The 57,671-nt window shown below is 29.7% G+C and carries 48 protein-coding genes and 1 other RNA gene (2 of these 49 running past the window's edge); 44 read left to right on the forward strand and 5 right to left on the reverse strand.

Features of this window, described 5'->3' with window-relative positions; translation table 11 throughout:
* From BR69_RS0115245 to holA, 8 genes are all read left to right on the forward strand, one after another.
* Positions 1-124 carry the 3' portion of a hypothetical protein gene (locus tag BR69_RS0115245; RefSeq protein ID WP_027633955.1) on the forward strand. Its footprint begins 62 nt before the window's first position, so 124 of the gene's 186 nt are visible here — the last part of the coding sequence; the start codon falls outside the window, past its left edge; it ends in the stop codon at positions 122-124.
* A gap of 271 nt (positions 125-395) precedes the next feature.
* Positions 396-866 carry a stage V sporulation protein AC gene (gene spoVAC, locus BR69_RS0115250; RefSeq protein ID WP_027633956.1) on the forward strand — a complete coding sequence of 157 codons (471 nt, stop codon included), beginning with the start codon at positions 396-398 and terminating at the stop codon, positions 864-866.
* A gap of 13 nt (positions 867-879) precedes the next feature.
* The gene (spoVAD, locus tag BR69_RS0115255; protein WP_027633957.1) at positions 880-1,899 is read left to right on the forward strand and encodes a stage V sporulation protein AD; all 1,020 of its coding nucleotides are present in this window, start codon (positions 880-882) and stop codon (positions 1,897-1,899) included.
* 4 nt (positions 1,900-1,903) lie between these two features.
* A complete protein-coding gene (gene spoVAE, locus BR69_RS0115260; protein ID WP_084315560.1) occupies positions 1,904-2,260 on the forward strand; it encodes a stage V sporulation protein AE in 357 nt (118 codons plus the stop codon).
* Positions 2,261-2,438: 178 nt separating this feature from the next.
* Entirely contained in the window at positions 2,439-4,766 is a 2,328-nt protein-coding gene (locus BR69_RS0115265) for a P-type ATPase actuator domain-containing protein (protein ID WP_027633959.1), read from the forward strand.
* A gap of 64 nt (positions 4,767-4,830) precedes the next feature.
* On the forward strand, positions 4,831-5,055 hold the full coding sequence (locus tag BR69_RS0115270) for a hypothetical protein (RefSeq protein ID WP_027633960.1): 225 nt from the start codon (positions 4,831-4,833) through the stop codon (positions 5,053-5,055).
* A gap of 2 nt (positions 5,056-5,057) precedes the next feature.
* The gene (locus tag BR69_RS0115275) at positions 5,058-6,707 is read left to right on the forward strand and encodes a ComEC/Rec2 family competence protein (protein ID WP_027633961.1); all 1,650 of its coding nucleotides are present in this window, start codon (positions 5,058-5,060) and stop codon (positions 6,705-6,707) included.
* Between the two features lie 2 nt (positions 6,708-6,709).
* Entirely contained in the window at positions 6,710-7,735 is a 1,026-nt protein-coding gene (gene holA, locus BR69_RS0115280) for a DNA polymerase III subunit delta (RefSeq protein WP_034849997.1), read from the forward strand.
* A gap of 56 nt (positions 7,736-7,791) precedes the next feature.
* Here holA and rpsT read toward each other — a convergent pair whose 3' ends face one another.
* A complete protein-coding gene (rpsT, locus tag BR69_RS0115285; protein WP_027633963.1) occupies positions 7,792-8,058 on the reverse strand; it encodes a 30S ribosomal protein S20 in 267 nt (88 codons plus the stop codon).
* Between the two features lie 207 nt (positions 8,059-8,265).
* On the opposite strand from rpsT, the gene gpr reads away from it, so the two are divergent.
* The 26 genes from gpr (at position 8,266) to ppdK (ending at position 36,767) form a co-directional block, all read left to right on the forward strand.
* Complete coding sequence (gene gpr / locus BR69_RS0115290) at positions 8,266-9,240, forward strand: GPR endopeptidase (RefSeq protein WP_027633964.1); 975 nt, start codon at positions 8,266-8,268, stop codon at positions 9,238-9,240.
* Positions 9,241-9,490: 250 nt separating this feature from the next.
* A complete protein-coding gene (locus BR69_RS20680; protein ID WP_051623641.1) occupies positions 9,491-10,525 on the forward strand; it encodes a stage II sporulation protein P in 1,035 nt (344 codons plus the stop codon).
* 95 nt (positions 10,526-10,620) lie between these two features.
* A complete protein-coding gene (locus tag BR69_RS0115300) occupies positions 10,621-11,667 on the forward strand; it encodes a stage II sporulation protein P (protein WP_027633965.1) in 1,047 nt (348 codons plus the stop codon).
* A 153-nt stretch (positions 11,668-11,820) separates the two neighbouring features.
* On the forward strand, positions 11,821-12,132 hold the full coding sequence (locus BR69_RS0115305) for a hypothetical protein (protein ID WP_027633966.1): 312 nt from the start codon (positions 11,821-11,823) through the stop codon (positions 12,130-12,132).
* A gap of 192 nt (positions 12,133-12,324) precedes the next feature.
* Positions 12,325-14,133 (forward strand): translation elongation factor 4, encoded by a 1,809-nt coding sequence (gene lepA / locus BR69_RS0115310; RefSeq protein WP_027633967.1) that lies wholly within the window; start codon positions 12,325-12,327, stop codon positions 14,131-14,133.
* 23 nt (positions 14,134-14,156) lie between these two features.
* Positions 14,157-15,284, forward strand: a complete 1,128-nt coding sequence (gene hemW / locus BR69_RS0115315) for a radical SAM family heme chaperone HemW (protein WP_027633968.1) — start codon at positions 14,157-14,159, stop codon at positions 15,282-15,284.
* A 652-nt stretch (positions 15,285-15,936) separates the two neighbouring features.
* On the forward strand, positions 15,937-16,968 hold the full coding sequence (gene hrcA / locus BR69_RS0115320; protein ID WP_027633969.1) for a heat-inducible transcriptional repressor HrcA: 1,032 nt from the start codon (positions 15,937-15,939) through the stop codon (positions 16,966-16,968).
* Positions 16,969-16,984: 16 nt separating this feature from the next.
* Complete coding sequence (gene grpE, locus BR69_RS0115325; RefSeq protein ID WP_027633970.1) at positions 16,985-17,566, forward strand: nucleotide exchange factor GrpE; 582 nt, start codon at positions 16,985-16,987, stop codon at positions 17,564-17,566.
* A gap of 26 nt (positions 17,567-17,592) precedes the next feature.
* On the forward strand, positions 17,593-19,449 hold the full coding sequence (dnaK, locus tag BR69_RS0115330) for a molecular chaperone DnaK (RefSeq protein ID WP_027633971.1): 1,857 nt from the start codon (positions 17,593-17,595) through the stop codon (positions 19,447-19,449).
* Positions 19,450-19,519: 70 nt separating this feature from the next.
* A complete protein-coding gene (gene dnaJ, locus BR69_RS0115335) occupies positions 19,520-20,635 on the forward strand; it encodes a molecular chaperone DnaJ (protein WP_027633972.1) in 1,116 nt (371 codons plus the stop codon).
* A 128-nt stretch (positions 20,636-20,763) separates the two neighbouring features.
* Entirely contained in the window at positions 20,764-21,705 is a 942-nt protein-coding gene (prmA, locus tag BR69_RS0115340) for a 50S ribosomal protein L11 methyltransferase (protein WP_027633973.1), read from the forward strand.
* An 18-nt stretch (positions 21,706-21,723) separates the two neighbouring features.
* Positions 21,724-22,473: a 16S rRNA (uracil(1498)-N(3))-methyltransferase gene (locus BR69_RS0115345; protein ID WP_027633974.1), complete on the forward strand. Its 750-nt coding sequence runs from the start codon at positions 21,724-21,726 to the stop codon at positions 22,471-22,473.
* A complete protein-coding gene (gene mtaB / locus BR69_RS0115350; protein ID WP_027633975.1) occupies positions 22,473-23,777 on the forward strand; it encodes a tRNA (N(6)-L-threonylcarbamoyladenosine(37)-C(2))-methylthiotransferase MtaB in 1,305 nt (434 codons plus the stop codon). The genes BR69_RS0115345 and mtaB overlap by 1 nt, the downstream gene beginning before the upstream one ends.
* Before the next feature lie 403 nt (positions 23,778-24,180).
* Positions 24,181-24,525, forward strand: coding sequence for a histidine triad nucleotide-binding protein (locus BR69_RS0115355; protein ID WP_027633976.1), 345 nt, complete (start codon positions 24,181-24,183; stop codon positions 24,523-24,525).
* Positions 24,526-24,654: 129 nt separating this feature from the next.
* A complete protein-coding gene (gene rpsU / locus BR69_RS0115360) occupies positions 24,655-24,831 on the forward strand; it encodes a 30S ribosomal protein S21 (protein WP_021801013.1) in 177 nt (58 codons plus the stop codon).
* Positions 24,832-25,319: 488 nt separating this feature from the next.
* A complete protein-coding gene (gene yqfC, locus BR69_RS0115370; RefSeq protein WP_027633977.1) occupies positions 25,320-25,610 on the forward strand; it encodes a sporulation protein YqfC in 291 nt (96 codons plus the stop codon).
* Positions 25,597-26,739 carry a sporulation protein YqfD gene (gene yqfD / locus BR69_RS0115375; RefSeq protein WP_027633978.1) on the forward strand — a complete coding sequence of 381 codons (1,143 nt, stop codon included), beginning with the start codon at positions 25,597-25,599 and terminating at the stop codon, positions 26,737-26,739. The genes yqfC and yqfD overlap by 14 nt, the downstream gene beginning before the upstream one ends.
* A gap of 89 nt (positions 26,740-26,828) precedes the next feature.
* On the forward strand, positions 26,829-28,820 hold the full coding sequence (locus BR69_RS0115380; protein ID WP_084315561.1) for an HD family phosphohydrolase: 1,992 nt from the start codon (positions 26,829-26,831) through the stop codon (positions 28,818-28,820).
* 2 nt (positions 28,821-28,822) lie between these two features.
* The gene (ybeY, locus tag BR69_RS0115385) at positions 28,823-29,323 is read left to right on the forward strand and encodes an rRNA maturation RNase YbeY (protein WP_027633980.1); all 501 of its coding nucleotides are present in this window, start codon (positions 28,823-28,825) and stop codon (positions 29,321-29,323) included.
* 288 nt (positions 29,324-29,611) lie between these two features.
* On the forward strand, positions 29,612-30,310 hold the full coding sequence (locus BR69_RS0115390; protein ID WP_027633981.1) for a diacylglycerol kinase: 699 nt from the start codon (positions 29,612-29,614) through the stop codon (positions 30,308-30,310).
* Positions 30,311-30,659: 349 nt separating this feature from the next.
* Positions 30,660-31,061, forward strand: a complete 402-nt coding sequence (locus tag BR69_RS0115395) for a cytidine deaminase (RefSeq protein ID WP_027633982.1) — start codon at positions 30,660-30,662, stop codon at positions 31,059-31,061.
* 10 nt (positions 31,062-31,071) lie between these two features.
* Entirely contained in the window at positions 31,072-31,962 is an 891-nt protein-coding gene (era, locus tag BR69_RS0115400) for a GTPase Era (RefSeq protein WP_027633983.1), read from the forward strand.
* Positions 31,963-31,969: 7 nt separating this feature from the next.
* The gene (gene recO, locus BR69_RS0115405) at positions 31,970-32,734 is read left to right on the forward strand and encodes a DNA repair protein RecO (RefSeq protein ID WP_034850005.1); all 765 of its coding nucleotides are present in this window, start codon (positions 31,970-31,972) and stop codon (positions 32,732-32,734) included.
* Positions 32,727-33,314, forward strand: a complete 588-nt coding sequence (locus BR69_RS0115410; RefSeq protein WP_027633985.1) for a DUF4342 domain-containing protein — start codon at positions 32,727-32,729, stop codon at positions 33,312-33,314. The genes recO and BR69_RS0115410 overlap by 8 nt, the downstream gene beginning before the upstream one ends.
* A 115-nt stretch (positions 33,315-33,429) precedes the next feature.
* Complete coding sequence (gene ccpN / locus BR69_RS0115415; protein ID WP_027633986.1) at positions 33,430-34,071, forward strand: transcriptional regulator CcpN; 642 nt, start codon at positions 33,430-33,432, stop codon at positions 34,069-34,071.
* 65 nt (positions 34,072-34,136) lie between these two features.
* Complete coding sequence (gene ppdK, locus BR69_RS0115420; protein ID WP_027633987.1) at positions 34,137-36,767, forward strand: pyruvate, phosphate dikinase; 2,631 nt, start codon at positions 34,137-34,139, stop codon at positions 36,765-36,767.
* A gap of 237 nt (positions 36,768-37,004) precedes the next feature.
* Here the strand turns inward: ppdK and BR69_RS0115425 are convergent, their stop codons facing one another.
* On the reverse strand, positions 37,005-38,078 hold the full coding sequence (locus tag BR69_RS0115425; protein WP_034850007.1) for a CotS family spore coat protein: 1,074 nt from the start codon (positions 38,076-38,078) through the stop codon (positions 37,005-37,007).
* Positions 38,079-38,670: 592 nt separating this feature from the next.
* Between BR69_RS0115425 and dnaG the strand changes: the two genes are divergently transcribed.
* From dnaG to rnpB, 7 genes are all read left to right on the forward strand, one after another.
* On the forward strand, positions 38,671-40,443 hold the full coding sequence (dnaG, locus tag BR69_RS0115430; protein WP_027633989.1) for a DNA primase: 1,773 nt from the start codon (positions 38,671-38,673) through the stop codon (positions 40,441-40,443).
* Positions 40,444-40,473: 30 nt separating this feature from the next.
* Complete coding sequence (rpoD, locus tag BR69_RS0115435; protein WP_027633990.1) at positions 40,474-41,538, forward strand: RNA polymerase sigma factor RpoD; 1,065 nt, start codon at positions 40,474-40,476, stop codon at positions 41,536-41,538.
* Between the two features lie 76 nt (positions 41,539-41,614).
* On the forward strand, positions 41,615-42,502 hold the full coding sequence (locus BR69_RS0115440; RefSeq protein ID WP_027633991.1) for a PH domain-containing protein: 888 nt from the start codon (positions 41,615-41,617) through the stop codon (positions 42,500-42,502).
* A 142-nt stretch (positions 42,503-42,644) separates the two neighbouring features.
* Complete coding sequence (locus tag BR69_RS0115445) at positions 42,645-43,343, forward strand: tRNA (adenine(22)-N(1))-methyltransferase (protein WP_027633992.1); 699 nt, start codon at positions 42,645-42,647, stop codon at positions 43,341-43,343.
* Positions 43,334-44,137 (forward strand): Nif3-like dinuclear metal center hexameric protein, encoded by an 804-nt coding sequence (locus BR69_RS0115450; RefSeq protein WP_027633993.1) that lies wholly within the window; start codon positions 43,334-43,336, stop codon positions 44,135-44,137. The genes BR69_RS0115445 and BR69_RS0115450 overlap by 10 nt, the downstream gene beginning before the upstream one ends.
* Before the next feature lie 223 nt (positions 44,138-44,360).
* A complete protein-coding gene (locus tag BR69_RS20685) occupies positions 44,361-45,446 on the forward strand; it encodes a GIY-YIG nuclease family protein (protein ID WP_051623642.1) in 1,086 nt (361 codons plus the stop codon).
* Positions 45,447-45,490: 44 nt separating this feature from the next.
* Positions 45,491-45,861: RNase P RNA component class A (gene rnpB, locus BR69_RS21265), an RNA gene on the forward strand.
* A gap of 68 nt (positions 45,862-45,929) precedes the next feature.
* Here the strand turns inward: rnpB and BR69_RS0115465 are convergent.
* Positions 45,930-46,460 (reverse strand): hypothetical protein, encoded by a 531-nt coding sequence (locus tag BR69_RS0115465; protein ID WP_027633994.1) that lies wholly within the window; start codon positions 46,458-46,460, stop codon positions 45,930-45,932.
* Positions 46,461-46,768: 308 nt separating this feature from the next.
* Here BR69_RS0115465 and BR69_RS0115470 point away from each other — a divergent pair, with 308 nt between their 5' ends.
* The 3 genes from BR69_RS0115470 (at position 46,769) to BR69_RS0115480 (ending at position 55,904) form a co-directional block, all read left to right on the forward strand.
* The gene (locus BR69_RS0115470; RefSeq protein WP_027633995.1) at positions 46,769-49,834 is read left to right on the forward strand and encodes a hybrid sensor histidine kinase/response regulator; all 3,066 of its coding nucleotides are present in this window, start codon (positions 46,769-46,771) and stop codon (positions 49,832-49,834) included.
* Between the two features lie 177 nt (positions 49,835-50,011).
* The gene (locus BR69_RS0115475; RefSeq protein ID WP_027633996.1) at positions 50,012-51,130 is read left to right on the forward strand and encodes a response regulator; all 1,119 of its coding nucleotides are present in this window, start codon (positions 50,012-50,014) and stop codon (positions 51,128-51,130) included.
* A 331-nt stretch (positions 51,131-51,461) separates the two neighbouring features.
* Positions 51,462-55,904 carry a SpaA isopeptide-forming pilin-related protein gene (locus BR69_RS0115480; RefSeq protein ID WP_027633997.1) on the forward strand — a complete coding sequence of 1,481 codons (4,443 nt, stop codon included), beginning with the start codon at positions 51,462-51,464 and terminating at the stop codon, positions 55,902-55,904.
* 362 nt (positions 55,905-56,266) lie between these two features.
* On the opposite strand, the gene BR69_RS0115485 is transcribed toward BR69_RS0115480, so the two are convergent.
* Positions 56,267-56,827, reverse strand: coding sequence for a GNAT family N-acetyltransferase (locus tag BR69_RS0115485; protein WP_027633998.1), 561 nt, complete (start codon positions 56,825-56,827; stop codon positions 56,267-56,269).
* A gap of 189 nt (positions 56,828-57,016) precedes the next feature.
* Positions 57,017-57,671, reverse strand: partial view of an NUDIX hydrolase gene (locus BR69_RS0115490; protein ID WP_034850010.1) — the 3' portion only. Its footprint extends 50 nt past the window's final position; 655 of the gene's 705 nt are visible here — the last part of the coding sequence; its start codon lies beyond the right edge, outside the window; its stop codon occupies positions 57,017-57,019.

The raw sequence follows: 57,671 nt of genomic DNA on the forward strand, positions 1-57,671 counted from the left end.
TGATGTTTTAGATTTTAAGATGAATGGGGTAGATTATAAGCAGATAAGAACCTTTAAAAAAGGTTTTTCAAAAAGTGAGCTTATAGAAACTAAGGCAATAACTAGAATATATGAAATGGAATAAGTAAAGCTAATTAAGAATTTTAAAATTCTTAATTAGCTTTTTTTTTCTAGAGGTAATCTATAATTTTAATAATTTATTTAAGTTAGGTCTAGAAATAATAATTACAAAATCACAAAAACATGAACTTATAATTTATGTTAAAGAAAATTTCATTTAAATATGAAAAACCTAAAAATACCAACAAACTTATAAGGGAATAATTCATCAGTTTTTGCATATTAAAAAGAAACCTTGGAAAAATAAACTTATAGGTAAGGAGGGTATTAATATTATGAAAAATTCAAAAAGCAAAGAAAATATTATAAAAAAAGAATTCTCAAAGCTTTCAACAGAGATAGAACCTAAAAATAAGCTTATAAAGAATTGTTTTTTTGCATTTATAATAGGCGGACTTTTATGTGTTGTTGGACAATTCTTTAATAATTTATTTACGAATATGGGATTATCAGAAGAAAATGTGGGATCCACAGTTTCTATAATCATGGTTTTCATAGGAGCTAGTCTTACTGGAGTAGGTATTTATGATAAGATAGCCAATTTTGCAGGAGCAGGTACCGTAGTACCTATAACTGGTTTTGCAAACTCTATAGTTGCTCCAGCCATTGAATTTAAAAAAGAAGGTTTTGTTTTCGGGGTAGGAGCTAAGATGTTTACCATAGCAGGACCAGTTCTTGTATATGGAATAAGCACTTCTGTTATAGTTGGAATAATACATTATTGCGCTAATTATCTGTTTAAATAGAAAGGGGATTCTTATGGAGAAGAGAGTAGGACTTCAAACAGTAAAGCTAGAGAAGAAGCCTAAAATTCTTGCAGCTACAAGTATAGTAGGACCTAAGGAGGGAAGAGGGCCGTTAAAAGACTTTTTTGATATAATTTTAAGTGATGATACTAATGGAAAGGACACATATGAAAGAGCAGAAAGTTCTATGATGTATCATGCTATAAAGGAATCAATAAAAAAGGCGAAACTTAAGGAAGAAGATATAAATTATATGTTTGCAGGAGATTTACTTAATCAATTAGCATCATCAAACTTTGTGGCTAGAGATTTGGATATACCATTTGTAGGTCTTTATGGAGCATGTTCAACCATGTCAGAGTCTTTAGGTATTGCCTCCTTAATTATGGATGGAGGATTTGCAGACTATGCTATTGCGTCTACATCCTCTCACTTTAGTTCTGCAGAAAGACAGTTTAGATTTCCATTAGAATTTGGAAGTCAAAGGGCAGAAACCAGTCAATGGACAGTAACAGGTTCAGGTGCCATGGTTTTAGGGCTTAAGGGAGATTTCCCAGAGGTTACTTATGTAACCACAGGGAAGGTAAAGGATTATGGAATAAAGGATGCAAATAATATGGGTGCTGCTATGGTACCAGCAGCAGTTGATACTATTTATAATCATTTTAAGGATACAGGATTTAAGCCTAGCGATTATGACATCATAGCTACAGGGGACTTAGGAAAGGTAGGACGAGAAATAACAGAAAAGCTACTTTTAGAGTATGGATATGATGTTCGTGGAATATATATTGATTGCGGAGAAGAGATTTTTGATTCTAACACTCAAAATACAGCATCAGGAGGTAGTGGTTGTGGATGTTCTGCTGTTGTAACCTGTGGGTATATATATAAAAGTATGCTTCAGGGAAAAATCAAGAGAGCTTTAATTGTATCAACAGGAGCTTTAATGAGTACTACATCCTCCTTCCAAGGTGAAAGTATACCTGGTATTGCCCATGGAGTAACCATCGAATATAAGGGGGGTAAGTAAAATGATGAGTTATGTAAATGCCTTTATAGTAGGTGGAATAATATGTGTAATAGCTCAAATACTCATGGATAGGACTAAACTTACTCCTGCCAGAATACTAGTGGCCTTTGTAACCTTAGGGGTTATATTAGGAGGACTTGGATTATATGAGCCTATAGTTAAAATAGGAAAAGCTGGAGCTACAGTTCCACTACCAGGCTTTGGATATTCTTTAGCTAAGTCTACAATAAAGGAAGTAGATAAAATAGGTATACTTGGAGCTTTTACTGGAGGAATAAAAGGAACTGCTGCAGGTATAACGGCGGCAATATTATTTGGATATATAATGGCATTAATATTTAATCCTAAAACTAAGGAATAAATTTAATATATTTAAAATTTATATTAAAAGACCCCTATAATCTATACAAAATTATTCCATATATGATATGATAAAGTGGATATTATTTAGATGGGGTCTTATTTTCCCTCTAAATTTAGATGAATTTGTCCTAAGTGGTAAAAGAGGATGAATTTATAATATAAGAAGGAGTATATGCATGGAAAAGTGGTATGGAAGAGCATTTGCTTATATATTAGAAGAACTTAAGGTAATGCAAGAGAAAGGTATAGAGGAGAGAGAGCTTTATAAAAGAATTAATGAATTTGGAAATAATTCTATTTCTCTTAAAGAAAAAGAAAGCATTTTTAAAGGTCTATATAGAGAAATCATAAATCCATTTATCCTATATATAATATTATCATTGTTCATAGGATTTTATTTTAAGACTTATATAAATTTATTTATACATGGAATATTTTTAATAGGATATATTTATTATTTTGTTAGAAGCTATAAAAAGAATTATGAATTCATAGAAGAATTTGAGAATCTTAATAATATAGATGTAAAGGTTATGAGAGGATATAGAGCAAAAAACATTAAGTCATCGGATTTAGTTGTAGGTGATTTAATATATTTAAAGGAAGGAGATATAGTTCCTGGGGATATAAGACTTATAGAATGTAATAATTTAAAGATAAATGAATACCTTATAACTGGAGAAAAGGAAGCTGTAGAAAAATATTCAACTAAAATAGAGGAGAAGGATTTACCTGTAAATCTTATAGGCAATATGGCCTTTATGGGAAGTAAGGTTATAAAGGGAGAAGGACTTGGAGTAGTTGTTGAAGTGGGAGATAAAACTCAGATAGGTAAAATAATAAGTTTTACAGATATAACTTCTAAGGAAAGTGCAGACTTTAAAAACAATACTTTTAATTATTTAAACAGGATTATATATTATATATCAGCATTATGCTTAAGCCTTGGAATTGTTTCATTTCTATATTATAAAGATATAAATTTATCCATAAAGTTATTTTTGAAAACTTTTCAGACAAGCTATCCAATATGGTTTTTTATAATCCTTATTATTATTTTTATTAAGGAAATAGCAGGTTTTAAAAAAAGAGGAGTACATATAAATTCTTTTGATACCTTACTTAAAACAACCAATGTTCATAGTATTTTTATGAATAAGGAAGGTGCTTTAAGTGATGAAATTCTTACGTTAAGAAGAGTATACACTGATTCAAAATACATTAAGCTTTATGATATAGATGAGTTTAAAGAAATAAATGGAGATAGAATGCTATCCATTGCATATTTAACCTCCTCAGGAAAAGTTAATAGTAGTGATAGAGCTATAATGGATTTCATTGGATATAATGGATTAAATGAGATTACAGAAGAACTTAGAACTATAAAGATTTTTGAAATTCCTTATGATAGTGGTAGAAGATTAAAGACTGTAGTGAATAGAATAGAAAACTTCTATAGGGCTCATGTAAAGGGTGATGTAGATGTTGTGCTAGATGCATCAACACATATAATGAAGGATGGTGTTGAAATAGAGCTTACTAGGGACCATATAGATGGTATAAAAAATGCTCATATAGAGATGAGTAATAATGGACTTAGAGTTATGGCTCTTTCCTACAGAAACTTTGCCTATGAGCCATCTTCAAAGGAGAATATAGAGAGTCATCTAGTTTTTGTGGGTCTTATTGCTCTTAAGAGCGAATTTAACACTACCTCAGTAGAAGATATAGGGTATTGTATAGATAATGCCATAGTGCCTATTATAGCTACAGATGAAGACAAGCTGTCCTGTATACATACCTTGAAATATTTAAACATAAGTGGGGGACTTCAGAAGATACAAAGTGGTATAGAAATAGATTACACCACTCATGAAGAATTTGAGAGGAATATATATAAGTACAGAATCTTTTCAAGAATTAACTCTTATCATAAATATATAATCTTAAGAGAATTAAGAGAAAGGGGAATGGATATATTATTGTTTTTAGATAATATGACCTATCTTCCTATGATGAATCTATGTAGTTTAGGGGTTGGAGTTGGTAAAAATCTAACTAATATGATAAAAAAACTTTGTCCTATTTATATAGAGGAAAATTATCTTCACAATATGATTTTTGTTATAAAGAGAGGAAAGTCACTAAGCAAAGGAAAAGAATTATTAGAAGAACTTTTAAAATTTATAAGTATTAATGCTACCTGTGCTATTTTTCTATGGTTATTTCTTATTAGTGGAGAAAAAGGTGATAGTATTTATATAGGAGTAAATATAATATCTATACTAATTGCTCTTAAGATATTTTATAATGAAAATAAAATTTTAAATTTATTATTAAACCTGTTATTTTTCCTAGGAATAATATTAAGTATAGTATGTTACTATTTCTTAGGATGGAGTATTATAAAAGTTTTAGCACTAGCAGTATATATTGCTATAAATATATATGGGTATAATAAGATTAGATTAAAAAACTTTAAAAACACAACTTTAGATTTTTAATTTTATAAAAATTAAAGGTTTGAGCTCACCTACTTCTGTCAAAAATAAGAAGGAGGTGAGCTTTATGTTTAATGTGTGTGAAATAACAAATTTAAGTAGTGGAACTATAGAATTACTTTTAGATATCAATGAATACTATGATTACTGTGATGATATAAGTGTAGAAGAAGCTGAAAGCTTAGTGTCAACATACTATAGAGTGAAAAACAAAACCAATTCCCTAAGGGTTAAAAATGTAGCTATGGACTATGGAAGTAATAAAATAAGAATAACTCTTAGTAGCAATTAAACATGAAGAAAGAAATTATTTATTATACTCTGGCACTTTTCTTTGGAAATATACTTTGCTATATATTTTTCAATATAAAAATACTTTCATTAGCAATATTTTTAGTGGTTACTGTTATTATGATTTTAACCTTAAGTAAGAAGCATTTTTTTATATGGGCAGGATTTCTTATTATAGGCTTCCTAGGGTTTCATAATTTTTTTAATATAAATCTTAAGGGAGATAAGTTTTTAATGAGAGTTGTAAATGTAAGTACACCAAGAGTAACACTTTCCTTTAAAGGTAGAGAAGTTTACATTTATGATTTCACAAAGTCTATGAAAGAAGGAGAGAAGCTAGTTCTAACAGGTGATTTTAAAAAGAATATAACCTATGAAAAGGGAGCAATTGGAGCATTAGAAAATCATAAAATAATAAGTAGGGAAGAGGATATATTAACTAAGGTTTATAATTTTAGAAAGGTGATAAAATCTAAATTTCAAGATGCTCTTGGAGAGAGTAGAGGAGCTTTACTTAGTGGAGTAGCCTTTGGGGACTTAAAAGGAATGGATAGCCAGGATATGGAAGACTTTAAAGCTCTAGGAATAATTCATAGCATAAGTATATCAGGCTTTCATTTAAATTTAGTATATTTTACCCTTAAGAGGTTTTTAGGAACAAAACCATCTATTATTATAAGTCTTATATACGTAATATTTACAGGCGCTAAAGTATCTTCTCTAAGAGCTTTTATAATGATATTATTTCTAGTTCTATCAACAAAGGTTTATAAAAAATATAATGGGGTCACTATTTTAGCTTTTTCAGCATTACTTCTTATGTTTTATAGACCACATTACTCCTTAAATATGTCTTTCCATCTTTCGTTTCTTAGTACTTTAGGAATACTTCTTTATATGGATAAGTTAACAAAGATATTATACAAGCTTCCTAAGTGTTTAAATACCCCACTAAGTATAACTCTTAGTGCTCAAATACTTACCTATCCATATGTGGCAATAGCTCTTAACTATTTTACTATTGGATTTATAATGGGAAATCTTTTAATAACCCCTATTATAAGTCTACTTATTATTTTAGGTAATGCCGCCATAATTTTTTACCCTATTCCCATTGTATTTGATTCAATATTATATATGGCAAGAATTATTATAATATTTATGGAAAGGGTAAGTGAAATATTAGTTAAAATAAATCCTAATGGACTATATGTTGATTACAAATATGGAGTAATTTATACTCTTTTAATAATAAGTTTTTACTTATATTTTAAAGGCTATAAAAATATGAAATACCTTCCAATAGCTATTGCTTTATCAGGGGTATTTTGGATATATTCTATATTTCCAACTATTACTGTAAGAACTATTTCTAGTGATACTGTGTACTTTATTAACTATAAATTCAGTAGGGTATTTATTTCAGAAAAAGAAATAAAAGATTATTATTTAAAAAATAAGCTTAAGTATGGGAATTTAATAGAGAGTAAAGAAGAGAAATATAAAGTGAATTTTAATAAAACTTATGATATAGTAATTAAGAATAAAAAAATATATGTATATAAGAAGAAAGACTTACACTATGAAACAGTGTTAGAGGATGGGGTAGTTTTAAAGATACTCCCTAATAATATAGTTAAGATAGGGGGATAGATATGACTTTAGATGAATTTGAAAAATCCTTAAAAGAGGAAAAGCTCTATAACGCCTATATATTTTATGGAATAGATGAAAGGCAAATAAAAGATGCCATAGACCTTTTAGTAGAAAAAGTTATAGACAAAAGCTTTAAGGATTTAAATTATATAAGGATGGATGGATTAAACTTAGATATGGATAATTTCATAAATACTTGTGAGACCATGCCATTTATGAGCGAAAAGAAGATAGTAGAAATATTTAGGGCAGAAAATTTAAGGGTGAAGCCATCAGAAAAACCTTCTAAAATCTTTAAGGATATTATATCTTACATGAAGGATATGCCAAGCCATAGTATAGCTGTAGCCTATTATATTTTTCAGGATAAAAGGGAGAAAAATAGAGAACTAGATAAGCTTAAGGGCAACATATGTGCAGTAAAGGTGGATGAACTTAAGGGAGATAGACTGTATAAAAAAATTCAAAAGGTATTTTATAAAAAAGGCAAAGATATAGGGAAAATTGAACTTAGATATTTTGCAGAAAAAGTAGACAATGATTTAAATATAATAGAAATGGAAGCAGAGAAGCTTATAAGTTATACAGAGGGAAGAGAAATAAAAAAAGATGATATAAATGCTATTCTTCCTATAAATAACAATGATGATGATATTTTTGACTTAGTAGATGCTATAAGTAGTGGAAGGACTCAAAAGGCTCTTATGCTTTGTAATGAACTTATATTTAAGGGGTCTAAGGAAACAGCCATACTATCTATGATAGAAAGACAGTTTGATCTTTTATTAAAAGGAAAAGCAAAATTTCAAAATAGAGAAACTCCAGATGAGTTCTCAAAGGCCTTTGGACTACATCCTTATGTAGCTAAAAATTTAATGGAACAAAGTAAAAGATTTAGTGAAAAACAACTTAAACAGTGTTTAACTATTTGTTTAAAAGCAGAGGAGAATATGAAGTTTTCTACTGGAGATAATAAAATGGAACTTGAAATGTCAATAATAAACTGTGCTAGAGCTAAAAAGTAGGATTTTATAAAATTATAGAGTAAAATAAAAAACCGGTAAATATACCGGTTTATTTATTATGCGTTTAATGCATTTAATTTCGCTGCTAATCTAGATTTCTTTCTAGAAGCCATGTTCTTATGAATTATTCCTTTTGTTGAAGCCATATCTAAAGCTTTAACTACATTTTCGAAGTTAGCCTTAGCCTCTTCTACATTGTTTGAAGCTACTGCAGCCTCAAACGTTTTTATAGTAGTTTTAAGAGCTGATTTTACCATCTTATTTCTAAGAGTTTTAGCAGCTGTTACTTTTATTCTCTTCTGAGCTGACTTTATATTTGCCATGTTTTTTCACCCCCTTTATATTATATAGGGCCTCTGCAGTATTGGGGAAATCTGCGTACGAGTCTATCTTTTAACAAAGGTTATTATAGCATTAAAAAAATAATACTTCAAGAGAAACTTTAAATATTGGATAAATAAAATTCCAGTTATATAAAATGAAAAAATTACAAAAGATATATAAAGAGTTACTTTAAAGGAGGATTTTATATGTTTAGTATAAGAACAGATTTAGCTTTAGAAACAAGAGAGATGTATGTTAAGAGTAATAAAAAAGAATGTGACGGGGTAGAGGTTATTGAAAAAGAAGAAAATGATATAAAGATTTCCACAGTAAAAATAATAAATGATATTGGAGAAAAAACCATGGGAAAACCTAAGGGAACCTATGTTACTATGGAAATGCCAAAGCTTACTCTCTATGATGGAGAACTTATGGATAATGTAAGTAATTCTTTAGGAAAAGTCCTTTTAGATATGATAAAAGTGGATAAAAATAAAACAACCCTAGTGGTGGGCCTTGGAAATTGGAATGTAACTCCAGATGCGCTAGGACCTAAGGTTATATCAAAACTCATGGTAACAAGGCATATTAAAGAGTTAATGCCAGAGGCTATAGACGAGGATGTAACACCGGTTTGTGCTATATCTCCAGGAGTATTAGGGCTTACAGGTATTGAAACAGGAGAAGTTATAAAGGCTTTAGTTCAGAAAATAAAACCAGATTACGTAGTTTGTATAGATGCTTTAGCATCTAGAAGGCTGGAAAGAGTTAATAGAACTATACAAATAGGAGATACAGGAATATCACCAGGAGCTGGAGTTGGTAATAGGAGAATGGAGATAAATGAGAAAACTGTGGGAGTCCCTGTTATAGCTATAGGAGTACCTACTGTTGTATATGCAGCAACTATTGCTAGTGATACCATAGATTTAGTTATAGATTCTGTAAAGTCACAGGCATCAGAGGGAGATAAGGTATATGATATGTTAGGGTCTATAGATAAGGGAGAAAGAAATCAGCTTATACATGAAATATTAAATCCTTATGTAGGGGATTTAGTGGTCACCCCAAAGGAAGTAGATTCTGTTATAGATTCTGTATCTAAGATAATTTCAACAGGAATTAATATAGCTCTTCAACCGGCGTTAAATATGGAGGAAATAAATAAGTTCCTAAATTAGAATACATAAAAGATATTTATATATTGATCTTCTATCACTCAGTTAAATAAAAGATATAAATAGAAGAATATTAACTTAAAAGAGGGATTTTCATTAAGAGATTTTTAATGAGAATTCCTTTTTTAACTTTCTATAAAATATATTATACAAGTTTCAAAGAAAATTTTAGAGTCATATCCTTTAATATAAGGAATCTAGGTAATATTTTTATTTTTATAGTAATATAATACCCTATAGGGGGAGATGGAGGTTGTATTACACTAAGAAAAGAGCAGATAATAACCTAAAAATAAGGTTTCTAATTTATATATTTTTAACCATAGTTATGTTTATAGCCCTATTTAATTTTTTAAAAGGTAATCTTTTAAATGGAGTACAGGGAAATATAGTCTATGGAGAAATGTTAAAGTATTCAATGCCCTTAATGGGAGGAAGTGAAGAGGGGGAGATAGAAGATCATTATAACTTAAAGAAATATATGATGAAGATATTAGGAGTCAATATATATGAGCCCTTAACTATTCTAGAAAAGGAACTTCCCCTGACAGCATTAAATAATACGGGGGGAGAGGGGAGTTTAATTTCTTTAACCCCTTTTAATATTTCAGAGAGTAGTATATCTCAGGGGGAAGAGGAAAAAACCCAAGGGGATAAGGATAAGGAGTCCTTAGAGAATAATAAAGATTTAAAGAAGACTCTTGATAAAGGTGAGCCAGAGGTTTTAATATATAATACTCATAATAATGAGGACTTTTCACCTGGGGGACCAGTAAATGGGATAACAACAGTTGGAAATGAATTAAAAAAAACCTTGGAGGAAACCTATGGCATATCAGTAATTCATGATACAACTGTTCATATTAAGGATTATAATGCGGCTTATAAAAGTTCGGTTAAGACCTTAGAGGGATACTTAGATAAACACAAGGATTTGAAGCTTATAATAGACCTTCATAGGGATGGAGGACCTAGTAAAGCTTCTATAACCACTAATATAAATGGAGAAAATGTAGCTAAGATTATGTTTGTTATATCTAAGGCTAGGAAAAACCTTGATGAAAATATGAAGTTGGTAAATGAAATGGTTGAAACTAGTAATAAATTATATCCAGGATTCACTAAAGGAGTGCGAGAGGTTAATAGGGGAAAAAACAATTATAATCAGGATAAGAGCTCAAAAGTTGTACTTATAGAAATAGGGTCGGAGGTATCTACCATAGATGAAGCAAAGGCATCAACTAAATATTTAGGAAGAATAATAGCTGAAACTATTAATAAAAAATAATTATAGATATAGGTACAACATGGTTAAGTACCAAAATTACCTAAGTAATATTTTTATCCCCCTATTAATATAATACCTTATAGGGGGGATGGAAAGTGCAATACAGCAGAAAAGGAGAGGGGAATAACCTAGCAGGTAAGTTTTTAATTTTTATACTTTTTACTGTAATTACCTTTATAGCTTCATTTAATTTTTTAAAGAGTAGTGTATTAAAAGGGATACAGGGAAATATATTCTATGGAGAAGTATTAAGATATTCAATGCCAATAATAGAGCTAAGTGAAGATGATGGAGTTACAGAACATCACTATGATTTTAAAAAATATATAATGGGTATATTAGGAGTAAACATATATGAACCTTTATCTATTTTAGAGAAGGAGCTTCCATTAATAGCTTTAAATGATAATGGAAGTGGAGGGAATATGATATCCTTAAATCCATTTAAACTTCCAGATAGCAGTGTATCTCAGGGAGAGCAGGGAGAAGATAATAATAGTAAAACAAATAAAGATAAGGAAGCTTCGGCAGAAAATAAGGACTTAAAGAAGACTCTTAATAAAAGCAAGCCAGAGGTTTTAATATATCATACCCATAATAATGAGGATTTTTCCCCAGGAGGACCGGCTAATAGTATATCAATTGTAGGTAATGAATTAAGTAGAATTTTAGAAGAAACCTATGGTATATCAGTAGTTCATGATAATAGTATTCATATTAAGAATTATAATACATCTTATAAAAGTTCTGCAAAGACCTTAGAAGGGTACTTAAATAAGGAGAATGATTTTAAGGTTATACTAGATTTACATAGGGATTCAGGCCCTAAAAAATCTTCTATAACTACCAATATAAATGGAGAAAATGTGGCTAAAATTATGTTTGTAATTTCTAAAGATAGAAAAAACCTTGATGAAAATATGAAGCTGGTAAATGAAATGGTTGAAACTAGTAATAAATTATATCCGGGGTTTTCAAGAGGGGTATTTTCATATAATAGAGGGCAGAATAATTTTAACCAAGATAAGAGTTCAAAATCTATACTTATAGAATTAGGATCAGATGCATCAACTATAGAAGAAGCAAAGGCATCAGTTAAATATCTAGCAAGAATAATAGCGGAGAGTATTAATAAAAAATAAAGAAATAGTAAGTAGCAGGGAATTGAAGTTAATTAAAAGAAAAATGTTAAATAATAAAACCAGAGTTAAGACTTTTTATAGGATTAAACTCTGGTTTATTTTTTTATTAATTTGGTTAGTATTATAGAAAAATAGTTTATTAGGAGATGTGTTATGAAATTTTCAGGTAAGTTTAAATATAAAATATTATTTATATTCTGTGCATCAATATTTATATATGGTTTTTTTAGTGTAAATATTAAATGTACAGAGAAGTTTAGTTTAGGAGAAAATAAGAATAATGAAATACTTTTAGGTGATAATAAAACCATAATTAAAATTAGGGAGGATAAGGCGCCCGTAAAATCTTCTAATGATGAAAAAGAAGGGCTTAAAGTATCTATCCCCAATTATGATATAGTTTTTTCAAAAAAACCACTTAGTGATTTTAAAAGTTATGTAGCTGAAAAATTTAACTTTAAATAGGTTAAGTAATTAATATACTATCTAAGCTTAAGTATAAATAAGAAATTAAGATTAAATGAAAAATAATGGTGAAAAATTAATAGTATATAAGTATTAAGGCTTAATATTGACATTTACACAGGACCTTGTGGTATAATTTATTGTGATTCAGTATGACATGGGGGTGAATTCTGTTCAAGGGAACAGGTTATTATGATAAATGATAGACAAAAACGTATAAGAAATTTCTCAATAGTAGCACATATTGACCATGGTAAGTCTACACTTGCTGATAGATTAATAGAGAAAACCGGAACATTAACTAAGAGAGAAATGGATGCTCAAGTTCTTGACAATATGGATCTTGAACGTGAAAGAGGAATAACTATAAAGGCTCAAGCGGTAAGATTAATATATAATAGACCATCTGATGGAAAAGAATACATATTAAATCTTATAGACACCCCAGGACACGTAGATTTTAACTATGAGGTATCTAGAAGTCTTGCAGCATGTGAGGGAGCTGTACTTGTGGTGGATGCAACTCAAGGAATACAAGCTCAAACCTTAGCTAACTGCTATTTAGCTTTAGACAATGATTTAGAGATAGTACCAGTTATAAATAAAATAGATTTACCTTCTGCAAGACCAGAGGAGATAAAGCAAGAAATAGAGGATGTTATAGGGATAGAAGCACAAGATGCTCCTTTAGTTTCAGCAAAATCAGGTCTTAATATAGAAGATGTATTAGAGGCTGTGGTTGAAAAGGTACCTTATCCAGATGGAGACCCAGAGGCTCCTTTAAAGGCATTAATCTTTGACTCTTATTATGATAGCTACAAGGGTGTTGTAAGTTATATGAGAGTTATGGAAGGTACAGTAAAGCCAGGAACTAAAATAAAGCTAATGGCAACTAATAAAGTTTATGAAGTTAATGAGGTGGGAGTGTTTACCCCAGGTTTTATGCCAATAGAAGCTTTAGGACCAGGAGAGGTTGGATATTTAACTGCTTCAATAAAAAATGTAGCTGATGCTAGAGTGGGAGACACTATAACAGAGGCACAAAGAAGTACAGAAAAAGCATTGCCAGGTTATAGACCAGCTATACCTATGGTTTACAGCGGTATTTACCCAGTAGATGGAGCGAAATATGAGGAGCTTAAAGAAGCCCTTGAAAAACTTCAGATAAATGATGCGGCTCTTCAATTTGAACCAGAAACATCTTTGGCTCTAGGTTTTGGTTTTAGATGTGGATTCCTTGGACTGTTACATATGGAAATAATTCAAGAGAGAATTGAAAGAGAGTTTAATTTAGATATTATAACAACAGCTCCTTCTGTTATATATAAGGTAATAAAGACTGATGGAGAAATGTTAGAAATCACAAACCCAACTAATCTTCCACCTATGACTGAAATTGATTATATGGAAGAGCCTATGGTTAAGGCATCTATAATAAGCCCTACAGACTATGTTGGAGCTATAATGGATCTTTGTCAAACAAAGAGGGGAATATTTATAGATATGCAATATATAGAGACTACAAGGGTAGTTATAAATTATGATATACCTTTAAATGAGATAGTTTATGATTTCTTCGATGCCTTAAAATCTAGAACTAAGGGTTATGCGTCTTTAGACTATGAATTAAAGGGATATACTCAGACTAAGCTTGTAAAACTTGATATACTTTTAAATGGAGATGTAGTAGATGCATTATCTATGATAGTTCCAGAAGAAAGAGCTTATCATAGGGGACGTGGTATAGCTGAAAAGCTTAAAGAAATTATACCAAGACAATTATTTGAGATTCCGATACAAGCAGCTGTTGGAGCTAAAATAATAGCTAGAGAAACAGTTAAAGCTATGAGAAAAGATGTTTTAGCTAAATGTTATGGTGGAGATATATCAAGAAAGAAAAAATTATTAGAAAAGCAAAAAGAAGGTAAGAAGAGAATGAGACAGGTAGGTTCTGTAGAAGTTCCTCAAGAAGCATTTATGTCTGTTCTTAAAGTTGATTAATAACAGTTTAATAGGAGGATAATATGAAAGAGGTTTCATTATATATTCACATACCATTCTGTAAACAAAAATGTTGGTATTGTGACTTTCCCTCCTTTGCTGGAAAAGAAGATTTAATGGATGAATATTTAAAAGCTCTTAGAAAAGAAGTTAATAATAGAGTTAAAGATGTAAAAATCAAGACTATATTTGTAGGTGGGGGGACTCCCACCTATTTGCATTTAGAAGGAATATTAGAGCTTGGGAACATTATAAGTGGTCTTAATACAGCAGAGGACTTAGAATTTACAGTGGAAGCTAATCCAGGGACTTTAACAGAAGAAAAGCTTAAGGCCTTAAAGGATATAGGAGTTAATAGAATATCTATAGGACTCCAAGCAGTTCAGAATAACCATTTGAAAGATATAGGAAGAATTCATACTTTTAATGAATTTAAAGAAAATTTTTATAAGGCCAGAAATGCAGGGTTCAACAATATAAATGTTGATTTAATGTTTGGACTTCCAAATCAAACCATAAAAGATTGGGAAGAAAGTTTAAAGGAAATAAGTTCCTTAGAACCAGAACATATATCAGCCTATAGTCTTATAATAGAAGAGGGAACACCTTTTAAGAGATATTATGAAAAGGGAATACTTAGACTCCCAACGGAAGAAGAAGAAAGAACAATGTATAATATGACTTTAGATACTTTAGGGGAAAAGGGATATACTCAATATGAGATATCAAATTTTTCTAAGACAAATAGAGAGTGCAAACATAATATTGTTTATTGGGACCTTAAGGAGTATATAGGAGTTGGTTCATCCAGTAGCTCTTATATAAATGGTAAAAGATATAGAAATCAATGTAGCATAGAAAAGTATATAGATGAAGTAAATGAAAAGTCATATTCCTTTGAAGAGGTAATAGAAAACTCTCTTGAGGATAATATGGAAGAGTTTATGTTTATGGGTCTTAGAAAAATAGATGGGATATCCATAGATGATTTTAATAAAAGATTTGAAAATGATATTTATAGTGTTTATGGAAAATTAATAGATAAGTATAAGAGTCAAGGTCTTTTAATAGAGGAAAAAGGAAGAATCTATTTAAGTTATAAAGGTATAGAAGTTTCTAATGTAATTATGAGTGATTTTATATTATCTTAATTATTATATTTAAACTAGAAAATAACTCTTAATGGTTAGAAGGAATAAAAAAATTTGAAATTAATTTTATTTAAGTCTAGTAAAAATAATATAGTAAAATTAATTTGTAGAAGATTAAAAAAGTTTAATTAGAGCAATATATAAAGGCGGAAACTTAGCCTTTATATATTGCTAAAATAGATTGAATGCTATTAAAGTGTATAAATATATCAGGAAGTAAGTATTATATTAAATAATTATAAGCCTTAATTTAGATTTGCTTAATACAAGTTATATAATAAACTTTATGGAGTAGATTATATAACTTGTAGTTTATATTTAATACTTTTTAATAAAGATAGGAATGAAACTTGAAAATATAAGACAAGAGAATACTTAATAGATACAGGTTTTTATTCCCTTAAAATATAGGTATTTGAATAAATAATTTTAGAGGGAAATATTTATTTGTAGGAATAGTAAAAAAGTTTTATAAAGAAAATAGTAGTAAGATAAAGAAAAATAGAGCTATAGTCATATAATAATATTAATAAAAGATATATTTATCCTTATAAAGGTTAAGGACCATTGACAAAAAAAAGGTGAAATGTTATTTTTAATTCATAGTCATTAGCACTCGACACATATGAGTGCTAATAAATGAGGTGATACCATGGAAATGGATGAAAGAAAAATAAGAATTCTTCACGCTATAATAAATGATTATATAGGTAATGGTGAGCCAGTAGGTTCAAGAACCATAGCAAAGAAGTATGACTTAGGTATAAGCTCAGCGACTATAAGAAATGAAATGGCAGATCTTGAGGATATGGGATATCTAGAACAGCTTCATACCTCTTCAGGAAGGAAGCCTTCAGACAAAGGGTATAGGCTTTACGTAGATAAACTAATGCCTAAGGAAGCTTTAAGTTTAGAAGAAGAGCTTAGAATAAAAGGATATTTAATAGATGTAGCCTTAGGTGAAGTTGATAAAATTCTAAAACAAGCAGTGGGAGTTCTTTCAGAGCTTACCCATCTAACTTGCATTCTTAAAAATCCTTCAGTTAATAAGAGTCGGATTAAGTCTTTGCAGCTTTTATCTATAGATAGTAATACTATATTGGTGGTTATGGTTACAGATGGTGGGATTATAAAAAATAATTTAATAAGAACCCATAGTGTACCAAATGCTGATGTGCTAGTTAAAATATCTAATGCCTTGAATTATAGAATTAAGGATTTAACCATAGAAGAAATTAATCTTGAGGTTATAAACAATCTAAAAAAAGATTTAAGGGGATATGATGATATATTTAATGCTATAATACCCTCAATATATGATACATTGAGGGAAACTGAAAATCTTGAAGTTTATACTGAGGGTACTGCTAATATATTTGATTATCAGGAGTTTAATGATATAGATAAGGCAAAGGAATTTTTATCATTACTTTCTAATAAAGACTTAGTAAAGAATCTTATAAATACAGAAGGGGAGCTAACCTTAAAAATAGGTGGAGAAAATTATATTAAAGAAGCTAAAGATTGTAGTATAATATCTGCGTCCTATAATATAGGGGAGACATCTTTAGGGACTATTGGTCTCATAGGACCAACTAGAATTCCTTATTCTAAGATAATGTCCATAATGGCAAAGGTAATGAAAGAGCTTAATGATAGCTTAAGGCAATATAGCGATTATTAGGAGAAGGAGTGTAACCATGGAGAATATGGATAAAAAGTCTGAAACACAAGAAGAATTAAAGGATAATGAAAATCTGAAAAATGAAGAAATAGAAGAAACAGAAGAAAAAAATTGTGAAGAGGACAATGAGTTAAAGGTAAAGAGTTCTATAAAATCTTTAGAAGATGAAAACAAAAAGCTTGCAAATGAAATAGAGGCTTTAAAAGATAAATTACTTAGAACTAATGCAGAATATGAAAACTTTAGAAAAAGAACAGCAAAAGAAAAAGAAGGAATCTACACAGATGCTTGTGAGGATGTTTTAAAGAACATACTACCAGTTATAGATAACTTAGAAAGAGCTGTTGAAATTGAAGGCAGCGCTGAGGATATTAAAAAGGGTGTTGAGATGACATTAAAGGCCTTTGATGATGCATTTAATAAATTAAATGTAGAAGAAATAGATACTAAGGGAGAGTTTGACCCAGTATTACACAATGCAGTTATGCATGTTGAGGATGAAGCCTTTGGAAAGAACTCAATTGTTGAGACATTTCAAAAGGGATATAAAAGAGGCGATAAAGTATTAAGATATAGTATGGTTAAAGTGGCCAACTAATAAAGGAATTTAAGGAGGTAAAAATTATGGGAAAAGTAATAGGAATTGATTTAGGAACAACTAACTCTTGCGTGGCAGTTATGGAAGGGGGAGAACCGGTAGTTATAACAAACTCAGAGGGTGCTAGAACTACTCCTTCAGTAGTTTCTTTCCAAGCTAACGGAGAAAGATTAGTAGGCCAAGTGGCGAAAAGACAAGCGATAACTAATCCTGATAAGACAATAATGTCTATAAAGAGACATATGGGAACTAACCATAAGGTTAATATAGATGGGAAGGATTATACTCCTCAAGAAATATCAGCTATGGTACTTCAAAAGATAAAGGCAGATGCTGAAGCTTATCTTGGAGAATCTGTAACTCAAGCTGTTATAACAGTACCAGCTTACTTTAATGATAGCGAAAGACAAGCGACTAAAGACGCTGGTAAAATAGCAGGTCTTGAAGTTTTAAGAATAATAAATGAGCCAACAGCAGCATCTTTAGCTTATGGAATAGATAAAACAGATACTACTCAAAAGATCTTTGTTTATGACCTAGGTGGTGGTACTTTTGACGTATCAATACTAGAACTTGGAGATGGAGTATTTGAAGTTAAGGCTACAAATGGAGATACATCTTTAGGTGGAGATGACTTTGACCAAAAGGTTATAGATTATATAGCAGAAACTTTTAAAGCAGAAAATGGTATAGATTTAAGAAATGATAAGATGGCTCTTCAAAGATTAAAAGAAGCAGCAGAAAAAGCTAAGATAGAGCTTTCATCTTCAACTCAAACAAATATAAACTTACCATTTATAACAGCTGATGCTACAGGTCCAAAGCATATAGATCTTAACTTAACAAGAGCTAAGTTCAATGAACTTACTCATGATTTAGTTCAAAGAACTATAGAGCCTATGAAAAAGGCTTTAGCTGATTCAAGTCTTTCTATGAGTGATATAGATAAGATAGTACTTGTTGGAGGATCTACAAGAATACCAGCAGTTCAAGAGGCAGTTAAGAACTTTACTGGAAAAGAACCTTCAAAGGGAGTAAACCCAGATGAATGTGTTGCAGTAGGTGCTGCGATACAAGCAGGAGTATTAACTGGAGATGTTAAGGATGTATTACTTCTAGATGTTACTCCATTAACTCTTGGAATAGAAACTTTAGGAGGCGTTGCAACTCCATTAATAGAGAGAAATACAACAGTGCCAACTAGAAAGAGCCAAGTGTTCTCAACAGCAGCTGATGGTCAAACATCTGTTGAAATTCACGTTGTTCAAGGTGAGAGACAAATGGCTGGAGATAATAAGACTCTAGGAAGATTCACTTTATCTGGAATAGCACCAGCACCAAGAGGAATTCCTCAAATAGAAGTTACTTTTGATATTGATGCTAATGGATTAGTTAATGTTTCTGCTAAGGATAAGGGAACAGGAAAAGAGGCTAACATAACAATAACAGCTTCAACTAACCTTTCTGATGATGAAGTAGATAAGGCTGTTAGAGAAGCTGAAATGTACGCTGAAGAAGATAAAAAGAGAAAAGAGTCTATAGAAATTAAAAATAACGCAGATCAATTAGTATATCAAACTGAAAAGACTTTAGGAGAACTTGGAGATAAGGTATCAGCAGAAGATAAGGCTAAAATCGAAGCTAAGGTAGAAGAGCTTAAGAAGATTAAGGATGGAGAAGACTTAGAAGCTATTAAAAAGGCTACAGAAGAGTTAACTCAAGAATTCTATGCAATATCTTCAAAGATGTATGAAGCAGCAGGTGGAGCACAAGCTGGAGCAGAAGGCTTTGATCCAAACAACATGGGAGGATCTCAAGGAACTGAAGAAGGTCCAAAGGGAGACAATGTTGTAGATGCTGATTTTAAAGTAGATGACAAATAATTAAATTCATAATATATTAAATAGGGGAAGGCTTAGTCTTCCCCTAATTTAAAGTGTAGGTGGTGAAGTTATGGCTAAAAAAGATTTTTATGAAGTGCTGGGACTTGAAAAAGGTGCTAGTGATGATGAGATAAAAAAAGCATTTAGGAAATTAGCTATTAAATACCATCCTGATAAGAATCAAGGAAACAAGGAAGCGGAAGAAACATTTAAAGAGATTAACGAAGCTTACCAAGTTTTAAGTGACCCAGAAAAGAAGGCAAGGTATGACCAGTTTGGAACAGCAGACTTTGATGGATCAGGATTCGGAGGAGCAGGATTTGGTGGCATGGATTTTGACCTTGGAGATATCTTTGGAGATATCTTTGGAGGCTTTGGTGGAGGTAGAAGGAAAAAAGGTGGACCAGAACGTGGAGAAGACCTTGAATATAATGTGACCTTAACCTTTGAAGAGGCAGTTTTCGGAGCTAAAAAAGAAGTATCAATATCAAGAAGTGAGAATTGTAGTACTTGTAATGGAAGTGGGGCTAAAGCTGGAAGTTCTCCAACTACTTGTAATAAGTGTGGAGGAAGTGGGCAAGTAAGAGTCCAAAGACAAACTCCTCTTGGAGCTTTTGCCACAGTATCAACTTGTGATAAATGTGGAGGAAAAGGAAAGATAATATTAAACCCATGTGGAACATGCCATGGAACTGGTAAGGAAAGAAAGCAAAGGACTATAACAATAAATATTCCAGCAGGAGTAGATACAGGTAATGTTATGCCTTTAAGAGGACAAGGAAACCAGGGAACTCAAGGAGGTCCTCCAGGGGATTTATATGTAGGTATAAATGTTAAGCCTCATAAGACCTTTAAGAGAAAGGGATTTGATATTTATATGGATACACATATATCTATGGCAAAGGCAGCCCTTGGTACTGAGATAAAGGTTCCAACAGTAGATGGAGATGTGACTTATGATGTACCACAAGGAACTCAACCAGGAACAATCTTTAGACTTAAGGGTAAAGGTGTTCCTAGGATAAACTCAAGTGGTAGAGGAGATCAATATGTCAATGTTGTGGTAGAAGTACCTAAAAACTTAAATGAGAAACAAAGAGAGGCATTAAATATGTTCCTTGAGGCTAGTGGAGATACACCTAAGGAAAAAGAAGGCCTTTTTGAAAAATTGAAAAAAAAGCTTTAATGAACTAGAGGCTTAGTCTTTTAATTTAAGAGACTAAGCTTTACTCTATATAGACATAATTATATAGAGAAGGTAAAATATATTAAGTATATTCTATGGATTAAAATAAATTTGGAAGGATTGATAGCATGAAAGGTACTTGGATAGAAGTAAAAATTATTACTAAATCAGAGGCTTTAGAGATAATACAAGGGATTTTTTATGGATTAGATGTTAAGGGGGTTGCTATAGAAGATCCTAATGACTTCTTAGAAACTGAAAAAGGACCATTAACATGGGATTTTGCAGATATAAATATATTAGAGCATAAAGGAAAGGCAGCTATGGTAAAGGGATATTTCTCTGTTGAAGAGAATATAGACGAAATCATGGAATATATAAAAGAAAAGCTTGAAGAAATAAGAAGTATGGGTATAGATATAGGAGAAGGAACCTTAGAGTACCAAAAGGTTAATGAGGAAGATTGGGCAAATAATTGGAAAAAGTATTATAAGCCAACAAAAATCGGAAAAAATATAGTGATTAAGCCTATATGGGAGGAATATAAAGAGAGTAAAGAAGATATAGTTATAGACCTTGATCCTGGAATGGCTTTTGGAACAGGAACTCATGAGACTACAAGAATGTGCATAGAAGCTCTTGAAAAGTACATAAAGGAAGATACAGTGGTGTTTGACATTGGTACAGGGTCAGGAATTCTTGCTATAGCTGCAGCAAAGCTTGGAGCTAAAAATGCATTGGGAGTAGATCTTGATCCAGTGGCTGTGGAATCTGCAAAAGAAAATGTAGAATTTAATAAGTTAGATAATATAGAAATTCTTGAAGGAAACCTTTTAGATGTAGTAGAGGGTAAGGCTGATTTAGTAGTGGCTAATATAATTGCAGAAGTTATATGTATATTAGTGGATGATGTTAAAAAGGTATTGAATAAAGGTGGATTGTTTATAACCTCAGGGATTATTCATGATAGATGTGAAATGGTTATAAATAAACTTGAGGAGTCTGGATTTGAAGTAGTTGAAATTAATAAAGATGGAGAATGGAACTGTATAATAGGTAAAATAAAGTAGAAAAAGGGAGAAGTATTTATGCATAAATTTTTTACAACCAGTGAATTAGTAGATGAGATTTATGCCACTATAGTTGGAGATGATGTTAAGCATATATATAAGGTCCTAAGATTAAAAGAGGGGGACCAGGTAATTATAAATAATGGACTTTCAGAAGAATATCTTGGAGAAATTGAAGAAGTAACTAAAGAAAAGGTTATTGTAAAAATCATAAAGAAAAATGAAATAAATAGTGAAAGTAAAGTTAATATTACTTTATTTCAAGGAATGCCAAAGGCAGCTAAGATGGATCTAATAGTACAGAAGGGAACAGAACTAGGAGTAAATAATTTTGTTCCAATAATAACTTCTAGAGTAGATGTTAAGCTTAAAGGTGAATTTAAAAAACTAGAGAGGCTTCAGAGAATTGCCTTAGAGGCATGTAAGCAATGTAAAAGAGCAAGGGTGCCAGAAGTATTAGAACCTTTAGAGTTTAAAGAAATGTTAAATGAGTTAGAGAACATGGATTTAGTAGTAGTTCCTTATGAAAATGCTACTGGTCAGGGAATTAAGCAGTTGGTTAAAAATGTACCACAGGATGGGGTTTGTGATATAGGAATAGTGATAGGACCAGAAGGTGGTTTTGAAGAAGAAGAAATAGAAGCTCTTAAGAGTATAAATGCTCATATTGTAACCTTAGGCCCAAGAATATTAAGAACAGAAACAGCGGGTCTTGTATGTACATCGCTTATACAATATGAGTTTTCAGATTTAGGAGGGATAATTTAATGAAGGTGGCATTTTCAACTTTAGGGTGTAGAGTAAATGTATATGAATCAGAAGCAATGACGGAGAAATTTATAAGAGAAGGTTATGAAGTTGTAGATTTCTCAGAAGTGGCAGATGTTTATGTAATAAATACATGTACTGTTACCAATATGGGAGATAAAAAATCAAGACAAGTTATAGGAAGAGCTAGAAGGCTTAATGAAGATGCTATAATAGCTGTTGTTGGTTGCTACTCCCAGATAGCCCCAAAGGAAGTGAGTTCTATTGAGGGGGTAGATGTAGTTCTTGGAACTAGGAATAAGGGAGAGGTTGTATACTGGGTAAATAGAGCCTTAGATGAGAAAGTACAAATAGTTCAAGTTGCGGATAATATAATGAAAAATAATGTTTTTGAGGACCTTAATATTGAAGAGTTTAAAGATAAGACAAGGGCATTTTTAAAGGTACAGGATGGATGTAATAGATTTTGTAGTTACTGTTTAATTCCTTATGCAAGAGGTGGGGTTTGTAGTAAGAATCCAGATAAAATAGAAGAAGAGGTTAAAAAGTTAGCAGAACATGGATTTAAGGAAGTTATACTTTCAGGAATACATACAGCATCCTATGGAGTGGATTTATATGGAAATATAACCCTTGTGGATGTTTTAGAAAGAATAGAGAAAATAGAAGGTATAGAAAGGGTAAGAATAGGATCCATAGATCCTAACTTCTTCACAGAGGATGTTAAAAATAGAATAGTAAAGCTTAAAAAGCTTTGTCCTCATTTTCATCTTTCCCTTCAAAGTGGAAGTGATGAAACCTTAAAAAGAATGAATAGAAGATATAAGGCAAGTGAATATGAGGACATAGTAAATATGCTTCGTGAAGCCTTTTTAGATGCTTCAATAACAACAGATGTTATTGTAGGATTCCCAGGAGAAACAGAGGAAGAATTTAAGGAAACCTATGAATTTTTAGAGAGAATAAAGCTTTCTAAGACTCATATATTTAAGTTTAGTCCTAGAAAAGGAACTCGTGCTGCTACTATGGGTAATCAAGTAGATGGAAATGTTAAAGAAGAAAGAAGTAAGGCATTAATTGACTTAAATAGTAAAAATGAAAAAAACTTTATGGAAAAATTTCTAGGGGAAAAAACAGAAGTTTTATTTGAAGAAGAAACAAAGGAAAAAGGATTTTATTCAGGTTATACAAGAAACTATGTTAGAGTAGAGGTGCCTTTTGAAAATTCCTCAATAGTTGGAAAAATACTAAAGGTTAAAATAAAAGATAGCAGGAATGAAATATTAATTGGAGAATTAATATAATATAGGAGTTTTAACTTGAAATTTATTTTATACAAAGCTTAAAATCTATGATTTTAAGTAAGGGAGGTATGGATAAATTAAGTGGAAAGCTTAAAATTATATATAGGATTTTAAGTTTTAAAGTTAAATTATAAATCTACCTAAAGCAGTATAAATCAAATATGATTTCAATGAATAAGTTAATAATTTATATTTAAACCCTATATAAGTATTTTAATAATAAAGAAAAGCCTAGAAACTTATATGGTATATTTTAACTTTTGTATTTATCATAGAGAGGACAGTTATTAAAATTATAGAAGAATATTATAAAATTTATGGTGAAAAACTATTATAGATTAATATATAAACTGAAAATGATTATATATTTTGTATTTAAAGTTTGTAAAGGGGGTGAAATCAAATGGAAAACTGTATATTTTGTAAAATAGTAGGTGGGGAGATTCCGTGTTCAAAGATTTATGAAGATGATAAGGTGTTAGCTTTTAAGGACATAAATCCAGAAGCTCCGGTTCACATTCTTGTTATACCTAAGGAACATATACAAAGTGCTAATGAAATAAATGAAAAAAATTCACATATAGTAGCACACATATTTACTGTTGTTAATAAAATAGCAGAAGAGCAAGGAATAAAGGAAAGTGGATACAGAATAGTTAATAATTGTGGTGACCATGGAGGTCAAACAGTAGGTCATATTCATTTCCATGTGTTAGGTGGTAGAAATCTAACATGGCCACCAGGTTAAAAAATAATATAATGAAATTCTTGACAGCACGCAATTTACTGTTATATAATTAGGTGTGTGCTATTGAGAGCCCACAAGCTGCAATTTTTATAGATATAGAAATTGAGCTAGCGGAGGGAGGGATAGTAAATGTCAGAGATAAGAGTTGGAGAAAATGAAACATTAGAAAGTGCATTAAGAAGATTCAAGAGAAAATGCGCTAGAGCTGGAGTTCTTTCAGAGGTCAGGAAGAGAGAACACTACGAAAAGCCAAGTGTAAAGAGAAAGAAAAAATCAGAAGCTGCTAGAAAGAGAAAGTTCAAGTAAGAACTTCTTTATAGAAGAAGGTAAAGCTATGCCAATTAATAAAGTGTTAAAAACTTACCTTCCCCAGCAGTTAAATCTAGGAGAACTTATAATTACCATAACTAAGAAAAAGCAGCTTGTTAAGTGGGTGCTAATAGCATAAGTGATATGGGAAAAATATATCGCTGTTTTTAGTACTATAATTATAGTGATATTTTGTAAGTTCGATAAATAGAATATTTGAATAATAAATAAAAGAACTCACCATAGTGGGTTCTTTTTTCTTTGTTTATTTTTAAGATTATAAATTATGTTTTATAATTTTTCTAACTTGCTATGAATAAAAATTTAATATAACAACTTTAAAATCTTTAGTTAGATTTAGATAGAATTCTAATATAGTAAAAAAATATGTAAGCTAAGGTTCACCTTATACCCTTTTATATTTTAGTCATTAATTTAGGAAAGTTTTCATAAATTAATATGAAAATATTTTTAGGGGTGAGAGTATGGAAGGAAAAATAAGAAAGGCTAAAGAGCATATAGCAGAGACGTTAGAGATCCCAAGTGATGTAATTTTAGATCTTCCAAGGATAATAATAACTTCCAATAAAGAAATAACCATAGAAAATCATAAAGGAATCATAAAATTTGAAGAAGGGATTATAAAACTTAATTCTAAGATGGGGATTATTGCCATAGAGGGAAAAGATTTTGAGATAGTTTTTATGGGAGGAAATACCTTAACTTTAAAGGGAAGATTTAAATCAGTGGTGTATGAAGGCTATGACAAGGTTTGATTTTATAAAAAAAGGCGTTATAACTATAGAAGTTCAGAGTCTTTCTCCCGAAAAATTTATAAACCTTCTTTGGAATGAAGGGGTAAAGGTGAAAAATGCAACTAGATTATCTAAAGCCCATTGGGTAATGGATTTGGATCCTTTAGATTATTCAAAAATGAAAAAATTATCAAAAAGTCATAAGGTGAAAGTAAAAATATTAAAGACTAAGGGTCTTATAAGCTATATTGTTATGGTGAGAAACAAATTCTCTTTATTTATTGGAGGTATAATATTTTTAGTACTTATATATGGATATTCTTTATTTGTTTGGGACATAGACATAGAAACGGATAAGTATGTATCACCTTACGAGGTAAGGCAGCATTTATCCTTAGAAAATATTAAACCAGGTATTCTTAAGAGTAAAATAAATGTATATGATCTAGAAAAAAGATTAATGGAGCTTGACTCAAGGATAATGTGGGCAAGGGCTAGGTTTGAAGGATCTCATTTTAAAGTCGTAATAGAAGAGAGGCAGAACCCACCTAAAGGATCAGAAGAAGAAGAAAAAGTTAGTGGAGATATGGTAGCAAAAATGGATGGAGAAGTTTTAAGGGTATATACAACTAGTGGCACATCTTTAGTTAAAAAAGGAGATATGGTAAAGGCAGGAGATGTACTAATAAAAGGCATACAGGGGAAAGAGGGAAGTACCTATGAGACTGATGCAGAAGGTGATGTAATTGCAAAAACATTTTATGAGGATGAGGAGGAAGTTGTTTTAAAAGGCGTAAAAAGAGAAAAAACAGGAAATGCAAGTGAAAGTATATATATTCAGTTATTTGGAAAGAAACTTTATCTGAAAAAAGGGGAGGATAAATTTAAAAAATATGATAAAATAGAAGAGAGTGGGACTATATTAAATAAAACTTATTACTATGAGATTAAGGAGAATACCTTTGAGCTTAGTGAAGAAGAGGTAGTATATAAGAAAAGTAATGAAATGGAAGAAAATATAAAAAAGAATTTAGATAAAAGCTCTAAGGTATTAGATAAAATTATAAATAAGTCTAGAGAAGATAATAAACTAACTATAAAAGTTGTTTTTGTTGTAGAACAAAATATAGCAGAGAAACCCACTAATTAAGTTAAAAGAGGGTGATAATCTTGAAGATAAAAGGAAAAATTAAGGGATATAGAGTATATAATAGAATATTAATATTTCTATTTACTTTTATGGTTTCCTATGTACTTATAATGACCTCTTTGGTAACAAAGAAATATTCCTTAAGCCCAGGAGAAATAGCAAAAGTAAATATAAAGGCATCAAAGGAAGTTATTGATAATAGAGCAACCCAAGATAAGATAAAGCAGGCAGAAAAAGAAGTGACAAATCAATACACACAAAAACCTGAAGTCAAGAAAAGTGCCATGGATAATTTAAGAGACTTCTTCTCAAAGCTAATATCTACAAAAGAACTTCAGAAGGAAGAAGCTGAGAAGGTTGCTGCTTTAAGAGGAATTAATGATATATATATAAATGATGAGGAAATAGTGGCATTATTGAAACTATCTTTAGAAGATATAAAAAAGCTTGAGAATATTGTTTTAGACATAGGGAATCAAGTTTATGATGGAACCATAACCGAAGGAAATAAAGAGGATCTTAAAAAGGCTCAAGACTTTGTATCTAACAAGCTCTCTACAAGTAAGTATTCAAAGGGAATAAGAGAAATTGTCTTTAATATAATAAACTATCAATTAAAGCCAAACTTTTTCTTTGATAAGGAAAAGACAGAGGAACTTAGAAAGCAAGCTGTTAAAAATGTACAGCCTGTAATGATACAAAAAAATCAGATAATAGTAAAAGAAGGAGAGCCTGTAACAGAAGCACAAATAGATATATTAAAGGATTTAGGACTTTTAAATGATAGTGGACTTGATTTTTATATCTATATAGGTCTAGGTGTGTTTATAGCCTTAATTCAGTTTATACAATGGTATTACTTATATAAGTATTTTAATGATACATTTAATGATACAAGTAAACTTATTCTAATTAGTATAGTAAATTTAGCATCCTTGGCTCTTGCAAGAACCTTAAGTATAATATCACCATACTTAATACCTATTGCATGTGCACCAATGCTATTAACATTGCTTTTAAATTATAAGGTATCTTTAACATTAAGTGTTCTAAATTCTATACTTATAAGCAGTGTAGTAGATTTTAACGTTGAAATAACGCTTATTGCAATACTTAATGGGGTATTAGGGGCCATATTAATAAAAAAGATGCAGCAAAGAAATGATATCCTTTATTCCTCACTTTATATAGCTGTAGTGAATATGATTCTTACCTTTACTATGGGAATACTTCTTTCTAACAACGTATTGGAAGTAGTTAAAAAATCAGGGTTTACAGGAATAGCAAGTTTAATATCAGCAGTGCTCACTATTGGATTTTTACCTTTCTTTGAAAGTACCTTTGATATAGTAACTGTGGTTAAATTATTAGAACTATCTAATCCTAACAATCCATTACTTAAAAAAATACTTATGGAAACTCCAGGAACATATCATCACAGTATACTAGTTGCAAACCTTGCAGAGGTGGCAGCAGAGCAGGTAGGAGGAAATCCAGTCCTTGTTAGGATAGCAGCTTATTATCATGATGTAGGTAAAACAAAAAGACCATACTTCTTTAAGGAGAATCAAATTAATAGGGAAAACCCACATGATAAAATTACTCCTAATTTAAGTACACTTATAATAACCTCTCATGTTAAGGATGGTCTTGAGATGGCAAAGGAACATAATCTTCCTAAAGTTATACAGGATATAATTGTACAACATCATGGTACAACTTTAGTTAAATATTTTTATTATATGGCAAAGAATAATTCGGAGAATCCAGAAGAGATTAAGGAAGCGGACTTTAGATACCCAGGTCCCATACCTCAGACTAAGGAAGCTGGTATAGTAATGTTAGCTGATGGTGTAGAGGCAGCAGTAAGATCTATAAAGGATCCAACCCAAGGTAAAATAGAAGAAATGGTAAACAACATAATAAAGGATAAATTAAATGATGGTCAGCTTGATCATTGTGATTTAACCTTAAAGGATTTAGATAAAATAAGAAAGGCCTTCTTAAATACATTAAATGGTATATATCATAGGAGAATAGAGTATCCATCAGAAAGCAAGAAGCAAAATAAGGGAGAATAAAAATGATATATTTTGAAAATGAACAAGATTTAATGAACATAGATAATGAATTTGAAAGTAGTATTTTAAAAACCATAGATTTTGCTTTAAAAGAGGAAATTGGTGATATTCCCTATGAAATATCACTGTTGTTTGTAGATAATGAAGCAATTAGAGAGATAAATAGAGAGCAAAGAGGAATAGATAAAGCCACAGATGTGTTATCTTTTCCACAGTTATTTTATCCTAAAGATAAGGTTTTTAAGGAGGTATACTTAGACCATGAATTTTCTCCAGAAGACTTGGATGGGGAAAACTTAGTTCTTGGAGATATAGTCCTATCTCTTGAAAGAGCAGAAGAACAAAGGTTTGAGTATGGCCATTCTTTTGAAAGGGAGTGTTCATATTTAGTTGTTCATTCAGTACTTCATCTTTTAGGATACGACCATATGAATGAAATAGAAAAGTCTAAGATGAGATTTCAGGAAGAAGAAATACTTAAAAAGCTAGATATGGCTAGGTAAGAAATTATTTTTAATAAAGTAACTAGTTAAAATTCATTAGTAATAAAAAAGCCCAGTAGGGCTTTTTTATTATGGAGATATTAAATTAAAAAATAAAGTTTAATAGATATCTTATATATGTTTAGAAGTGTATAGTTATTGTGTATAATTATATTAAGAGATATTTTGAAATATCTATAATATAATTATTTTATCCTAAAATAATAAGAGAAAAATACTATTGTTTTTTAAGAATTAGGACCGATATTAGCTATAAGTAGAATGATAAATTATTGTGGGGTGAATTATATGAGCATAAAAAAGTTAGTAGATTCTTTTAATCATGCTATAGAAGGAATAATATATACAATAAGAACTCAAAGGAATATGAAAATACATATGATGGCAACATTGCTTGTCTTGACAATATGTTTCTTTTATGAACTTTCTAAGGTAGAGCTTTTAATAATATGCATAACAATAACCATGGTTATTGGAGCAGAACTTATAAACACGGCTATTGAAGCAGCAGTAGATGCAACTACTAATTTTTATCACCCTTTAGCTAAAATAGCTAAAAATGTGGCGGCAGGAGCTGTACTATTAACAGCTATTAATGCATTGTTTGTAGGATACATTATATTTTGGGATAAGATAACAGAAATAGTATTTACCACAGTAACTAAAATAAAGCAATCAGAACCTTATATGATTTTAATTGTGCTTGTTATAGTTTGTGTTGCCACCTTGGTCTTTAAAGCAATATATGGAGAAGGAACTCCCTTAAAGGGTGGTATGCCAAGCGGACATAGTGCTATAGCTTTTTCATTGGCTACCATGGTGGCACTTATAAGTCAAGAACCAGTGGTTATAATGTTAGCATTTTTATTAGCCGTAATAGTAGCACAAAGTAGGGTGGACTCAGAGGTGCATTCTATATTAGAGGTTATATGTGGTTCTATATTTGGAATATTATTAACCCTTCTTATATTTAAATTGCTATCTTAGAAAATATTTATTAACGTCATCATTTTATTACTCCTTATAAACTAATACTTAAATATAAGAGTGAATCTTAGAAATACTTACTATATAGTTTATCTTAGACAAGAGTAGTACTTAAGTTATGCAGCATATGTTTATTTTACAATCCATAGGATAAATTAAAGTATAATAGATAAAATAAATATATTTATAATAGCAGTATAGTATAAATGAAATTAAGTTATAGCCTAATAAGGTAATGTTTTATATAAATTAGTTTTAATAAGGGTTATGACATTCACTTTTTATTGAAATACATATAAATAGTGCTATAATTTTATATACAAGATATAAAATTAGGGAGGTATATTTTATGAATTATGATGTACTAATAGAAAAAGCCATTGAAGTAAGAGAATTAGCATATGCTCCTTATTCAAAATTTAAGGTAGGAGCTGCAGTCATGATGGAAGATGGTAGTATATATACAGGATGCAATATAGAAAATGCCTCATTTGGTGCCACTAATTGTGCTGAAAGAACAGCTATATTTAAAGCTATATCTGAAGGGAAAACTACGGTAAAGGCTGTGGCTGTAATTGGAGATGTAAATTCTTATACCTATCCTTGTGGAATATGTAGGCAAGTAATAGTAGAATTTGCGGAAGGACCAGAAATTCCAATAATAATCATTAAAAATAAAAATGAATATATAAAAAAGACTTTAGATGAGATTTTACCAGGAAGCTTTAGTAAAAAAGACTTAGAACTTTAGGAGGAAATGAATGTTTAAATCAGGATTCGTAACGATAATAGGAAGACCTAATGTAGGAAAATCTACATTATTAAATTACATTATGGGGGAGAAACTATCAATTGTTTCATCAAGACCTCAAACTACAAGAAATAATATACAAACGGTATTAACAGGAGATGACTTTCAAATAGTCTTTGTTGACACACCAGGCCTTCATAAACCAAGACATAAGCTAGGTGAATATATGGTAAAGGTAGCTACAGATGCCTTAAAGGAAGTTGATTTAGTATTATTCCTTACAAACCCAAGTGAGGGTATAAGTAAGGGAGATGAAATAATATTAAATCAATTAAGAGATGCTAAGGTACCAGTATACCTTGTCCTTAATAAAATAGATGAAAATACCATAGAAAGAGTAGCAGAAAACTTAAAGGAGTATGGAGAATTCTTCTCATTTAAAGAGATAGTACCTATATCAGCCTTAAAAGGTAAAAATGTAGATACTCTAATAGATCTTATGAAAAAAGAACTACCAGAGGGACCACAGTATTATCCAAAGGAAATGATAACAGATGTTCAAGAAAGATTTGTTATATCTGAGACAGTTAGGGAAAAGGCTTTAAGACTTCTTTCAGAAGAAGTTCCTCATGGAATAGCTGTGGATATAATACAGATGAAGAAAAGCCAAAATGGAACTTATCACATAGAAGTTGATATGCTTTGTGAAAAAGATTCCCACAAAGGAATAATAATAGGAAAGAATGGTCAGACCCTTAGAAAGATTGGGGAGTATTCAAGAAAAGATATTGAAAAATTCTTAAATGCTAAGGTTAACTTAAAAATATGGGTAAAGGTTAGAAAAGAGTGGAGAGATAACTCAATGCTTCTTAAGGAACTAGGCTATAAAATGAAAAAGTAAAGGAGAGATAACTCTGGCACTAGTTAAAACTTTAGGGGTTGTATTAAAGGAACAGGACTACAAAGAGAATAATAAGCTTCTGTGGATATATACAGAAAAGAATGGGAAAATAACAGCTATTGCAAAAGGGGCAAAGAAGAATAGTAATAAATTATTTTCAGCCTCTTTGCCCCTTACTTTTGGTGAATATGTCCTATTTAAAGGCAGAGGGCTTTATACTATAAGTGAAGGAAAAATTGTAAATTCCTTTAGAGGATGTTTAGATGATTTAGAAAAGCTTACCTACAGCACATACCTTTGTGAGCTTATAGATATATCCATGGTAGATGATGAAAGTAATGCGGTGTTATTTAAGGAATTAGTTACTTCATTATATTTATTAAACTCTAATGCTTTGGATAATGAGATTCTTATTAGAGCCTTTGAAATTAAACTTTTAAAAGCCACAGGCTATGCACTAGATTTAGAGAATTGTTGTAAGTGTAAAAGAAGGCTTTCCTATTGTGATTATATAAGCCTTGCTTATAGTGGAGGGGTTTGTAATAGGTGTGAAAAATCCTATGGTATTCCCATATCTTCTAGTACATATAATATTTTAAGATATTTAAATTTCTATAGTCTAGATAATATATATAAATTAAAAATAAATGATAATATAAAAAAGGAACTATATTCCATTATGAAGTCCTTAATAGGGAGTATTTATCAAAGAAGGCCTAAAAGTTTAGATATGCTTGATATAATAAAGGAGAGTGGAGATAAAAATGAATGATAATTCTTTAGAAAAATTAGATTTAATAATAGAAAGAACAGGAGTTTCCTATAAGGAGGCTAAAGAAGCTTTAGAATTTTCTATGGGAGATGTGGTGGAGGCTATAATATATATAGAAGAAAGAAAAAAAGAGAATCCTTCACCTATATTTACATCTCTTGAAGGATTTAAGACATGGCTTATGGAATTAATAGACAGGGGAAACATAAGTAGGATAAGAATTAAAAAGGGAGAAAAGGTAATAGTAGATGTTCCAGTAAATGCAGGCCTTGCAGCAGGGTTTATAGGACTACTTTGGACACCGATTATACTTATAGGAATAGCTACAGCTACCTTAGTTACTCTTACTGTTGAAATTACCAATAATGATGGGACAGTTGAAGTTATAAATACTGTAGTAAAAAATTCAGCTATGGACTTAGGAAGCAAAATAAAGGATGTAGCAAGCGAAGTAAAGGATAAATTTATAAATAATAAAAAAAATTCTACTAACAATGGATTTAAAGATGATGTAATTATGAATGACACTCCAGTATATCAATACTCTGTAAAATTCCATGATGATGAGGAGAATAAATAAAAAATAAACAAAAAAATATATACAGGAAAAAAATTATATTGTATAATATAAATAAGTTAATTGTATATCACATTTAAAATATAATATACACTAATTCCTGGAACATTAGAAAGAGGTGAGGGCAATTAAATTAACACCAAGACAAGAAGAAATAATAAGATTAGTAAAAGAAGGAGCACCAATAACAAGTGAATCCTTAGCATCACATTTAGGAGTTACTAGGGCTGCCTTAAGGCCAGATCTAGCAATACTAACCATGACAGGAATTTTAGAAGCTAGACCTAAAGTTGGATATATATATTCTCAAAAGCCCTCTCATAGCATGGTATATGATTATATAATTCATATAAAGGTAAAAGATGTAATGTCATCACCAGTTGTTGTTAATGAAGAGACTACAGTATATGATGCCATTGTACATTTATTCTTAAATGATGTAGGAACCTTATTTGTTGAGAATAAGGGAATACTTGTGGGAGCTGTATCAAGAAAAGATTTCTTAAAAATAGCTATAGGAGGAACTGATATTCATAAGGTTCCGGTTGGAGTTATAATGACAAGAATGCCAAATATAGTTTTTGTTGAACCAGAAGATACAGCTTATTTAGTGGCACAGAGAATAATAGATCATGAGGTAGATAGTCTACCTGTTATTGAGAGAGTTTTTGAAAATGATAAGGAGTCTTTAAAGATTGTGGGCAAAATCTCAAAGACTAATATCACTAAGTTATTTGTTAATATGGGCAAAAACAAATAATAAGATAACTATAGGGAGGTTTCTCCCTTTAGTATATATTTTTTAAAAGCTAAAGGAGTGTTAATATGGGCAAGAAGAAATATGTGTACTTATTTAGTGAAGGCGATGCATCCATGAAAAACCTTTTAGGTGGAAAGGGTGCTAATTTAGCAGAGATGACAAATCTGAATATTCCAGTACCACAAGGTTTTACTGTTACAACTGAGGCATGTAACAAGTATTATGATGATGGTGAGGTAGTAGAGTCAGAGGTTATTGAAGAAATTTATGAAAGAATGACAGAGCTAGAGAAAATAACAGGAAAAGGTTTTGGATCATTAGATAATCCTCTTCTTGTTTCTGTAAGATCTGGGGCAAGGGCATCAATGCCAGGTATGATGGATACTATACTTAATTTAGGGTTAAATGATGATACAGTTGAAGTGATGGCTAAAATAACAGAGAATCCTAGATTTGCTTATGACTCTTATAGAAGATTTATTCAAATGTTTTCAGATGTTGTTATGGATATAGAAAAAAGAATGTTTGAAGATATATTAGATGAAATGAAAAAAGAAAAGGGAGCAAACCTTGATACAGATTTAAATGCTGATGATTTAAAAGAGCTAGTTAAAAAGTATAAGGCTCTTTATAAGAAAGAAAAGGGTGAAGAGTTCCCAAGAGACCCTAAAGTTCAACTTATAGAGTCCATAAAGGCTGTATTTAGATCATGGAATAATCCAAGAGCTATAGTATATAGAAGATTAAATGATATTCCAGCTAAGTGGGGAACCGCTGTAAACGTTCAAGAGATGGTTTTTGGAAATAAAGGAAATACTTCAGGAACTGGGGTAGCTTTCTCAAGAAATCCATCTACTGGAGAAAAACATATTTTTGCTGAGTACTTAATGAATGCTCAAGGAGAAGATGTAGTGGCAGGAATAAGAACTCCTCATCCTATAAGTAAATTAAAAGAGGACATGCCTAACATATATGAAGAATTCTTAAAGATTGTTAATATATTAGAAAATCATTATAGAGATATGCAGGATATGGAATTTACCATAGAGGAAGGTAAGTTATATTTCCTTCAAACAAGAAATGGTAAAAGAACAGCTCAAGCTGCTTTAAAAATTGCAGTGGATCTTGTAGAAGAGGGAATGCTTACTAAGGAAGAAGCTATTCTTAAAGTTGAGCCAAAGCAACTTGATAGCTTATTACATCCTGCATTTGATTCAAATGCGTTAAAGGAGAATTCTCCTATAGCAAAGGGACTTCCAGCATCTCCAGGAGCAGCTTGTGGTAAAATATCATTTACAGCTAATGAGGCTAAAGAAAGAGCAGAAGCTGGAGAAAGAGTAGTTTTAGTTAGACTAGAAACATCTCCAGAAGATATAGAAGGAATGATAGCAGCAGAAGGAATACTTACTGTAAGAGGAGGAATGACTTCTCATGCAGCTGTTGTAGCTAGAGGTATGGGAACTTGCTGTGTTGCAGGTTGTGGTGATTTAAAAGTTAATGAAATCAGCAAAACTTTAGAGGTTCAAGGAAAGGTTTATACAGATAAGGACTATATATCAATAGATGGATCCACAGGTAATATTTATGGATGTGAAATAAATACTGTAGAACCAGAAATAAGTGGATATTTTGAAATCTTTATGAAGTGGGCAGATGAAATAAGAACAATGAAAGTTAGAACCAATGCAGATACTCCAAGAGATGCATCTCAAGCTGTTAAGTTTGGGGCAGAAGGAATAGGACTTTGCAGAACAGAGCATATGTTCTTTGCAGAAGATAGAATATTGGCAGTTAGAGAAATGATTGTTGCAAAGAATGAGGAGCAAAGAAGGAAGGCATTAGAAAAGCTTCTTCCAATGCAAAGAGAAGATTTTGTAGGAATTTATGAGGCTATGGAACATAGACCTTGTACTATAAGACTATTAGATCCACCATTACATGAATTCTTACCACATAATGAGGAGGATGTATTAGGTCTTGCAAAAGAACTGGGAATAACTGTAGAAGAACTTAAAGCTACTATAGACTCTTTACACGAATTCAATCCTATGATGGGTCATAGAGGATGTAGACTTGCTGTTTCCTACCCTGAAATAGCTGAAATGCAAACAAGGGCTATAATAGAAGCAGCTGTAGAAGTTAAGAAAAATCATGGATATGATATAGTGCCAGAAATAATGATACCACTTGTTGGAGAAATAAAGGAACTTAAATTCGTTAAAGATATAGTTGTTACCACTGCTGAATCTATTTTAAAAGAAAGTAGTATAGATATGAAGTATCTTGTTGGAACTATGATAGAAGTTCCAAGAGCTGCTTTAACTGCTGATGAAATAGCAAAAGAAGCAGAGTTCTTCTCTTTTGGAACTAATGACTTAACTCAAATGACCTTCGGTTTCTCAAGAGATGATGCAGGAAAGTTCTTAAAGGATTATTATGATAGAAAGATATATGAGTCAGATCCATTTGCAAAGCTTGATCAAGATGGAGTAGGCATACTTGTAAGGATGGCTGCAGAAAAGGGTAGACAAACTAGAAGTGATATAAAACTAGGTATTTGTGGAGAACATGGAGGAGATCCATCCTCAGTTGAGTTCTGTCATAATCTAGGACTAAATTATGTGTCTTGTTCACCATTTAGAGTTCCTCTTGCTAGACTTGCAGCGGCTCAAGCGCAGGTTAAAAATAAAAGATAACCTAATGACTTTTCTAAAGCAGGTGTAAACTTTAAATGAAATTGTGCATAAGAGTGTCTATTTGAAATAAGATTTTTCAATTGCATAAATATAAATAATTAAAGCCCTAGAAATAATGTTTCTAGGGCTTATTAAGGCTATTTTAAGGATGTATATATTGCATTAAGTAATTTACATTTCACTGATTGATGACTCAATAAGTTTCAACTGAATCTAATGTAGTTTTAATATTAGAACTTATATATTAAATTTATTCTCTATATAACTTACAAAAGAATTAATAAATTGCAATTGATAAGAGGTTTTTTTAACTACATTATTTAATAAATTACAGAAGGCTTTTTTATTACATTTTCTTATATTGTTATAGTAATCTCTGGAAATCCGCCAGTATTTTTGGGGGAATGCGAGATAAGCTGCTATATATTTATATTCATCTAGGGTTAGGGGTTTAATTTTATTATATTCATCTAAGGCATTTATACATAAATCTAGATTCCATTTAGTATTTTCTCTTTTTAAAAGTCTTCTAAAGAAATAGGATATATCTTTAGCACAATAATCTAATTTACTTTTATCAAAATCTATTATATGCATATTATGATTATTTTCAAAAATTATATTTTTATTTACATAGTCACCATGACATAAGGATCTAGATAAGTTTTCATCATTTATTGAGTTACATAAATCTAAAGAAATTCTAGCTAAGGTTATGTTATCTTCAAAGTCATCAAGAAAAATTTTTGAGAATTGATCTTGATATCTAAAGGCTAGGTTTGAAGAATTTAATAGTTGATTAAAATGTTTATTATAAGAAGAAAATATATCATCAAAACCTAATCTTTCTTCACTGCCTAAGATAGGAGAGAAGTTTTTAGAGGTTTTATGGACTTTAGCAAGGGTTGACATGGCTAGGTTTATATGATTAATATTATCAAAGTCACATTTATCACCATTTATCCAAGGTGTTAACATGAACAACATATCATTTTCTAAAACAAACCTGCTTCCATCATTGGTAGGTATAAATCTTGGAACATCTACACCTAGTCTATATAACCATTCTACAGCAGAGTAAACAAACAAAAGCTCTTTTTTATTAAGGTATACCTTTTTTATACAAAAAGCTTCTTCTCCAACTTGAACCTTATAAACAGCACGCTGCTTATCCGTATCTTTGAATTTAATTTCCTTAATCTCACAATTCTCTATACCATAGTGAGGAAGAACATATTTTTTTATATTATAGGTATTAATCCAAGTATCTCTTAAATTAATGTTATAATTTTTAGCCCTTTCATGAGGCATAGTATATTACCTCCCTTAACTCTCTAATAAGAGTAATATTATTCATAATATTATATGAGGGAAAGTTTAAGATTATGATTTCGAATAAAAAAATTGAGTTAACAATTTCTAATATTAGGAAGTGCAGAAATTAAATATAAATATTAAAATAATTTCTAAAAACAGGTAAGAATGAAACATATAATATAAAATAATTTTAAATATAAATAATAATAAGATGAGTTTATAGGAGAAATTTAGAAAATGAAAAAAATAATCATAAAATCTAAAAAAAAATATACAATATATAGGAGTGAATTAGATTGGAATTAATAGTGCAAAAAATAACAAAATTTGCAATAAATAATACAAATAAGGAATAAATTTATATAAATTTGGGATAAACTAATATTTGAAAGGATTATTATAAAACTTAAAGTTTATTGAAGGAAAAACAGAAAAAATAAAGAATATATATATAAGCAACATAGTTTAGAAATATAAATTAAATAAAAAAAATTGTAGAAAAGAAGGAAAAGATTAATTTCTGTCGAATATAATAAACCTTGTTGAAAAGATTAATTATAAATAATTACTTTGGGTGGGATTCTCATTGATACCAGAACATATAATTGAAAAGATAAAGGATGAAAATGACATTGTAGAGGTTATATCTGATACTGTTAGACTAAAGAGGAGTGGAAGAAATTATCAAGGATTATGTCCTTTCCATAATGAGAAAACACCTTCTTTTAGTGTTTCTAGTGAAAAACAGCTTTTTAAGTGTTTTGGATGTGGAGAAGCAGGTAATGTTATAACCTTTGTTATGAAAAATAGAAACTTATCCTATGTGGAAGCTTTAAGATACTTAGCAGATAGAGCCAATATAACTATTGAAGAATCAAAAAGCAACAAAAGATTTAATGATAAGAAAGATGTGCTTTATAATGTAAATAAAGAAGCGGCTAGATTTTTCTTTGGAAATATGAATAAATCTAATAATATAGGAAAAGCATATTTTTTGAACAGAGGTATAAAAGAATCTACTCTAAGGAAGTTTGGACTTGGATATTCACAAAATAGCTGGAATTCACTTATGAATTATTTAAAGTCAAAGGGAATTAAAGAACAAATTCTTTTAGATGCAGGACTTATAATAAAAAATGATAAGGGAAATATATATGATAGATTTAGAAATAGAGTAATGTTTCCTGTGTTTGATTATAAGGGAAGAGTTATTGCATTTGGAGGAAGAGTTCTAGATGATTCAAAGCCTAAATATTTAAACTCACCAGAAACATTGGTGTTTAATAAAGGAACTAATCTTTATGGATTAAACTTTGCTTTAAAGGAAAAAAACACTTTGAGAACTTTCATAATAGTTGAGGGATATATGGATGTAATCTCCCTTCATCAGTATGGAATAACTAATGTGGTAGCATCTCTTGGAACAGCGCTTACAGTAAATCAAGCAAGACTGTTAAAAAGATATGCAGATAAGGTTATTATATCTTATGATGCAGATTTAGCAGGACAAATGGCTACTTTAAGAGGACTTGAGATTCTAAAAAACACTGGTTTTGATGTTAGGGTTCTTACAGTTCCTAATGGAAAGGATCCTGATGAATTTATAAGAGCCAATGGAAAAGAGGCTTTTTTGAGGTTAGCAAATAATTCAGAACCTTTAATTGATTATAGGCTTAAAAAGGCAAAAGAAGGTATAAATTTTAAAGACAAGGAAATGGTAATAAAATATACAAGAAATGTAACAGAGATATTAGCTAATCTGGATAGCATAGAAAAAGATGTATATATAAAGAAGATTTCAGAGGAAACTGGAATAAAAGAAGAGGCCATATATGATAATTTAAATGATGATATAAAAAAAGTATCTTATAAAGGCAGTAATATGAATACTTCAGATGATTTTAGACAAAAATTATATGTAGAGTCAGCTTATGTGAAAGCAGCTAGAAGCATACTTAAAATGGTTTTAGAAAATTATTCATTGGAGTATATCTATAGTAATATGAATCCAGATGATTTTATAATTGAAGCTCATAAAATTCTTTACAAGGTTATCTTAGAAAGTCAAGAAATGGGGGATTTAAAAGAGAGATTTAAACTGATAGAAAGTAAATGCAATTCTGTGGATACTACCAGAGAATGGGTTAATATAAAAGAGTTAAATCTCATTTTTGAAGAGGGACAAAAAGAGGAACTTGTTAAAGATTATATATATGAAATAAAGCAATTTAAGCTTGAAGAGACTATTAAGGAAGTTATGAGAAAGATAAAAGAATTTGAGTCAAAAGGTATGATAGAAGAAACCTTAAAATATGTTCAAAAGCTTAAGGAACTACAAAAAGAGTTAGGAAGGGGATAATTAAGCTTATGACCGGAGGGAGGCAAGAACATGAAGGATAAAAATGCAAAGATGGTTGTGGTAAAAAAACTTATAGATAAGGGCAAGAAATCAGGTTCGTTGACTTATAAGGAGATAATGGATGAATTAGAGGACATAGAAATTACTCCAGAGCAAATAGAAAAGATTTATGAAGTTCTTGAATCAATGGGTGTAGAGGTAATTGGAGATATGTCTGAAGACACATCCCAGGAAGAAGAGTTAGATTTATCAATCCCAGAAGGAATTGCAATAGATGATCCAGTTAGAATGTACTTAAAAGAGATAGGTAAAGTACCTTTATTATCATCAGAAGAGGAAATAAACCTTGCAAATAGAATAGAAGAAGGGGACCAATATGCAAAAAGAAAACTTGCAGAGGCTAACTTAAGACTTGTTGTAAGTATAGCTAAAAGGTATGTAGGTCGTGGAATGATGTTTCTTGATCTTATACAAGAAGGTAACCTTGGTCTTATAAAGGCAGTAGAAAAGTTTGATTATAGAAAAGGCTTTAAGTTCTCCACTTATGCTACATGGTGGATAAGACAGGCGATAACAAGAGCTATAGCGGATCAGGCAAGAACTATAAGAATACCAGTTCACATGGTTGAAACCATAAATAAACTTATAAGAGTTGAAAGACAACTTTTACAAGAACTAGGAAGGCAACCTCAACCAGAAGAAGTAGCAAAAATAATGGAAATGCCCGTGGATAAGGTTAGAGAGATAATGAAGATTGCTCAAGAGCCAGTGTCACTTGAAACTCCAATAGGAGAAGAGGAAGACAGTCATCTTGGAGATTTTATTCCAGATGATGATGCACTAGCACCAGCAGAAGCAGCAGCATTTACAATGCTTAAAGAACAACTTATAAATGTTCTTGATACTTTAACTCCAAGAGAAGAGAAGGTTCTAAGATTAAGATTTGGTCTTGATGATGGTAGAGCAAGAACTCTTGAAGAAGTAGGTAAGGAGTTTAATGTAACAAGAGAAAGAATAAGACAGATAGAAGCAAAGGCATTAAGAAAGCTTAGACATCCAAGTAGAAGTAAAAAATTAAAAGATTATTTAGATTAGCACCTAGTAGGTGCTTTTTTATTTATTTTGTAATATAATTAGTAATATATTATTTTTAACATGAGGTGATAAAATAATGGAAATATATAAGCCGCCAGTAGGTTTGGGACTTTTTTTTATAATAATAACTATAGTAGCAGTAAATGTAATAGTAGCTTTTATAGGAAGTTTCATAAATTCTTATGTGGTTATAACCTTACTAAAACTATTTATGGTAGTAGCAACTGGATATTGTATTTACTATCTTTTCATGTTAATTTCATTGAAATATATTATAAGGGAAAATGAAATTGAAATAGATAGCTTCTTTTCTTTAAGGAAGGAAGTTATAAAATTTAAGGATATACTAGGATACTCTTACCATAAAGGGGCTATAAGAGGAATTAAACTTTCAGGAATAGGTAATAACTTTTTTGGTATAGGAAGAAGTATAATAGATAAGGTTGGACTTACTTATCTTTATGTAACATCAGCAAAGAATGTAATTTATATAAAAACTGAGGATATGAGTTTTGGAATATCACCAGAAAATGTAGAGGCATTTAAAGAGCTCTTAATATCAAAAAATATAAAGGAAAAAGAGTTTCAAGTTAAGAAACAAAAAAGTAATGATCTTTTTAAAGAAAAGAGATTCTTTATTCCGTTTATAATAGCAACTGTAATTATAATATTTGTAACTTTAAATCCATTTATTTTATATTTAAATAAGGATTTACCTATAACCATGCCCTTAAATTTTAATGAGAGCTTTGTAGCTATAGAGTATGGAACATCCAAACAATTTGTCTTTAGGCAGATGACTTATGGAGTACTAAATATGGTGATTTTAGTATGTATGTATTATGGAGCTCATTTTTCTTCAAAATATGATAGAAAATCTGCATATAAATATATGTATATATCTATAATAATGGCATTGGCTTTTGCTATTATACAGTTAAGAATATTAAGTGTTTTTATATAAAATAAACCTAATTTTAATAGGGGTTTGCCCCAGGTGAATTTTAAGAAGTAGTAATTGTAAGAGGCTTTATAAATTTATATCCATAATGATTTAGGTAGATATAAATTTTAAGAGATGATAAAAGTATACTAAGGAGATGTCAATGGATATTAGCTTAAGACTTAATAATATAGTTAATTTAATAGATAAATGTGATTCCATAGCAGATATAGGAACAGATCATGGATATGTGCCTATTGAGGCACTAAAAAGAGGAGTATGCCTTAAGGCTATAGCATCGGATATAAATAAGGGGCCAGTAAATAAGGCTAAACTCAATGTGTCTTTAGAGGGACTTGCATCAAAAATCCAGTGTAGATTGGGAAGTGGACTTAAAACTATAAAGGTTAATGAGGTTCAAGGTTTAGTAATTGCAGGTATGGGTGGAAATCTTATAAGGGATATAATAGTTGATAGCTATAAAGTATTTAAAAGTTTAGAATTTGCCATACTTCAGCCTACACAAAATCCAGAGGTTTTAAGAGAGTTTTTATTTAATGAAGGAATAGAGATATTAGAGGAGAAGATATGTCTTGATGAAGGGATATTTTATGAAATAATAAAGGTTACTCCAAGAGTGCGAGTAGAAAATAAAAAAGACTTAGATCCAATATACTTTGAGATAAGCCCATATATTTTAAATAGTAAAGATCCCTTAGCTCTTGAATATATAAGTAATAAGATAGAGAAATATAATGCTATATTAGAAAAAATTAATGATAACACTGAAGGAGCTTTAAAGAGAAGGGAAGAGGTTATTAAAAAAATTCAAAAGATTAAGGAGGCTACAACATGTCTTTAAAAATCAAAGAATTTATAGAATATATGGAAGAGCTTGCCCCAGTTAACCTTAAGGAAAGTTATGATAATGTTGGCTTTTTAATTGGAGATAGGGAAGAGAATATAAGAAAGGTACTTATTGCACTAGATGCTACTTTAGAAGTTATAGAAGAGTCTAAGAGCAAGGGAGCCAATCTTTTAATAACTCACCATCCTTTATTATTTAAAAAACCATCATCAATTACTAAGGATACACTTCAAGGAAGAAAAATAATAGAACTTATAAAAAATGATATAAATTTATACTCATCTCATACTAATTTGGATTCGGTGAAAAATGGTATGAATGATACCATAATGAATATGCTGGGTTTTAATAGTTATGAAATTATAGATAAGAATCCTATTAAAGAAAATTCTGGTATAGGAAGAATAGGAAATCTTGAAAAAGAAAAAACTTTAGGAGAAATGTGTGACTTAGTTAAAAAAGCTTTAGATTTGAAGTTTATAAAGGTTGTAGGGTCTATGGATAAAAAAATCAAAAGAGTGGCTGTAATTAATGGTAGTGGAGAGGATTTCTTTGAAAGAGCAAGACTTATGGGAGCAGATCTTGTGATAACAGGGGATACATCCTACCATTTTGTTAGTGACTATAGGGAAATGGGAGTTTCAATAATGGACATTGGGCACTTTAGTTCGGAATGGCCTTTATTTAAGCATATAGGAAGAGGAATAGAAGACTATTTAAAGAGCAAGGATGAAAGTATAGAAGTATTTATATCTGAAAAGAATAAAGAGCCTTATAATGTGGTTTAATTGATTTTAGGTAATATATTAGGAAAAAGAAAAGAGTTATATGCAAGATTAAAGATATTTAGAAGGGAAGAAAGAAGTTTAATTCTAAGTATATCTTTAGTTTAGTATGTAACTTTTTTTGAAAGAGGATTTCTAGGGATTTTTTATTACTTAAAGATAAGGGATTTTAATTTAGTGAATGATAAAAATCCTTTGATTTTAGAAGGGGTTTGAGAAGAACAATATGATAAATAATGATAGTTTAAAGGAACAGGCTAAGAAACTTCCACAGGTTCCAGGGGTATATTTAATGAAGGATTCCCTGGGAAATATAATATATATTGGGAAGTCTAAAAGTCTTAGAAATAGAGTAATCCAATACTTTTATAATCTAAGCAATAGAACATCTAAAATAGAAAAGCTAGTACTCAATATCCATAATTTTGATCACATAATCACAGATACTGAGTTAGATGCTCTTTTACTTGAATGTAACCTTATTAAAAAGATAAAACCATCCTATAATAGTCTTATGAAAAATAATTCAAGATACTGTTATATAAAAATCAATTTAAATGATGAATATGGAGTGCCAGAGGTTGTTTTAGAAAAAGAAGAAGAGGATAGTTATTACTTTGGACCATATAGTTCACCTAATTTAGTTAAAGAAACACTAGGTAATATTTTTGAAGTTATGCCTTTTATAAGATGCTCTAAAAGTCCTTTAATAAGAAAAAGATGCCATGGAGTTAGTTTTTATCCTTGTAGAATAGTGTGTGAGGGAAGTTTAAAAAAAGAAGAATATAAAGATAAATTAATTAAGCTAAAAGAACTTTTAAATAAGGAAAATGATGAATTTATAAAGAATTTAGAAAAGGATATGGAAGCTGAAGCTTTAACTTTAAATTTTGAAAGAGCAAAAATTATAAGAGATTCTATAAAAAACTTAGAAGCTTTGATGTCACTTCAGGGTATTATAAATCTTGCTGAGGGAATGAAGAACATAGTGGTAATTAGTAAAATAGATGAAAGGTTTTTAAAATTATTCTGTATTAAAGGAAATAAAATTTTGTATATGGAGAAAATAGAGTCAGGAGAGTTTTATAAAAATATAATGGGAGCTTCAATTAAAATAAAAAGTGTATTTTCAATTAGTAACGTAGAAGAAGTAAATTTAACTAAAGAGGATATTGATGAGGCTAATATAATATATTCATATATAAAAAATAAAGATAATGACTTATTTTTCATTATGTTAGATGATAAGATAATAAAAAATACTAAAGCTATAAAAGAAGAAATTAATAAATCAATTAAGTTAAGGAAATAAAAACTATTTGCATTTATAAAAATTATATGTTAATATAATTCTTGCGAGTAAGCCAGACAATCGCCGCTGATGAAAGTCAGGGGAGGAAAGTCCGAGCTCCATAGGGCAGGGTGCTGGGTAACTCCCAGTGGAGGCGACTCTAAGGATAGTGCAACAGAGATATACCGCCAGAATGAAGATTCTTCATGAGATTAGCTTTTAGCTAACTGGTAAGGGTGGAAAGGGGAGGTAAGAGCTCACCAGCGCGTTGGCGACTTCGCGGCTATGTAAACCCCATCTGGAGCAAGACCGAATAGGATGGTATATGGGGCTGCCCGTCCCGCCATCGGGTGTGTCGCTGGAGCCTATTGGTAACAATAGGCCTAGATAGATGATTGTCTAATACAGAACTCGGCTTATAGGGTTATCTCGTCCATTGAAAACACTAGGTTTATGACTTAGTGTTTTTTATTTTGCCATTCTTTTGCCAGTCTAAAAAATTTTTTAGTAGAAAAAGACTAAATACCAAAAGAATAGAATATTAGGCACTACAGGAAATTTAAATAAGATTAGTAGTATAAAATATATAAAAAAGAGTAGAACAAAGATAGCTCTAACTTTTTTCCACGTGAGTGTGGTGTGTAAAAACACAAATTCATCTAAAGGACGCCATGCTTTAACATTGAAGGTTAAAGCATTGTCTTTTATAACTTCAGTGAACTCCCCATACAGTCTAATTCTCGTTACATGTAAGCTATTCATATCTAATTCACGAAATGGACAGAGTCCATTTATATAAATTTCATCAGTTTTTATATCATTATTACTTAGGGTCTTAGCATATTCTAAAATTTTTTCTCTTCCTGAAGTTACAAGATATCCCCCACTGGATTGTGTATCATGTATATCTACATATAAACCTTCATCATTTATTAATGTACTGGGTAATTTATAAGGTATAAATGGAAATAGAAGAATTAAAATAGCTAATGATAAAATAACTTTTTTAATATATTTTCTTTTTATTTTCTTCATATATAATGCCTCCATAATTATTACTTTACCATATTTAACAAAAGTGGAATAGTTATTCTATGAAAATTAATTCCTAAAAGAACTAAGTAATATAGTGATGTATTACTTAGTTCTTTTAGGAATTAAATTGTTTTATTTGTAATATGTAAAGCAATGTAAATGTAGATATGCAATAGTAAATGTAAATTTATTAAGTGGAAAAATAGAAAAATATTTGCAAATACTTGAAAAAAAATTATATTATGGTATATAGTATATATAAGTTATTTATAAAAAATAATTATTGGCTACTTGAAGGAGTGACCTTTTTGATAAAAAAAGTATTAAAAGGAATTGTAATATTAATAATTATAACAATTCAAATTTTCCTGTTAGATCCTAGAATTTTTAAAGGAAAAATTTTTTTAAAGGGTGTACCTTTGGCGGAAAAAGGAAAATTAGATCTTTCAGAATGGAATTTTTTAAAGAATGGGCATGTAAGATTAAATGGAGAATGGGAATTTTATGATAATGAAATTCTTACACCAGAAGATTTTAAGCAGGAAAAATATAAAAAAAATGATTCCGTAAAGTATGTTAATATATCATCAATAAGAAAAAGAAATACAGATAATGAAAGTATATTAAATAAAGGTATAGGAACATATAGATTAGTAATAAACATTAAATCTTCAGCAGAACTTTTTGGGATTAAGGTAGAAAATATTAAAATGAGTAATAAGTTGTATGTTAATGAGGTTCTTGAGGGAAGTAGCGGAAATCCAGCCGAAAAACATAAGGGATACATTCCTCGAAATGTAACCTATAGCACTTATTTTAATGTTCAAGGGGACGAACTTGAAATAATTTTGCAAACAGCAAACTTTGAGTACTTTTTTGGGGGAGTTCCTTATGAAATAAATTTCGGGCTTATGAAAGATATTAAATTTATAACAATAGCAACTTCTTCTTTAGAATTAACAGCAGCATTATTAGTAGTTTTGATTGCAATTTATCATTTAAATATATATTTAATGATGAAAAAGGATAAAAGTTTTTTATATTTAAGTATATGCTTTTTGATGTTTTCAGTAATATTTCTTTTAAATGGAGAAAAATTGTTGTTACAAGTATTCCCGTTAATTCCTTTTAAGGTAAGTTCTAAGGCTATACATTTTTTGATTTCTTTAACAATGATTCCACTATCATTAATTATAAAACATCTTAATAAGAATATACTTACACATAATATATTTAAAATAGTAAATATATTATGTGTATGCTTTGCGATTATATCTTTAATATCTATATATCCTATATCTTCTTATTTAAATATAGGTTTATTTATTTTTATAATATCTTTTTTAATAGTAGTAATTATAAGATTAATTATAGTATATGTAAAAAAACAATACGGACCTTTAAGAAAGGAAGGGAATCTACTTCTACTAAAATCTATAGTATGTTTATGTTTATGTATAGGTAGCAATTATATATATATTTTTGGACTTATTAACTCTACTATAATAGGATCCACAGCATTTCTTTTAGGCATAATATTTACAGTTAATACTTTATCATATAGATTTGCAGTAGCCTATGATGATATGGAAAAAATGTCAAAAAAACTTATACAAATGAATAAAGTAAAAGATGAGTTTATAGATAGAACATCCTACGAACTAAAAGCACCTTTATATGGAATAGTCAATATATCTGAAACTATGATTAAGAGCAATAGAACATATTTAGAAGAAAAGGATATTAAAGATATTATGCTTATAAACAATATAGCAGTAGGGTTAACTAATATTATAAATGATACTTTAGATATAACTTTAGTAAAAAATAAACAGTTAAAACTTGAGTTATCTTTGATAGATATTAAGGTTTGTGTGGATTTAGTTATATTATCTTTTAAACATATAATACAAAATAGAAATATAAAATTTAATAATAATATAAAGGAATCAATAATGATAGTAGCAGATGAAGATAGGGTAAGACAAAGTATATTTCATATTATTAGTAATTGTATTAATAATATGAGAGGATGTACCATAGAAATAAGTGTAAAAAAAGATGATAAATTAGTTAACATAATAATAGAATATTTAGGGGATAGAATATTAAACGATGAACAGGAATATATTCCCAAAAACTACAAAGATGTAAATCTAGTAGGTGCTACCTTAGGTTTAGATTTAGCTTATAAATTAGCAGATTTAATGAAGGGAAAAATATATTTAGAGTGGTCAGAGATAAATAAGGCAAATAGGTTTATCTTTTCATTACCTTATTCAGAAGAAAAAAATAGATTATATAAGATGAACAATAGAGAAGATAGTCAATCCTTTAATATCCCATATTTAATTGATGAGAGTAAAATAGAAAATAAAAAAGAGAAAAAAGATACAATTTTGATAGTAGATGATGAAATATTTAACATTCAAACTCTTTTAAATATACTCAGTAGAGAAGAATATAATGTTTTGACAGCTTTATCAGGGAAAGAGGCTTTTAAAAAGATAGAGGATAATAAAATTGATTTAGTAGTAGTAGATTTGATGATGCCAGAAATTTCAGGAATAGATGTATGTAAAAAAATAAGAGAAAAGTATTCTCTTATAGAACTACCTATATTAATATCAACATTAAAAAACACTAATTACGATTTAATTTTAGGGTTTGATGCAGGAGCAAATGATTTTATAACTAAACCTTTTGAAGAAAAAGAAATAATTTCTAGAGTAAGAAACTTAATTCAAATGAAAAAAGCCATGGAAGAAGCTTTAAAGAATGAATTAGCTTTTCTACAGGCACAAATAAAACCACATTTTTTATTTAATACAATAAGCACTATAATATTTTTCTGTTATAAAGATAATGAAAAAGCAGCTAAATTACTTACAAATTTTAGTGTGTATCTAAGACAAGCTTTTGATATAAATAATAGAACTATGATTGTACCATTAAGTAAAGAGCTTGAAATGGTAAATGCATATTTAGAGATAGAAAAAGCTAGATTTGGGGATAAAATTAAAGTGGAATACTATATACCAAATGAATTAAGGAAGAAAAAGATACCATCCTTGTCTATTCAACCTTTAGTAGAAAATTCCGTAAAACATGGTATTTGTAAAAAAAACCATGGGGGAACTATATATATTCTTGTTAATGAAGAAAACAATGTTCTTAATATTATAGTAAGGGATACTGGTATTGGAATGTCAGAAAAGCAAGTTGATGAATTGAAAAATATAGAAAGTAAAAAAGCTGGGGTAGGATTCTATAATGTAAGTAGAAGAATTAAAAAATTAAGTAATGCAGATATAGATATTTATAGTAAGGAAGGACAGGGAACAACAGTATCTATATTTATTAAAGAGCTATGATTAAAGTATTTTTATTAAAAAGTAAAGGTGTTTATATATTTTTTTATTTACTATTAAGGAAAAATGGTGCACTAACAAGTTATTTTGAAAGTGTATTATATTTTTGATTTAAGATATAGGATAATATTTAATTAATTATTTTTCATATGTTTATTGTGTTTATGGGAGATGAAAGTAATGAGAACTATAATTATAGATGATGAAGAACCAGTGCTACAGCTGATGAAGATTATCATGAGGAAAAATAAACATTTAGATATAGTTGGAGAATTCACCGATTCTAAAAAAGCTCTAGAAGGTATATTAAAGCTTTTGCCGGATGTTGTTTTTATAGATATAGAAATGCCATGTATGGATGGAATAGAACTAGCTAATAAAATTTTGGAGTTCGATGAGAATATACAAATAGTTTTTGTAACTGCCTATGAAAAATATGCTTTAGAAGCATTTAAAGTTAATGCAGTAAATTATATTTTAAAACCTATTATAGAGAAGGAATTAAATGCAACTGTAAAAAGACTACTAAGAAATTATAGCGTAAGAGTGGATGATTTTATAGAAAATAAAAGTAATAAAATTTTATCATTGGGAACTTTTAAGGTTTATGGAAAAAAGGATAAACTAATAAGTTGGTCAACTGCAAAAGTACAAGAGTTATTTGCATATTTTGTATATATGAGGGGAGAAGAGATTGATAAATGGATACTTTGTGATATACTTTGGCCAGATTATTTACCTAAGAAAGCAGAGCATAATTTACACAGTACAATATATAGACTAAAAGCGTCTCTTAAAAGTGTAGATATAGAAAATGTAGTTAAATATAGAAAAGGAAAATATAGCATAGACTTGAATAATTTTAATTGTGACAGTTGGGAATTTGAAAACTTTATTAAAGATAATCCAATAGTAAATGAGGAAAATATAGAGAGTTATGATAAAAGTATAGAATTATATAAAGGTAGATTATTTGGAGATGAAGGTTATACATGGAGTATAGAATTAAGTGAGAAACTTGGATTATATTATTTAGAGGGTATAAAAAATATAGCTATATATTATATGGGAAAAAACTCTTATAATACATCAGAGAAATACTTAAAGAAAGTTATTAAAGAAGATCCTTTTAATGAAAAAAACAATGAATTAATGATGAAGCTATATTTTGATAGTGGGAGTAAGGTAAATTTAGTTAATTGCTATAGAAATCTAAAAAAGTTATTGAAGGATGAGCTTGATATATCACCTAAAGTCTCCACTATAAAACTTTATAATGAATTAATATCTAATTTATAAACAGAGAAGTAAACTTCTCTGTTTTTTTATACAATCAATTAAAAATATTATTTTTAATTGATAAAAGAATAAGATAAGCATAAATACTTTGATATGGAAATAATTAGAAAATAAAAGTCTCTATTTGATATAGATATAAAATTATAATAAATAGTTTGTGAGAAGTTTGTGAGGGACATATATTATCATTAGATGGTAAAGTTACACTTAAATGAGAAAAATTATAAACTTATTATTTATTCTATACTAATTAGGTGTAGTTTTCTAAATTATTATTTAGGGGTGAGGAGATAAATATACTAAAACAATAAGGACTAAAGGGGGGGAGAAAATGAGAAAAAAAAGATTTTCTACAATTTCATTTTTACTTGCTTTATTTATGCAGTTTTCAATGATTACACCTACTGTAAAAGCTAAAGCAGCAGATCTCACAGACAAGATAAAGTTCATTACTGGAATAAAACTAACAGATGGAAAGGGTAATCCCATTAATGAATCTAATCCAATTAAAAAGAATGCAGAAGTCATACTAAATTATACCTTTGCAGTTGAAAATGTAACTACAGTAAAAAAGGGGGATAAGTATGTTATAAATATCCCAAAGGAAATACAAATAATAAAGAATTCTACTTTTCCATTAAATTTGGAAGATGGCAGTGATTCTGTGGGTGAATGTACCATAGATACTAATGGAAAAGCAACTATAGTTTTTTCTGATTATTTAGAGAAGAATTCTAATGTATCAGGATATTTTTATGTTCATACTTGGTTTGATGAGAGTCAAATAGGTAATGAAAATCCTACTCCTATTGTATTTGATCTTGGAGGAAATTCAGAGCCAGTTATAATTAATGTGAATTTTGAACAGCCCGAAACTCCAAAAGCATCTATTTATAAAGAAGGAGCATATAATGCTTCTAAGAATGAAATTACTTGGAAAGTAACAGTAAATCCTGAGAATGTTAAGGTGAGTAATGGGAAAATTGTGGACATGATACAAGAAGGACAAGAATTTATTCCGGGATCTGTTAAGATTAATGGAAAAGACGCAAGTAATGAGAGTTACAATTATGATGGACAAAACAAAAAACTCACTTATAACTTTCAAGATGTTATTAATACAATGCAAACAATAACATTTAAAACTAAGATTATAGATCCTAAAGCCTTAGGAAAGGAAGGGACTGTAACTTATCAAAAAAATACAGCAACCTTAAGTTATGATAAAGTTACTAAGGTTTCAAATGAAGCATCAGTTAGAGTTGAAACAGATTATATAAATAAGAGTGGTAGTTATGATCCATTGACAAAAAGAATAAATTGGATAATTAATGTAAATAACAATGCTCAGCGTATTACTAATGCAGTAGTAACAGATAATATTCCAGAAGGGCTTAAATTTACAGAAGGTTCTGTTAAGTTAGATGGAGTTGAAAGTAACAGCTACAAATTAGAAGGACCAAAACTTATATATACTTTTCAAAATGAAATTAATGAACCACATAAAATTACTTTTTCAACAGATGTGGTGGATCCAGATGCTTATAATTCAAATGCTTCCAAAGAATATAAAAATATAGCTACTCTCACAGGAGATGGTGTACCAGAGAATACATCAGACTCAAAGGGAGTAGGAGTTCCTACTAGTCTTATAACTAAACAGGGGGTAAATTACAATCCTTCTACTGGAGAAATAACATGGAAAGTTACAGTGAATAATAATAAAATACCTATAATCAATGGATTGGTTACAGATGACATTGACTTGGGACAAGAATATGTAGATGGTTCTGCAGAAATAAAAGAGGGAACAGAAAAAGGTTCTTTTAATTATGTGAAAGCAGAACTAAATGACAAGCAGAAGACTGGAACTTTGACATATAACTTCAATGATACTATAAAAGAAATTCATACCATAACTTTTAAAACAAGAGTAACAGATCCTAAGATATACGCTGGAAACAGTAATAAAAATTATTATAATACAGTAAAATTAACTGGAGATAATATAAAAGAATCTAAGGACAGAGGAACACAAAATGTACAAAGCTATGTTATGGAGAAAATTAGTAATGGGTTTGACTATGTAAGTAGAGAATTTACTTGGCAAATCATAGTAAATAGAAATAAAATGCATCTAAAAAATGCTTATGTTTTAGATATTATAAATGATGGACAGGAATTTGTAGATAATTCTGTAACAATTAATGGCAAAAGTGCAGATAAGAAAGATTACTCCTATGATAATGAGAAAAAGACATTAAGATATAATTTTCTAAGGGAAATTAATGATTATCAAGTAATAACATTTAAGACTAAGCTTAAAGATATTTCAGATTTATCAACAAATGGTGAAAAACAGTATAAAAATACTGGAACTCTTATTCATGATTTAGTGCCAGGTGGGGTAGAGAGTACTGGAACAGCAAAAGTAAAAAATACTTTAGTTAATAAAAGTGCTATTTACACAATGGGAAATTCTTATATTGATTGGAATGTGACAATTAATTCAAACAAAATTCCATTGAAGGATGCTTCTATAATAGATGTACTTCAAGAAGGATTAGAGCTTGACACCACATCGGTACAGTTATTCAAGCAAACATTAAGTAGTAATGGAACGTTAGTAAAAGGTGAGGAAGTAGCTTTAAATAAAAATAATGTAAAATATGATGCAAATAATAGAGAATTCACTTTTATATTACCTAGTTTAACTGAAGAAGCTTATCTTTTGAGTTTTAGAACTAATGTAACAGATAAATCAAAATCACCATTCACCAATTCAGTTTCCTTTAAAGGACAAGGTATAAAGGAGAATTCCACAGTGTCTAATATTAATGTGAAGTTCCAAGAAACAGGTGGAGGCGGAGTTGGTGCCACTGGAAGTATTAAAGTTATAAAAGTGGATAAGGAAAATCCTTCTAAAAAGTTAAAAGGTGCTGTTTTTGAACTATTGGATAAATATGATAATGTGATAAAAGTTTCAAAGCCAACAGGAGATAATGGGGAAGTTCTATTTGACAAGTTAAAGTTTGATATAGATTACTCTATAAGGGAATCTGTGGCTCCAATAGGATATAAATTAAGCGATGAGGTGTATCCATTCCAACTTAAAAATTCCAGTGATAAAAAAGATATAGTATATAATTATGTAAATGATAAAATCATTGGAGAAATAGAATTTTATAAAAATGAAGAGGACAATAAACCACTTAAAGGTGCAGAATTTAAAATTTACAAAGAGGAAGATAGTAAGTTTGAAAATCCTTTAAGTAATGCAGTAAGTGACGAAAAGGGACATGTTAAATTCAAAAATTTAGAGTATGGTTCATATTTAATAAAAGAAGTATTAGCTCCTGAAGGGTATCTTCTTTCTAATGAGATTATAAGGGCGAAAGTTCAAGAGGATGGATCAATTGTAAAAGCAGATCCATATGTAGTTTCTAACAAGAAAATTAGAGGAGATATAGAATTAATCAAAGTAGATCCTAGCAAAAATCTTCTTCAGGGAGCAGAATTCAAGCTTTATAGGAAATCTGATAGTAATTTTGAAAGCCCATTAGCCACTTCAATAAGTGATACTAAAGGTTTAGTAAAATTTAATAATATAGAGTATGGTGAATATATTATTAAAGAGACAAAAGCACCTAAAGGATATCAAAGACTTTATCGTAATATACCAGTGAATGTAACAGAAAATAATAAGACATATAATCTTGGAACTATAGAAAATTTAAAGATTGTAGAAGAGGTTAGGTTAGGAGATATCAAACTAAAAAAAGTTGATGAAAATAAGAATCCACTTAAGGGTGCAGAATTTACATTATATGATTCAGAAGGTAAAAAAGTAAAAGTTTCTACTTCTGATGATGAGGGTAATGTTATGTTTAAAGATGTACCTTATGGAAACTATAAAATTAAAGAAACAAAAGCACCAGAGGGATATAATATTTATACTGATGATATTTCAGTTAATATTAATGAAAGTGGAAAAGTATATGACCTTGGTGAAATTAAGAATTCAAAGATTAAAGAAGAGATTAAATTAGGAAATATTAAACTAAAAAAAGTGGATGAAAATAAGAATCCGCTTAAGGGTGCAGAATTTACATTATATGATTCAGAAGGTAAAAAAGTAAAAGTTTCTACTTCTAATGATGATGGTATTGTTATGTTTAAAGATGTACCTTATGGAAACTATAAAATTAAAGAAACAAAAGCACCAGAAGGATATGAAGCCTTGAAGAATGACATAGAAGTTTTTGTTTCTAAAGCTGGATATGTATATGAATATGAAGTTATAAATAATAAATCTAAAGTAATTGAAACAACAGGAAATATTGAAATCAAAAAGGTAGATGGAAATGGAAATATACTTCAAGGAGCAGAATTCACTTTATATGATAAGGATGGAAATATAGTGTTTGTTTCAATAAGCGATAAAAACGGAATAGCAGTCTTTAATGATATTAAATACGGAAAATATACCATAAAAGAAACAAAAGCACCTGAAGGATACATTTTAAGTGATAAAGAGATTAGTATTGATGTAAATTCTTCAGAAACACAAAAATTTATTATGGAAAATACAAAAGAGATTAAGAAAGAAGATCCTAATAAAGTAGAGCCAGATAAGCCAGGTTCTAAGAAAACTAATGGTATTATGCCTCAAACTGGAAGTATAATAAATACTACAATATTAATTTTATTAGGAAGTATGTTAATTCTTTTAGGATTAGGATTTGTAATAAGAGTAAGAAAGGTAGGGGAATAGTTTTTCTAAAAATCTTATGGAATCTAAGTTTGTATATCTCTAATATGTTGGGGAGTATTAACTATCTTAATTAAACCATGTTAACAATTATAAGTTTCAATATAATAAAAATACTAATGATTATAATAGAAAAATATTAAAACATAGCTGTTTCAGAATTAATTTAAAAAGTTAGTCTGAAACAGCTATATTTTTGTACTAAAAGTAAAGGTAATATTAGAAATAATATAAAGAGCCTATATTAAACAAGGATTATAATATAAAGTTATACATAAGTTTTTATAATTAACTTTGGAAAGCTTAACTTATACAGATGTTAAGTCCTGTAAATCAGGTGGTTTAACTATTGTATAAAATAAAAATTAAGGCTTATTAACCCATTCCTTCTTGAGAATTGAGTAGACTGCTAAACTAGAAAACATAGTATTCCTAATTTGGACTTCCCTTAAGGTTCCCTCATAAACCATTCCGCATTTCTCCATGACTTTTCCAGAAGCCACATTATTAATGTCATGTTTTGCACAAATTCTGTTTACTCCAATTTCCTCAAATAGATATTTTATTATTGCTTTAAAAGCTTCTGTTGTAATACCCTTGTTCCAATATTTACTTGAAATACAATAGCCGATTTCACAAGCCTCATGGATATCTTCTAATTTAACAATTGATATACTTCCAATTACCTCATTAGTATCTTTAAGCTCTATTACCCAATTATAAACCCTATTATCTTCATATTTAGATATCCATAGTTTAATAATATCTTCTGAATCCTTAATATCTTTGTGGGTTTGCCAAGATAAATATTTTGTTACCTTAGGGTCACTTCCCCAATTTTTAAACATATTATTTGAATCAGTATATTTAAATTTTCTTAATATAAGTCTAGGGGTCTCTAGTAAAGTAGTACCTTTATGTTTCATAAAATCCTCCTCTTAAAAAATACCGTTCTGTTAAGTTATATTTATCTCCTATTCTTTTAATTGTCCTACCCTCGATTAAATATAAGTCATTGTTTTGCTATAAAAATTCCATGATTTTATTCTCCGCTCATTATCATATCCTTTTATTTTATTTATTTTAATAGAAATTAGTCTATTTAATTAGCCTAGCTACTTTAAGATATTGTCATAAACTATTTTGCTCCAATTCTCAAAGTTATCATAATGATTGGAAAGGTGATTTTTATGTACCCATATTCCACTTATTATTCCATCTTCTTCAGACTTAATTTTATCTGTATTTAAATCTATTAAAAAGATTAATCCTAAATGGTCTTGATCAACTCCTTCGTTGCTTCTTATTATTCCTTTTAGTTCTGTACTTAATATTTTATCTTTAGTTACGCAAGCTTCTTCTAGTAACTCTCTTCCCATTCCATTTATGATAGTGGAGAGGGCATCATTATCTTTATCTTCTTCTCCCACATGTCCACCAACTAATCCTATTTTACCTATGAGTCTAGTTTCTCCTGAACCACACTCTCTTAATATGAAAAAGTATTTATCTATGTGTTTTAATAACACATATGGAATAGGATGTCTATATACCCCACTTGCATATTCCAGTGTAAACCTACTTTCAAATTTCTGTGTTAAATTTATCAGCACATTTTCAGTGATATCATTTAAACCAGAATACCCCATAGGTATATTTTCTAAATCTTTTTCATTAAAATATAATATTGTCTCTCTTGTGGATGTTTTTTCTTCGGATAATATAGTATTTTTTAATGAATTTAGCTCTTGCCATTGATGGGTATATAAT

The sequence above is a fragment of the Clostridium hydrogeniformans DSM 21757 genome (genome assembly GCF_000686705.1).
Classification (GTDB): Bacteria; Bacillota; Clostridia; order Clostridiales; family Clostridiaceae; genus Clostridium_Z; species Clostridium_Z hydrogeniformans.

Bases quoted from the DNA above. Each gene is read 5' to 3' on its own strand.
- spoVAC (WP_027633956.1), top strand. From the start codon at position 396: ATGAAAAATTCAAAAAGCAAAGAAAATATTATAAAAAAAGAATTCTCA.
- spoVAD (WP_027633957.1), top strand. From the start codon at position 880: ATGGAGAAGAGAGTAGGACTTCAAACAGTAAAGCTAGAGAAGAAGCCT.
- spoVAE (WP_084315560.1), top strand. From the start codon at position 1,904: ATGAGTTATGTAAATGCCTTTATAGTAGGTGGAATAATATGTGTAATA.
- BR69_RS0115265 (WP_027633959.1), top strand. From the start codon at position 2,439: ATGGAAAAGTGGTATGGAAGAGCATTTGCTTATATATTAGAAGAACTT.
- BR69_RS0115270 (WP_027633960.1), top strand. From the start codon at position 4,831: ATGTTTAATGTGTGTGAAATAACAAATTTAAGTAGTGGAACTATAGAA.
- BR69_RS0115275 (WP_027633961.1), top strand. From the start codon at position 5,058: ATGAAGAAAGAAATTATTTATTATACTCTGGCACTTTTCTTTGGAAAT.
- holA (WP_034849997.1), top strand. From the start codon at position 6,710: ATGACTTTAGATGAATTTGAAAAATCCTTAAAAGAGGAAAAGCTCTAT.
- rpsT (WP_027633963.1), bottom strand. From the start codon at position 8,058: ATGGCAAATATAAAGTCAGCTCAGAAGAGAATAAAAGTAACAGCTGCT.
- gpr (WP_027633964.1), top strand. From the start codon at position 8,266: ATGTTTAGTATAAGAACAGATTTAGCTTTAGAAACAAGAGAGATGTAT.
- BR69_RS0115305 (WP_027633966.1), top strand. From the start codon at position 11,821: ATGAAATTTTCAGGTAAGTTTAAATATAAAATATTATTTATATTCTGT.
- lepA (WP_027633967.1), top strand. From the start codon at position 12,325: ATGATAAATGATAGACAAAAACGTATAAGAAATTTCTCAATAGTAGCA.
- hemW (WP_027633968.1), top strand. From the start codon at position 14,157: ATGAAAGAGGTTTCATTATATATTCACATACCATTCTGTAAACAAAAA.
- hrcA (WP_027633969.1), top strand. From the start codon at position 15,937: ATGGAAATGGATGAAAGAAAAATAAGAATTCTTCACGCTATAATAAAT.
- grpE (WP_027633970.1), top strand. From the start codon at position 16,985: ATGGAGAATATGGATAAAAAGTCTGAAACACAAGAAGAATTAAAGGAT.
- dnaK (WP_027633971.1), top strand. From the start codon at position 17,593: ATGGGAAAAGTAATAGGAATTGATTTAGGAACAACTAACTCTTGCGTG.
- dnaJ (WP_027633972.1), top strand. From the start codon at position 19,520: ATGGCTAAAAAAGATTTTTATGAAGTGCTGGGACTTGAAAAAGGTGCT.
- prmA (WP_027633973.1), top strand. From the start codon at position 20,764: ATGAAAGGTACTTGGATAGAAGTAAAAATTATTACTAAATCAGAGGCT.
- BR69_RS0115345 (WP_027633974.1), top strand. From the start codon at position 21,724: ATGCATAAATTTTTTACAACCAGTGAATTAGTAGATGAGATTTATGCC.
- mtaB (WP_027633975.1), top strand. From the start codon at position 22,473: ATGAAGGTGGCATTTTCAACTTTAGGGTGTAGAGTAAATGTATATGAA.
- BR69_RS0115355 (WP_027633976.1), top strand. From the start codon at position 24,181: ATGGAAAACTGTATATTTTGTAAAATAGTAGGTGGGGAGATTCCGTGT.
- rpsU (WP_021801013.1), top strand. From the start codon at position 24,655: ATGTCAGAGATAAGAGTTGGAGAAAATGAAACATTAGAAAGTGCATTA.
- yqfC (WP_027633977.1), top strand. From the start codon at position 25,320: ATGGAAGGAAAAATAAGAAAGGCTAAAGAGCATATAGCAGAGACGTTA.
- yqfD (WP_027633978.1), top strand. From the start codon at position 25,597: ATGACAAGGTTTGATTTTATAAAAAAAGGCGTTATAACTATAGAAGTT.
- BR69_RS0115380 (WP_084315561.1), top strand. From the start codon at position 26,829: ATGGTTTCCTATGTACTTATAATGACCTCTTTGGTAACAAAGAAATAT.
- ybeY (WP_027633980.1), top strand. From the start codon at position 28,823: ATGATATATTTTGAAAATGAACAAGATTTAATGAACATAGATAATGAA.
- BR69_RS0115390 (WP_027633981.1), top strand. From the start codon at position 29,612: ATGAGCATAAAAAAGTTAGTAGATTCTTTTAATCATGCTATAGAAGGA.
- BR69_RS0115395 (WP_027633982.1), top strand. From the start codon at position 30,660: ATGAATTATGATGTACTAATAGAAAAAGCCATTGAAGTAAGAGAATTA.
- era (WP_027633983.1), top strand. From the start codon at position 31,072: ATGTTTAAATCAGGATTCGTAACGATAATAGGAAGACCTAATGTAGGA.
- BR69_RS0115410 (WP_027633985.1), top strand. From the start codon at position 32,727: ATGAATGATAATTCTTTAGAAAAATTAGATTTAATAATAGAAAGAACA.
- ppdK (WP_027633987.1), top strand. From the start codon at position 34,137: ATGGGCAAGAAGAAATATGTGTACTTATTTAGTGAAGGCGATGCATCC.
- BR69_RS0115425 (WP_034850007.1), bottom strand. From the start codon at position 38,078: ATGCCTCATGAAAGGGCTAAAAATTATAACATTAATTTAAGAGATACT.
- rpoD (WP_027633990.1), top strand. From the start codon at position 40,474: ATGAAGGATAAAAATGCAAAGATGGTTGTGGTAAAAAAACTTATAGAT.
- BR69_RS0115440 (WP_027633991.1), top strand. From the start codon at position 41,615: ATGGAAATATATAAGCCGCCAGTAGGTTTGGGACTTTTTTTTATAATA.
- BR69_RS0115445 (WP_027633992.1), top strand. From the start codon at position 42,645: ATGGATATTAGCTTAAGACTTAATAATATAGTTAATTTAATAGATAAA.
- BR69_RS0115450 (WP_027633993.1), top strand. From the start codon at position 43,334: ATGTCTTTAAAAATCAAAGAATTTATAGAATATATGGAAGAGCTTGCC.
- BR69_RS20685 (WP_051623642.1), top strand. From the start codon at position 44,361: ATGATAAATAATGATAGTTTAAAGGAACAGGCTAAGAAACTTCCACAG.
- BR69_RS0115465 (WP_027633994.1), bottom strand. From the start codon at position 46,460: ATGAAGAAAATAAAAAGAAAATATATTAAAAAAGTTATTTTATCATTA.
- BR69_RS0115475 (WP_027633996.1), top strand. From the start codon at position 50,012: ATGAGAACTATAATTATAGATGATGAAGAACCAGTGCTACAGCTGATG.
- BR69_RS0115480 (WP_027633997.1), top strand. From the start codon at position 51,462: ATGAGAAAAAAAAGATTTTCTACAATTTCATTTTTACTTGCTTTATTT.
- BR69_RS0115485 (WP_027633998.1), bottom strand. From the start codon at position 56,827: ATGAAACATAAAGGTACTACTTTACTAGAGACCCCTAGACTTATATTA.